A 57,671-nucleotide genomic window follows, 5' to 3' on the forward strand; every position below is an offset into this window, starting at 1 on the left:
GCTGGCCGAAACCCAGATGACAAAAGACCGGTTCCAGGCGATCGTTGAATCGGCAGATGCCGGAATCCTTGTCGTTGATGCGACAACCCATATCATTTCCGATGCCAACCCCCGGGCACGGGAGATGATCGGGGCGCCCCGGGAGAACATTATCGGTGCTGTCTGCCACAATTTCATCTGCCCTGCGGAAAATGGCAGGACCCCGGTACCTGATCCCGGCGGGAAGGTGGATGAATCGGAGCGGGTAATCCGCACCGCAGACGGACGGACTATTCCGGTACACATGAGCGTAGTACCGGCACACATCTCCGGCAGGGATGTGCTCATCGGGTCCTTCTTCGATGTCTCGGAACTGAAGAAAGACCGGGATGTCCTCCGGCAGAGCGGGGAACGGTACCGGGCATTTATCACTGACAGCAGCGATGGGATTTTCAGGTCTGAATCAGACAGAAAAATTTCCGTAACACTTCCGGCTGATGAACAGATTACCCTCCTGCTTGAATCCGGATATATTGCTGAATGCAACGATGCGATTGCTCGGATGTATGGTTTTGAACATGCCGGGGAACTGGCCGGGCAAAAACTCTCGCTGGTTATCGACATTCATGACCCCGCCATGATCGAATGTATGCGAACCTTCATCCGAAACGGGTATCAGATCGCGGGTTACGAGAGCGAAGAACGCGACCCGACCGGCCGGATCCGCTGGTTTTCCAGTACCCTGAACGGTGTTGTCCGGGATGGCTGTGTTACCGCGCTCTGGGGCATCCGGCGGGATATCACCGGCCGTAAAAAAGCCGAGGTTGCCCTCCGGCAAAGCGAGGAGCAGTACCGGGAACTGGTGAACCGGTCGATCGATATCATGTATACCATCGGTTTTTCCGGGGAGATTACATCGATAAGTCCGGCTGTGATCCCGCTCCTTGGTTACCAGCCGGAAGAGATGATTGGGAGAAACATTCTTGAATTCATCAGGCCGGAGTCCCGGCAATACGTGCAGGAAATTCTCGCAAGAAAAAAAGAGGGAGATGCATCAGATGCTTTCTTTGAGGTATATCTCCGGGCAAAGGATGACAGCCTCATCCCGTTCGACGTGAATATGCGAGTCCGCTCCGATGGTCGTGACACTGCCGGTATCATCGGTATTGCCCGCGAGATCGCCGAACGGAAACGAAACGAGGATGCACTCAAAGAAACCGAAGAGCGGTTCCGTATTCTCCTTGAGTACGTTCCGTCCGTAGCCGTACTGGCGTTCGGGCCGGATTTTTCGATCATCTCATGGAACCAGGCCAGCGCGAAAATGTTCGGGTTTACTGCAGAGGAGGCTATTGGCAAGGACATCCGCGAGCTGCTCATCCCGCCCGAATTCCGTGATGAGGTTACCGAAACATGCAGGGATATGGAGAAGACCGGTATTCCCGTGCCGTTGGAAGAACGCGACTTCCTGAATAAGAACCGTACACGCGTGCCCGTCTTTGTCACCCTTGCCGTTGTAAAAATTCCAAAAAAGAGCACAACACTTCACTGCATCGCAATCGACCTGACGGAACGGAAGAAGGCACAGACCGCACTCCGTGAAGCAGAACAGCGGCTCCAGTCGATCCTTGATGTTGCGCCGTTCGGCTCCTTCGTCTGTGAACTGCACGAAGACGGGAGCCTGGTGTTTATCGGCGGAAACAGGTCTGCGGACAGGATACTTGGTACCGACTGCACCCGGTTTATCGGGATGACTCTTGAAGAGGCTTTCCCGATGCCTGCCCCCGCCGGGATACCCGAAGCCTTCCGCAGGGTCATACGCGAGGGAAAACCATTCCATGATGATGCTTTTGAGTACATGACCGTTGGGGGATCAGGCATTTTCGAGATTCACGCGGTCCCGCTGGCACAGAACAGGATGACCGTGTTCTTCCGGGATATCTCCGAGAAGAGAAAAGCAGAAGAAGAACTCGAACAGAGCGAAACCCGGTTCCGAACCCTCATTCAGAATTCCCCGGACATCATCCAGATCCTTGACGGGGAGCGAAGGCTGGTCTACAGCTCCCCGGCACTCCGGAAGATCCTGGGGTATCCCGTAGAATCCCAGAATAACCAGCGTCTTCTCGATCTCATCCATCCTGATGACCGCGAACGTGTTGCAGCAGATCTCGACGAGGTGTATTCCCGCACAAACCCGGGAGTACCGACAGAGTACCGCATGCTCACCGCTGACGGGAACAGCATCTACGTGGAGTCCGTCGGAGTGAACCTGCTCGATGTACCGGGCGTAAACGGTATCGTTATCAACACCCATGCCGTCCACGAGCGGAAACGTGCCGAACAGGCACTCATCGAGCGCGAGGAACGGTTCCGGCTCATCTTTGAGCATTCCAACGATGCGATGTACCTTTTTGAGATCACCGCATCGGGTATGCCCGGAAAAATTGCGGATACCAATGAGGTGGCCGTTCACCAGACCGGATATACACGGGACGAACTGGTACAAAAAAGCCTGCTCGATCTCTGTTCCCGGGATCTTTCCCAGCGGTCGCGGGCCATCATGATGGAACTCCTGACACGCGGGGAGGCAAGGTTCGAGACCGAGACGATAAAAAAAGACGGATCCCTCCTGCCCGTCGAGATGAGCACACGTCTTGCAAAATTCAGGGAAAAGAACTATGTCATCGCCATCTCGCGGGATATATCGCGGAGAAAGCGGGAAGAGCGTGCGCTCCGGATTGCCAACCAGAAACTGCAGCTGATGAATATCGTTGCCTGGCACGATATCCAGAACAAGATCACCGGCCTCATGGGATACGTGGAACGCTCAAAAGACCGGCTCACTGACGAGAAACTGAAAAAATTCATGGACCGCGGGGAAGATGTCCTCAGGATCATCCACCGCCAGCTCCAGTATACCAGGGAGTACCAGGAGATGGGCATCCATCCCCCCCGGTGGGTGAGTCTCCCGCGGGTACTTCACACGATTGTATCCGTCAGGGAGATGGGATCGCTGAAGATCGAGATGGAGCTCCATGACCTTGAGCTCTTCTGCGACCCGGTCATCGAGAAGGTTTTCTCCCACCTGATCGAAAATACCCTGAAGCACGGGAAAAAAGCAACGAAAATCCATATCGCCTGCCAGGAGACTGCAACCGGGCTCGTGCTCGTGTATGAAGACGACGGGATCGGTATCCCCGTGGAAAAGAAAAAAGACCTCTTCGTCCCTGGCGCCGGTTCGGCTGCCGGTTTCTCCCTGTTCTTTGTCCATGACATTCTCGAGATCTCGGATATGACTATCCAGGAGACCGGTGTACCGGGATCAGGAGTCCGGTTTGAGATTGCCATACCCGGGGGACTCTACCGGATCAACCGGGAATCTTCATAAAAAGCGCCGACCATATCTCAGTTCCCGTCCGGATAAAATCACAACACATAACTGTCTTCCGTCGGATTTTCTCTGCATGCATACGAAGAAATTCACCATTCTGCATTCAAACGACATGCATGGCGATTTTCTCGCTGAGGCTGGCAGTGGTTCCGGGGAGATGATTGGCGGGCTTGCCCTCCTGTCCGGTTATATCAACAGGGTACGAAGTGAGGAAGAGAACGTCCTGTACGTTATCGCCGGGGACATGGTCCAGGGTTCCCTGATCGATTCGGAATACCGCGGGGTCTCAACGATCGAGATCATGAATTATCTCTCCCCGGACGTTGCGACGCTCGGAAACCATGAGCTTGACTATGGGCTTGAACATCTCCTCTTCCTGGAAAGGATGGCCAATTTCCCTATTGTCAATGCGAATCTGTATATCAAAAAATACCACAAGCGTCTGATGATGCCGCATGTTATCCTCAAAAAAGCGGGATTCGACATCCTCTTCATCGGGATTATCACGGAAAAAGTGATGGATTCAATCATCCGAGATACCGAGATCGGGAGTTTCATTTCGCTTGAGGAAGCACGGCATGAGGTTGGCAGGATCTGCAACGCATATAAGAACAGCGATATCGATCTCACAGTGCTTCTTACCCATATCGGTTTTGAATCGGATCGGGAGCTTGCACGGATGCTGGATCCCGCGTGGGGCGTTGACATTATCATCGGCGGGCATTCACATACGATACTCGATCAGCCGGCACGTGAAAACGATATCCTGATCGTCCAGGCCGGTGTCGGGACCAACCAGATCGGGCGGTTCGACATCACCGTTGACGACGACACCAACAGTATCACGGAGTGGACATGGAATCTTGTGCCGGTCTGTGAAAAAACCGCCCCGCCGGATCAGAAGCTCCTGGCATTCATCGACTCGTTCCGGGACGTTGTTGACCGGAAATACAAGACACTGCTCTGTAAATTCGCCACAACCCTGACCCATCCCTGCCGCGAGGAGGAATCAACGCTCGGGAACCTTGTGGCAGACATTTTCGCGGAAACCGCCACCTGCGATGTGATGCTGATGGGATCGGGGGCAATCCGGTCAAAGGAGCTCGGCCCTGCAGTAACCCTTGGCGATTTCAGGGCGTGTTTCCCGTTTGACGAAACCCTGAAACGGTACACGATCACGGGGAGCCAGCTGAAAGGTATCTTCTCCCACATCATGCGCCCGGATAACCGGGACGGCGAGGGGGAGTGTTACGAGGTGAATGGTGCGGTCAGGGCAGTGTACAATGACCGGAAAAAGATGCTTGAATCGCTCGGGATCCATGGTGAACCGGTGGATGAGGACCGGTACTATACCCTCGGGCTCATCGGGTATCATGCTGATAATTGTGAGAAGAATCTGAACATCACCAGGGAGGACCTGACCGCGCTGGGAGGGACAAAAGTAATTGCCACGTCAACAGTAAGTGTCCTTGAGGAATACCTGCAGGCCCACCCGAACCTGAACCGGCATATCGAAGGGCGGCTCGTCTTCCGGGCGTCCTGACTGCTATCCGTGGCGGCCGGACCGGATCTGATACTTTTTTCACCCGCAGTGATGATACTAATGACAGATCAACGATCGCGTGCTCGCGTTTGAGGATCCGTTCACCACCACTGCAGGAGTTGGATACCATCGCCGAAATACCCAAAGAAGAATACGTGCTGAAATGCACGTCTGCCTGTGCCGGGTGCAGCGATTCGCTCGCCCTCAGGTACGTGCTCAAGGCGGCAGGGCCCGATACCGTGCTCGTCGTTCCCGCATGCTGCACCAGTGTCATCCAGGGAATCTGGCCGAACACCGCCTTCAACGTCCCGGTGTACAATATCGCGTTCGGGGCAGCTGCGGCCTGCGCTTCCGGGATGAGCAACGCGTTCCGTGCAGCCGGGAAGAAGACAAATGTTATCGTCTATGCCGGAGACGGCGGAACGCTTGATATCGGGATCCAGGCCATGTCCGGAGCATTTGAACGGGGGACGGATTTCCTCTATATCTGCTACGACAACGAAGCCTACGGCAACACCGGCATGCAGCGATCCGGTGCAACGCCGCTCGGGGCAAGGACCACGACAACCCCTGCGGGCAAGACCGATGCCAAGAAAGACATCGACGCAATCATCGCCGCCCACGACCCGCCATACCAGGCAACCGCCGCCGCCGCGTACCCGCAGGACCTCTTCAAGAAAGTCCAGAAAGCCCTCACCTTCCGCGGTCCCACATTCATCCATGTCCTTGCCCCCTGCCCTCCCGGCTGGAGGTATTCGACCGAGAAGACCGTCGAGATGGGCAAGCTTGCGGTGAAGTCCGGCATGTGGGTTCTCTATGAGCGCGAATATGGCAGACTGACGATCGGCGCCCAGTCAAAAGCAGCGATGAAGAAACCTATCCCGCTCGAGGATTACCTTGCCCCGCAGGGACGGTTCAAGGGTATCGATGCAAAGACGGTGGATATCATAAAACAGCGGATCGCACGGAACCTGGCCAGACTTGCAGCGGAGGAGGCGGCACCATGAAAAAGATCGCAACCGGCAACAAGGCCGTTGCCGAAGCGGTGAAGCAGGTACGACCGGATGTCATCGCGGCATATCCCATCACGCCCCAGACCGAGATCGTGGAGCAGATCGCTGAGTTCGTATCCGGGGGGGAACTGAAGAGCCGGTACATCCCGGTGGAGAGCGAGCACTCGGCAATGGCAGCCTGCATTGGTGCAAGCATCACGGGCGCCCGGACATTCACCGCCACAAGCTCCCACGGGCTCCTGTACATGCACGAGATGACGAACTGGGCGGCAGGAGCACGACTGCCGGTCGTCATGGCGAATGTGAACCGTTCGCTCGGGCCCGGCTGGAACATCTGGGCGGAACATACCGATGCCCTGCAGGAGCGCGACACCGGCTGGCTGCAGGTGTACGTGAGCACGGTGCAGGAAGCATACGATGCTACCCTGATGGCGTTCCGGATCGCGGAACACAACGACGTGCTCCTGCCGGTGATGATCAACCTCGACGGATTCCTCCTGTCCCATATCATGCAGCCTCTCGACACGATCGATCCCGGCGATTTCATACCCCCGATGAGCCTCCCGCATGCGATCGATACAAAGAACCCGGCGGGATATGGCGGCCTGACCGGGCCCGACCAGCAGTTCAGGGTCCGCTGGGATATCGAGCGCTCGATGCGGGATGCCGTGAAGGTGATCGAGAAGACCCAGGAGGAGTTCGCGAAGCGGTTCGGCCGCAAGTACGGTTTCACCGAGGATTACCTGTGCGGGGACGCGGAGGTGATTATTGTCGCGATGGGTACCCTCGGGAAAGAGGCAGAAGTCGCTGTCGACATGCTCAGGCAGGAGGGGGTTAAGGCCGGGTCCATGCGCCTGCGCTGGTTGCGGCCGTTCCCCAAACTGAACCTGAAGGGAAAGCAGGTCGTTGTCATCGACCGTGATTACTCGTTCGGGCGCGGCGGGATCCTGGCAACAGAGATCACGGCACAGACAAAAGAACAGGTGGCGAGCATCATCGCGGGAATCGGTGGCCAGGAGGTCACCTATGAGGACATTGCAGACTTTGTCCGGCACCGTTGTATGGGAACGGAGTTCTGGTTCGGGGTGGACAAATATGTTTGAGATACGCATACACTCGCGTGGCGGGCAGGGCGGTGTTACTGCAGCCCGGCTTCTGGCGCTTGCCGCAATCTATGACGGGAAATACGCAACCGCTGCCCCATTCTACGGGGCAGAGCGCCGCGGTGCCCCGATCGTTTCGTTTGTCCGGATCGATGACAAGCCCATCAGGATATACAGCCAGATCAGGAAACCGGATATGGTCGTGGTACTTGACGCAAGCGTCATGGACGTTGTCGATGTACTGCAGGGACTCAAAGCCGGCGGGAAGGTTTTCGTCAACAGCCAGCAGAAGAAGACCTTTTCCGGCTACGTGTCAAGCAATGTGGACCTGACCGGCATCGCCCTGAAAGAGAACCTCGTGGTTTCCGGAAGCCCGATTCTCAACACGCCGGTCATCGGAGCCCTTGCAAAAATGGGGATTGTCTCCGTGGAATCGGCAAAGAAGGCAATCCGGGAGATGTTTACCGATGAACGCAATGTCAAGGCTGCTGAGGCCGCATTCCGGGAGATGAGCGCATGACCCCTGCACTGAAACGCGAACGGCTGGCTATCAGCAGGCCGGTGCAGGGTGCGGCAGGCAAGACCGGAACCTGGCGGGTTTTCCGGCCTGTTGTCGATAAGGAGAAGTGCAATGCCTGCGGTCTTTGCGCAACCTACTGCCCCGATGCAGTCATCAATGAAGATCTTGAGATCGACCTCACCTTCTGCAAGGGCTGCGGTATCTGTTCCAACGAGTGCCCCAAGAAAGCCATCGAGATGGTTCGCGAAGAGAAGTAATCCTCATTTCTTCGGCACCTTTTTGAACCTCCCCGCGAATACCATCACAGGAGGAAAATATTTTGAACCGAATGTTCTTTGGCGATGCCCGCGACCTGTTCAAGTTCGACCTTGTCCGCCATATCATGAAAGCATTCCCGGAACTCGGAAGCTTTACATTCGTCCCGATGCTCACGGAGGATGAACCGGTCTCCGGAAAGAAAACGACAAGGACAAAAGATCTTGGGCTTGCCGTGAAAAAGGGCAGGGCAGGAACCCGGAACCGCGAGCTGATGGAGGATCTCGGCCGGCTCCAGGAGATCGATGACGATCTCGCGTACTTCCATGGGATCCAGTCCTATTTCAGGAAGGAGAATATTGTCGTCGACGTCCTGCACAGGGATACGTTTTCCCACGAGCACCGCGAGAATTATTTCAAAAAAGTATTCGACAGGTTTCCGTCCAGCTCCCTGGTCTTTCTCGATCCCGATACCGGTCTTGAAGTGAAGAACCCGACCCAGCGGCACCTGCTGTTTGACGAGGTGAAGCGGATATTCGATCGGATGGACCATCAGTCAGTTCTGATGATCTACCAGCACCTCCCGCGGGTCATCAGAGAGGGATATATCAGAAAGCGGTGCAGGGAGCTTGCATCTCTCACGCACTCGCGACCGGAAACCATCACCGACAACGAGATCGTCTTTTTCATCCTCACAAAGAATCCCCAGCATAAGACCCGCCTCTGTGCCGTGCTGGGAGAGTATGCGGACCAATACAATACCCTGACTGCATGTGACTGCCAGGGAGCCTGAAAAAATACAGGTTTTTTCAGGATCCCGTTGTCTCATTTTCAAAATATTCGAGATCGAATTTATAGAAATGGGTAAAACCGCAGTTCCGGCACCGGATAATGAAGTGCCTGCAGCCGATGGTCATATCATGGGGACCGGTCACATGGCAGTTCCGGCAGGTTGCAGTCTCGACCAGCTTCCATTGATCATAGCAGCCGATCCTGATATATTCACCTTCCCTGCTGACATCCTCGATGCGGGGCACGAAAACCCGGGCAGCGCCGCAGTTGTTGCAGACGACCTTGGCCTGGTTCGGTACGGCAGTAATAATCTGGTCCGCGGTTTTTTTACAATGGTAGCAGTTTGTGGAATATCGTGTTGTGATGAACCGGTCGCTCATGGTTGATAGTGGGCACGTCCGGGTTCATTAACCTGATGCCCGGGAATCACACCGTACGGATCCGAGTCATAAACCGCGCGCCGATAATCTGGCCTGATAATTGTCCCGGTTTTCCCTCTCCGACACGGATATTTGCGGTAAACGGAAAAACGAGGCAATACTGGCGGTAAATTTAATTACACGCCGGATTCAATTGTATTTGATGAAGACGATTATCGGTGTGTTCATTCTGGTGATGCTTCTTGCCGCTGCCGGCGGATGTACCACCCAGCAGGCAAAACCTGCAGTCACGGCTGAGACCATCACAACAACAGCTGTCGCAACAGAAGTCCCGACTGAAGTTTCAACTCCCCAGCCCACGGCATCCCCGACAAAAATTATCACCACTACCGCAATCCCGGAGGCAACATCCAATGTATCGGCAACAAAGACTCCCTGGTCGTCTGCAACATTCTCGTCCACCAGGAAACTTGAAATCCATATCCGGGACAACAAATTCGAACCGGATTCCCTGACGGTTCTCCCGGGCACGATGGTCACCTGGATTAACGATGACAACAGGGTTCATATCGTCAAGGCAACCGGTGACAGTGCCGGAAAGTTCACGTCCGCAGAGCTGATGAAGGGTGCCCAGTTCAATTATGACTTTGGTGAGAAAACAGGGATCTATGAATTTACCGATCCCGCGTATCCTGAAATGATAGGGGCAATCATAGTCAGGAAGGGAGAAACCCTCTGGAGCGCGGAGAACAAGCCCTCATCATAACCTGCTGATAGTTTTTTCCCTTTTTTGCTGTTGTTTTTTCGATACGAACGACTACTTTTCCGTGTGGCAACCGGGGGATAATACATTCATAACCGGCAGTCCCGCGGTTCATCATTCTCAGACGGTGATAATAAAAATTCATTCAGGCGATACTGCCGGCAGTGGTTTTTTGGTTCACCTGAACCGTGCAAACCTTCCCGGAGAATGGGCCTTGTGCAATGGTAACAGAAAAATGTATAATAAAAAGGGGTGTGGGATCAGTAGTCGCCCATACCCGGGGGCATACCGCCCATGCCGCCCATGCCGCCGGGGCCGCCTGCGCCGGGTGCCGGCTCGGGAGCTTTGGAGGAGGCGATCACATCGTCAATGCGCAGGATCATGACCGCTGCCTCTGCGGCAGAGGAGATTGCCTGGGTCTTGACGCGGAGCGGCTCGACAACGCCGGCAGCCTTCATGTCAACTGCCTTGCCCTCAAACACGTTCAGGCCGTGGGTCTTCTTGCCCTTCTCGTGGGCTGCACGGATCTCGACGAGCATGTCGATGGGGTCGAGACCTGCGTTCTCCGCGAGGGTGCGGGGAATGACTTCGAGAGCGCTTGCGAATGCCTCGATGGCGAGCTGGGCCCGGCCGCCGACCGTTGCCGCGTACTCGCGGAGGCGGAGCGAGAGTTCTGTCTCGGGTGCGCCGCCACCGGCAACAACCTTCTTGTCCTCAACAACAACACCGACAACTCGGAGTGCGTCGTGGATGGCGCGCTCGAGCTCGTCGACCACGTGCTCGGTGCCGCCCTTGACGATGATGGAGACCGCCTTGGGGTTCTTGCACTGCTCGACAAAGGTCATCTCTTCGCCGCCAACCTTGCGCTCTTCAACGAGACCGGCCTTGCCGAGTTCTTCCTTGCCGATCGCATCGATGGAGGAGACGAGGCTTGCGCCGGTTGCCCGGACGAGTTTCTCCATGTCGCTCTTCTTGACGCGGCGGGTTGCAAAGATCCCTGCCTTGGCAAGGTAGTGCTGGGCGATGTCGTCAATACCCTTCTGGCAGAAGAGGACGTTTGCACCGCTCTTCTCGATCTTGTCGACAATGCCCTTGACCATCCGCTCTTCCTCGTCAAGGAATGCCTGGAGCTGGTCGGGGGAGGTGATGTTGATCTCGGCGTCGACTTCGGTCTTCTTGAACTCGACTGCTGCGTTAAGCAGGAGGATCTTTGCATTGGTGACCTTCTTCGGCATCGCCGGGTGGACACGTTCCTTGTCGATGAGGACGCCCTCAACGATCTCGGAATCCTCGATCGAGCCGCCGGTCTTCTTCTCGACCTTGATGTTCTCGACATCCACGGTGCCGTCGTCATCGGTGACCATGGTGACTGCCCTGACAACAAGGTCGCAGAGCTTGTCCTTGCTTGCCTCTGCGCTCTTGCCGGTCATGGCGGTACCGGCAATGTTCTTTAAGAGGGCCTTGTCGCTTGCCTTGACATCGAAAGCGATCTCTTTTAAGATTGCCTGCGCCTTCTCGGCAGCCTGCCGGTAACCGGCTGCGATAACGGTCGGGTGGACGTCCTGTTCGAGGAGGTCCTCTGCCTTCTTGAGGAGCTCGCCGCCGATGACAACTGCCGTTGTGGTCCCGTCGCCGACTTCGGCGTCCTGGGTCTTTGCCACTTCAACCATCATCTTTGCGGCCGGGTGCTCGATGTCCATTTCCTTGAGGATCGTGACACCGTCGTTGGTAATCACAACGTCGCCGATTGTGTCGACGAGCATCTTGTCCATGCCCTTGGGACCGAGCGTGGTCCTTACTGCGGCTGCCACTGCCTTTGCGGCGGTGATGTTCATACCCTGGGCATCGCGGCCGCGGGTACGGGTGCTGCCTTCCTTGAGAATGAGAATTGGTTGTCCTCCAAGTTGCTGTGACATAAAATCACCACTTAGCACAAATTTTAGCACTAAAATTGGTTTGTGGTTCTATATAAAGATTAGGAAAACCGGCACTCTGGGCATCCCGGTCGATCAGGAAATGTGCCCGCGTATGGAGAGTTTGTAACCGGGGATGGACTTTGTTACAGCGGTGAGTTGGTACAATACAACGTTTTGCCTTCATAAAAAACATGACAACCGATCCCCGGAAGAAAAATTTCAATCACCCCCTCTCTCCCTGCCTGCAATTTTTCAATCGGGATCCGATCGATCGGCCGTAACGTTCACGCCGGAAACCGGAAAAAGTTGTAAAGTACTCCCTTAGTGAATCAAGTACTTACCCGGCAATCAAGAGGGTACTTTACAACAAATTTTTCACGATAAAAAAAATTTACTAGGATGCGGCTGCAAAAACAGAAGGCCGTTACTCGCCCAGCAGGTCGAGGAGTTCGAATCCGTCCCCGATTGCGTGGAGGCGCTTCTCGCCAATCACCAGTGTCTTTCCGATCTTCTTCTCCTTGTGGTAATCGGTGATGACGCACATGGCGTGCTTCTTGGCGATCTGCGAGAGGTTGCCGATGAGAGCGGCCCGTTTCACCACTTTCTGTGCCGGCCCATAGCCGGTCAGGATCGTGTGTTTGTCGAACTCGAGCAGCGCCTGGAACGGCGCCCCGTGGAGCGTGTGGAGGTGGACGCCGATCTGCTCAAGGAACTCCATGGGGCTCTGCGGGTGCGTGCCGGTCTCCTTCCTGTCGACGTCCATGGCGCGGGGGGGTTCATGTTTTACGAGATCGATTGCCTCGACAACACCGGTATCGAAGAATTCCTCGATCCGGATCGCCACATCCAGTGTTGTGCCCATCCCGCTCTCGTACTTGCTGATGGTGCGCCGCGACACCCCGAGCACGTTCCCGAGATCGCCAAGCGACATGTTCCGGCGCTCGCGAAGCTCCCGGAGGGCGTCGCCATTGATGTTGACGTACAGGCCGCCCGGTGAGGCATATACGAGCGGGGGGATCTTCTCCACGAAGTAATCGTACAGGGTTGCGGGGCTGATGGCATAGATGCCGTACCGCACATAGACCGCCCCGCGCTCCAGTTCAGCGTCCCGGGCCCGTTCGCCCACGATCAGAGGGATCCCGCCCAGAAGCCGGGAGATGAGCTCGATATCGAACGCCACCTCCTCGCTCACCGAGTCGATATGGGAGACCACCTTGATCACGAGCAGCGTCCCGTTGTTGCGGGCGATGAGATCGAAACTCCGGGGCCGTAAGGTAAAGCGCTCGGAGACTTCAAACCCGGCCGTGATCATGACGCTCATGACAAGCTGGAGCTGGCGGTCCTGGGACATGCAGTTACAAATGGATGGAGCGTGCCCATATATTAATATAGACATGCTGATCGGGATCGATGATACGGATTCGCCGGCGGGCATGTGCACCACGTACCTCGGGGCAGTGCTCGCCCGCAGGCTCATCCGGGAGCACATGAGGGTGCGCGAGGCCCGGCTCGTCCGGCTCAATCCCAACGTGACGTTCAAGACCCGGGGCAACGCGGCAATCATGCTTGATGTCGATGGAGATCCGGACCGGGCATTCGCTATCGCGTCCGGCCTTGTGGAAGAGCTTGCCGATTTCTCCTGCAGCAACACCAATCCCGGCCTTGTTGTCTCGGAAACGAAACCGGATAGGGAGTTTTACCGGAAGGCAGTGACGGACTTCTGCACCATCGATGAAGCAACAGCCCTCCTTGAGGAAACCGGAGCCCGGTATCGCGGCTGGAAGAACCGGCGCGGCCTGATAGGCGCAACTGCAGCCGTGGCAAGCGAATTCCCTGACAGGACATCAGAAATACTCGTCTACCGCGAGCCGGCACGGTTTGGCACACCGCGTACTGTTGATCGGCAGAGCCTGTTTGACGCGGAAACGGCAACGTTCCCCCATACATGGGACACCGTCGATACCATCAACGATGTCGTGGTCTGCGTCCCGCACACACCCGATCCGGTCCTGTTCGGCATCCGGGGCGAGAGCCCGCAGTGGGTGATGGCAGCCCGGCAGATGATCGAATCCGAGAAACCCGGCATCGAGCAGATCTGGGTGACCAATCAGGGCACTGATGCCCACCTGCTTTCCGGTATCACGGGTCAGCTGCAGGAAGGGCTGTCATACCGGGTCCGCGGGACCGTGGCAGATGTACCAAAGACCGGGACGGGCGGCCACGTATCGTTCATGATACTGGACCGCGGCAATACCGTCAGGTGTATGGCATATGAGCCTACCAAAAATTTCAGGCACATCGTCCGCCAGCTCCTTCCGGGTGATGAAATTGTCGCAGCCGGGAGTTACAAGAAGGGCAGCATCAACCTTGAGAAGATGAAGATCATCTCTCTTGTACGGGCAGAAAGGAACCGGCCGCCGCTCTGCCCGGCCTGCAGCAAACGGATGACGAGCGATGGCAGGGGAAAAGGCTGGAAATGCAAAAAGTGCGGTGCGCGGGCAGATGCACCGGACGTTCAGGAAATCCGCCGGACGCTGAAGCCCGGGTGGTATGAGGTCCCGCCAACGGCACGCAGACATCTCGCCAGGCCATTATGCCGGGGACTGCCGGAGGAACTATGAATTGCAACCGGAGGTCGCTTCGGTTGTGAAGGCAGAGCCTTCGCGCAGGACCAGTATACCGGGAACTGCCGGATACATTTCAATGGCGACCGTAGGTTGCCCTGGTTGCGAGATCCGGTAAAGACATTAATCTCCGGTTTCTCCGGCGGTATTTTTTATAGGAGGCGTATTATTCTCCCGATTCGGGAGGAATCTTTTTGTATCATGATGAACTTCTGTAAATCACCGATAACTCAGGGCCGGAGCAGATGTGGTGATCTCTGTCCTCTATGTCGATGACGAGCAGTCCCTGCTGGAAATAGCAAAGCTCTTCCTCGAAGACACGGGCGAATTCAGGGTCGGGACGGCACTGTCGGCACAGGGCGCCCTCAAAGACGATTGCATCCGGACCTGCGATGCCATCGTTTCCGATTACCAGATGCCGGGCATGGACGGGATCGCGTTTCTCAAGGTCGTGCGGGAACAGTACGGCGACATCCCGTTCATCCTCTTCACCGGCCGGGGCCGCGAGGAAGTCGTGATCGAGGCGATCAACAACGGCGCCGACTTCTACCTCCAGAAAGGCGGGGATCCCGAAGTCCAGTTCGCGGAACTGGCCCATAAGATCCGGCAGTCGGTGAGGAGGAAACAGGCAGAATATTCGCTCCATGATTCGGAGCGGCGCCTTGCCGACATCATAGACTTCCTCCCCGACGCCACCTTTGCCATCGACCGGGCCGGCAGGGTCATCGCGTGGAACCGGGCGATCGAGGAGATGACCGGAATCCCTGCCGCTGAAATGGTGGGAAAAGGGGATTATGCGTATGCTGTCCCCTTTTATGGCGAGCGGCGCCCGATGCTCATCGATCTGATCGATAAACCCGATGAAAAAATTGCGGAATACTATACCGATGTCTACCGCGCCGGCGCGTCGCTGACGGCACAGACCGATCATACGCACCCGAAAGGCAAAAAGATTCTCGTGTTTGCCAAGGCATGCCACCTGTATAACCAGGCCGGGGAGATCACCGGCGCGATAGAATCCATCCGTGACGTTTCCGAAAACAAGCGCCTGGAAACCGATCTGGAGAGAAAACACCTTGAACTCCTGGCCTCCTGCGAGCAGGTCGCAGCTGCCGACGAGGAACTCCGGCAGCAGTATGACGAGCTGGCAAAGAGCGAGCGACAGGTACGCGAGAACGAGATGCGGTTCCGGAGCATTGTTGAAAACTCGCCGCTCGGTATGCATTTCTATGAACTGAAACCGGACCGGTCGCTGATCTTCACGGGAGCAAATCCGGGTGCGGATCGCATCCTTGGCGTTGATCACAGCCGTTTTGTCGGACAGCCGATCGAGCGCGCGTTCCCTCTCCTGACCAAAACGGATATTCCTGAGCAGTACAGGGCTGTTGCCGAGAATGGCGGGATCTGGCAGAAAGAACAGGTCGTCTATGACGGGAATGAGATCCGCGGCGTGTATTCGGTCATTGCGTTCCGGACGGCACCCGGATCCATGGTTGCCGTGTTCGAGGACATCACGGATAAAAAGCTGCAGGAGGAACGGATCGCGTTCGATAACGCCCTTCTCACTGCACAACAGGAGACATCCCTTGACGCGATCCTGATCGTAGACGAAAACGGCAGGATCATCAATTATAACCGGCAGTTTGTTGCACTCTGGAGAGTGCCGGAGGATCTCGTTCACCAGCGGATTGATGAGCTGGTGCTGCAGTTCGTCCTGAACCAGCTTGCCGATCCTGATACCTTCTATTCAAGGGTCAGATACCTGTACGAGCACAGGGAGGAGAAGAGCTTTGAGGAACTTCTGCTGAAGGACGGCAGGGTTCTGGAACGCTTTTCAGCCCCGGTGACGGGCACCGGAGGGAAATATTACGGGAGGATATGGTATTTCCGGGACATCTCCGCAAGAAAACGTGCGGAAGAAGCCCTTGAAAAACGAATCATCGCCCTGACACGGCCGCTCGGCGACACGAGTGTAGAATTTGAGGATCTTTTCGATCTCAGCGAGATCCAGCGCCTTCAGGACGAGTTTGCCCGGGCCACCGGTGTAGGAATGCTCCTCACCCGCCCCGACGGGACGCCAATCACAAAACCAAGCAACTTCTGCCGGCTCTGCAGCGAGATCGTGCGCAGGACACCTGCAGGACGGGATCGCTGTTTCCGGTCCGATTCCATCCTCGGAGGCCTTCACAGGACCGGGGGGCCGTACGTGCATACCTGTTACAGCGCGGGCCTCTGGGGCGCCGGAGCCAACATCGTTATCGGGGGCCGGCACATCGCAAACTGGCTTATCGGCCAGGTCAGGAACGCTGCCCAGAGCGAGGAAACCCTGCGGAACTATGCACGGGAGATCGGCGCTGACGAAGAAGAGTTCATGAAGGCATTTTATGAAGTGCCGGTCATGTCTGACGAGCGCTTCCGGTCCGTGGCGCAGTCTCTTTATCTCCTCGCAAACCAGCTTTCCACTTCTGCGTACCAGAACGTGCAGCAGGCACGGCTCATCACTGACCTCAGGAATATCGAAGAGGCATTGCGCACGAGCGAGGAACGCCTCCGGCAGTTTATCCGGCTCGCACCCCCGGCCATAGCCATGTTCGACCGGGAGATGCGGTATATCGCGGCAAGCCGCCGGTGGATGGCAGACTATCATCTCGGAGACCGGGATATCATCGGCCGTTCCCATTACGAGATCTTCCCCGAGATTTCGGAAGACCTGAAGGCTGTTCACCGCCGCGCCCTTGCCGGGGAGGTCCTGTCCGGTGATGAGGAGAAATTCGTCCGGCAGGATGGCTCCGTCCAGTGGCTCTCATGGGAGGTGCGGCCGTGGTATGCTGCCGACAACAGTATCGGCGGAATTATCATCTATTCTGATGATGTGACCGCGAGGAAGACTGCCGAGGAAGCCCTGCGGGAGAGCGAGGAAAAATACCGGCTGCTCACAGAAAATTCGATCGATATCGTCTACTCCATCGACCTGGAGGGGACCATCACCTATATCAGTCCCCAGGTATCCCGGTACGGTTACCGCCCGGAGGACCTGATCTTTCACAATATATCGGAATTTATCCTTGACGAAGATCTTCCCCGGATATGGCAGGATATCAGGACAACCGTCTCTACGGGACAGTCGACACGCACGATCTTCAGGTTTAAGAATCCGCGGGGTATCCCGATCTGGTTTGAGGATAACGGAACCCTCATCAAAACGGGCGGGGATATTGCTGCGGGAATCAGCGGTGTTCTGCGGGACATCACCGATCGTAAACATGCCGAGGATGCGTGCCGGGAAACCGAGGCGCAGCTGCAGCGGCTTGCAAAGAACGCACCGGACATGATTTACCGGATGTCACTCCCTGACGGCAGGTACGAGTACGTCAGCCCCGCATCGGTGGCCCTGACAGGGTACACGCCCGAAGAGTTCTATGCGGAGCCCGGTCTCATCAGGAAACTGATCCATCCCGCATGGAACGAATACCTGCAGAACCAGTGGCAGGCTCTCCTGGAAAACCGGGCCATGCCGTTTTACGAATACCAGATAATCGACAAAGCCGGGAAAAGCCGGTGGGTGAATCAACGGAATGTGCTCATCACCGATGACCGGGGAAAAGCCGTGGCCCTGGAAGGGATTGTAACCGATGTCACGCATCAGAAAAACGCCGAGCGCGATCTCCGGAGGAGCGAACTGCGATCCCTTGCCGTGAGCGAGAATGCCGGAGAGTGGATCTGGGAAGTGGATACAGACGGCATATACCGGTATTCCAGCCCGGCGGTAACGAAGATCCTCGGCTACCTTCCGGAAGAACTGGTGGGAAAGAAGCACTATTACGATCTCTTCGATCCTACGGTCAGGGAACAGCTGAAGGCACAGGCCTCTGCCGGATTTGAAAGTCACGAGCCGTTCAGGGATTTTATCAATGTCAACCGCCACAAGAACGGGTCTTTGGTCATACTGAGCACAAGCGCAACGCCGGTGTTTGATGAGACCGGGGCATTTACCGGATACTGCGGCGTTGATCAGGATATCACCCAGCACACCGCTGCAGAGTCAGCCATCCAGGCCATGGTCAGGAGCATGGTGGGAACGACCGGCCACGACTCCTTAAAAAAGATCACCCGGAATGTGAGTTCATGGCTGCAGGTAGACTGCGTCATGGTCGGCGAGATCCAGCCGGATCACGAGACCGTACAGGTCCTGGCTATGCTCCTTGACGGGGAGGAGGTGGAGGGTTTTACCTATACGCTCCGGGGAACACCCTGCGAGAATGCTTCAGACAAGGGATTCTGTATCTACCCGGATAATGTGAGGCAGTTTTTCCCGGCAGCAAAAGACCTTGCCGATCTCAATATCCGGGGGTATGTCGGCACATCGATCCGGAATTCCGGCGGGGACGTGATAGGGATCCTGTGTGCGTTGTCACGCAGCCCCCTCCAGTCCACCCCTTCAATCCGGGAGATCATGGATATCCTTGCCGTCAAGGCAGCTGCAGAGATCGAACGAAGCCGGATCGAGCGGGACCTTCTCCTCAGCCGGCAGCAGCTTGCCGTTGCCATGGATCTTGCACACCTGGCGAACTGGGAATACGATGTTGCCACGGACATGTTCACATTCAATGACCGGTTTTATGCCCTGTACGGGACCACCGCAGAACGCGAAGGAGGTACGCAGATGTCCTCGGGGACGTATGCAAAAGAGTTCGTTCATCCGGATGATCGCTGGATGGTTGCCGCCGAGGTGAAAAAGGCGCTCGAAACCACCGATCCCAACTATCAGTCGCACGTGGGACACCGGATCATCCGCCGGGACGGCGCGATCAGGTATATTTCCGTACGGATCGCAGTCACGAAGGACAGCAGCGGCCGGACAATCAAAACCCACGGTGCGAACCAGGACATCACGGAACGAAAACAGACCGAGGAAGAACTTGAGGAGAGCCGGCGCATGCTTGCCAGGGCCATGGACCTTGCAAACATCGTTGACTGGGAATTCGACATCGCCACCGGCCAGTTCATCTTCAACGACCGGTTCTATGCCCTGTACCACACAACTGCCGAACGGGAGGGCGGGTACCGGATGACGCCCGAAAGATACGTCCGGGAGTTTGTCCACCCGGATGACCGCGATGCCGTTTCTGCCGTGCTCGAGCAGGGTCCTGCATCGGCAAGCCCGGGCATGGAATTCCGGATGGAACACCGGATCATCCGCCGCGATGGCGAGGTCCGGTTCATTATCGTCCGCGTCGGGGCAACATCCAACCTCACAGGGCGCGGGATCAGCATCCATGGTGCAAACCAGGATATCACCGTCAGCAAACAGGCGGAGGAGGCCATCCGGCAGGCTCACAGGAAACTCCACCTGCTGACGGGCATCACGCGTCACGATATCAGCAACCAGCTGATGGCCCTGAACGGGTATGTCGGGCTGCTGCGCAAGAAAGTCACCGATCCTGCTCTCGAAACCCATTTCTCCCATATCACTGGTGCGAGCAGGCAGATTTCCACGATGATCGCATTCACGAAGGAGTACGAGAAGATCGGTGTTCATGCCCCGGTCTGGCAGACCCTTGCCACCATTGTGGACGAGGCAGCAAAAGGGATCCTTCCCGGGCAGGTTGTCTTACGAAACGATCTCCCTGCCGGCATGGAAGTGTTTGCCGATCCGCTCATCGTCAAGGTCTTCTTCAATCTCCTCGACAATTCGGTACGGCACGGGCAGCGCGTGACGGAGGTTTCCGTGTCGTGCCATCCTGACGGTGAAAACCTGGTTATCGTGTGGGAAGACAACGGCATCGGGATCGAACCGGATGAAAAGGAGCGAATCTTCGAGCGGGGATTTGGCAAGAATACCGGCCTCGGGATGTTCCTTGCACGGGAGATCCTGTCCCTCACCGGCATCACGATAAAGGAGACCGGCACGCCGTTTGCGGGCGCCCGGTTCGAGATGACGGTTCCGAGAGGAGCGTACCGCGATACCTCCACGCCACAGGAAGAACCATGGCATGCCCGTGGATGATGCCCCGCCAGCCCGGTCGTTTTTCCCCGGTCGCTTCCCTCATACGGCAGGTGATTGCGGTGACCCTGTTTCCGTGCCGGATACAGAACCATGAAACCCCGGCATGAAGGCATGTCCGGGGTTTTAAGGCACGACACGCGGTTCATGGGGTCCGGAACCTGCCGGACGGCACGCGGATACTGAACCGGACTCCCTGCCCGTGAATGCCGTTCTCCCGGATGGTTATGCCGGTAATCGAGAGTATCTCCTTTGCCAGGAACATGCCAAGGCCGGTGTGTTTCCCGAAACCCTTGAGGAAGATCTTCTCCTTCTCTTCCGGCACAACGCCAGTACCATTGTCTTCATACACGAGCAGCAGGTCCGGGTCTGCTTTTTCGGCAGAGAGCCGGATTTCCGTTACATGTCCGCCATGCCGGATCGAGTTGTCGATCAGGTTATAGAACACCCGTTCGATGAGAGGATCCGCATAGATTTCCGCAGTTCCCGTGTCATACCGGAACGCGATCTTTTTTTCAGCAAACGACTCCGCGGCACGTGAAAATACCGTGCCAATATTCTGCCAGACCGGCTCCCTGACGCCGAGATCCTGGTAGTCCCGCGTGAATTCCAGCTGGAGGCGTATGACCTCGAGGATCTTCCCCATGGTCTCAAGGTGGCCTGACCCTGGCGGGTCGGCAATCCTTTCCCTGACCAGATCGAGGTATGCAGAAAGCGCGGTTATCTGGTTGAGGATGTCGTGTCTGGTGATCCCGGAGAGGAGGACGAGCTTGCTGTTGACCGCCCTGATCGCCTCCTCTGCATGCCGCTGGGCGGTGATATCATGCAGGCTCCAGACCCTCCCGGCAGAACGGTTGCCGATCATCTGCGCCTGGACATAGAGTTCATAGATCTTCCGGTTCGTGAACCGGAGGTCCGGGGTAACGACCTGTTCAGCCGATTCCGGCAATGCTGCGATGAGCGAAAAGACCGTTGCCGGGTCTTCGATGCGGGACGCCAGGATTTGGGGGAATTCCCCGGCAACCTCCCCTTCCTTCGGCAGGTGTGCCGGCAGGCCGAGGATCCGGGATGCTTTCTGGTTGTATGCCCGGATAAGGCCCTGCCGGTCAACAACGAGAATCGCATCAGCCGTTGACTCGATGGTTGCTTTCTGGAGTGCATTCGCCTGCCGGAGCTCGGCGGTCCGCTCTTTCACGAGGTCTTCGAGATGGGCCCTGTACTCACGGAGCTCCTTTTCCGCAGCCTTTCTCCGGTCGATGAACCCGATGATGTACCCGAGGATGATGGTGATGATGCAGCTCGCCACGACAAACGGAAGTACGGATATGAGTGCCGGCATGACAGGGACCGGACCGGGCGGGCGGACGACTGCAAAGGAGAAGACCGTTGCATACGCTTCGATGACAGCAACACCGGTACCGAGAAGCAGGAACTGGATGAAGGGTGATTTCGGGAACCTGTTCAGCGATGTTCCGGCATAGAAGAGCGCCCCGAGCAGGATCCCGCACATCACCGTTACGATATCCTGCAGGGAGATGCCCCCGGCCGAGGAAAAACAACCGGCCAGCAGGACAACTGCGACGGCAAGCGAGGAGACCGGACCGCCGACCACCCCGGCAAGGGGAACGAGGATAAGGTTGAACCCGATGACCGCGGCATCCGCGGTATGCCAGAGTGCCGGCATGCTGATGGCGGCTGCAAGGCCGAAGACGAAACCGACACAGATCGAAAAGGCAAGTTTTGATCGCGAGATCAGGGTGTCGGGGATGAAGTTGTAGAGGAGGACAAGGGTCGCAATAATCGTGAAGTTCTGGACCATGGACCGCAGCAGGTCAAGGGATAAAAACGGCAGTTCGATCATCATTGCTCCTGATGCTTCCCGGCCGGATGACCAGTCCCCGGGCCTCCGGTACGTTGCCCGTAGCGGGCGATCCCGGAACCGCATGATCCGGATTGCGATATACAATAACCGGCTCGTATATGTAAGTTTTTTCCGGGCCGCAACGGGGGGATATAAGATATCCGGTCACCGATACTGAGTACAGTATCCGGGACCCTGTTCCCCGCTCCCGCACGCATGAAGCTCCCCGACCATTTTCTCCGGTATTTCCTGATCGCGGCAGCCTTCCTCATCCTCGGCATCCTCTTTGTCATTGTCCAGTCCGCGGTCGTCAATCACCACCTCCCGCCGCTCAACGCCACGGAACTCAGGCTGCGTGCCGACTACCACAGCCATGTGATCATGCCGGCGATGGAGAAGCTTTTCCCAAAACTTTTGTTCCTGAACGCGGGTGTCGGCCTCTTCATCCTGATTGTCCCGCTCTCCTGGGTCTGGGTGTGGTGGTTCCGGCGCGATCTCCTTGATACGATCATCCCGCTCATGCAGGGAACTGTCTGCATCCTGATGTGGGCGCTCGGTCATAACTCGTTCACGAAAGTGTACGTGACATACCGGCTCCTCTCGTGGAAAATGATCGCAACCATGTACCTTCCCCACGGCTGGATCGAGATGCTCGCGTTCGTCCTTGCCGGGACATCTGCATTCCTCACGATCGATGCCCTGAAAGGATACCTGCAGGAGAACGGGAACAGAGAGTCCCTCCATCCCGGTGACATCTGCCTTTTCATCCTCGGCCGGGTGTGGAAGGCCGGGCTCGTGATCTTCATCCTGATGGCGATCGCGGCTGCGGTCGAGTGCCGGGTGACGCCGGAGCTGGTACGGTCAGCGTACAATGCTGCGCTGCAGCAGCTATAAGCGGACGTTTCCCGGTGTGCTCTGGCTGAACAGGTGTGTCTGGAACACCAGGTCCGTGAATCCATGACAGGGTTCATTTCAGAAAATGGAAGATACCGACACCCTTTTTAAATCAATAAACAGGTTTTAATTATCCTGATTTATTGAAATTATACCGGGGATCTGAGTCAGACAACGGATTTTTCCTCAGGGATATTTGATGCAGGGTGCCGGCTGATGGAAAAAACGGGCAGAAAAAAACCAAAAACAGGTACGGTGAATCCGGAGAAGCGAGCCGTCAGCCGCCGGCATCCGGGTACAGCCCCCGTTCCACGCGCTCCCCGTCGCAACACTGCCGTCACAAAAAAAGTGCCGGCGGCCCTTCCGGAGAGCGACGAACTCCTCCGCAGTTTCTTCGAATCTGCCGGTCTCATGCGGGGTATCGTGGAGGTGGTTGCGGAGGATGACGTGCGTCATATCACCGATAACGCGGCAGCCGCTGCCCTGCTCGGCATGACCCCGGAGGCGATGAAGAACAAGCTCGGCTCCGAGCTGGGCGAACCGCGCGAGATCCTCCGGTTGTGGGTCAGCCGCTGTTATGAAAGCCGGAAGAGTAAAAAACCGGTGATATTCGAATACAGGGACACGCGGGGAGATAAGGAAACATGGCTCCTTGCCACGGTCAGCAGTGTCAGGACACCTCCCCATGGCTGTCCCCGGTTCGCCTATGTTGTCATCGACATTACCGGACGCAAGCAGGCAGAGAAGGCGCTGAAGGAAAGTGAAGAGCGCCACCGGCTTCTGGCCGAGACGATGCTCCAGGGAGTTGTCCACCAGAATGCCGACGGCACGATAATCTCCATGAATCCCGCGGCCGAGCAGATCCTTGGAAAGACCCCGGAGGAGTTCCTGGGCGGGACATCGGTGAGCGTGGAACACGACACGATTCACGAGGACGGGTCGCTCTTTCCCGGCAGGGACCATCCCTCCATGGTGGCACTGCAGACGGGAAAGCAGGTCCGCGGGGTTATCATGGGCGTGTTCAATCCCCGCGAGAAAGCATACCGGTGGATCAGCATCGATGCTGTTCCGTTATTCCGGCCCGGCGAAGATCGTCCCTGGCAGGTCTACACCGTGTTCGAGGATATCACCGAACGCCGGAATGCCGAAGCCGGGCTGCGGAAAGCCTATGATGAACTGGAAACACGTATCAGGGAACGGACTGCCGAACTGCAAAAAGCTGTTGAATCCATCGGAACCGAACGCCGCCGTCTGTACGATGTCCTGGAGGCGCTCCCCGTCTATATCTGCCTGCTCGACAGGGATTATCGCATGCCGTTTGCGAACCGGTATTTCCGGGAGACGTTTGCAGTACCGGCAGGCCGCCGGTGCTACGAGTTCCTCTTCAACCGCAGCGAACCCTGCGACACGTGCGAGACCTACACGGTCATGAAGACCCGCTCCCCCCATCACTGGTTCTGGACCGGCCCGAACGGCCGGGACTACGATATCTACGACTTTCCTTTCACTGACACGGATGGATCGTTCATGGTCCTCGAGATGGGGATCGATATTACCGAGCAGAAGAAGGCAGAAGCAGCAACGGAAAAAGCGAATGCATACAACCGCAGCCTGATCGAGGCAAGCCTCGACCCGCTGGTTACCATCAGCCCGGACGGGACCATCAGCGACGTCAACGAGGCAACGATCCGCGTCACCGGGTTCTCCCGTGAAGAACTGGTCGGGACCGACTTCTCCGATTATTTTACCGAACCGGAAAAAGCAAAAGCCGGGTATGAAAAGGTATTCCGCGAGGGCGCTGTTACGGATTATGAACTCGGGATCCGGCATAAGGATGGGCACGTGACACCGGTCCTCTACAACGCGGCCGTGTATCGGGATCCCGCGGGGAAGAATACCGGGGTCTTTGCCGCGGCCCGGGACATCACCGGACGAAAGAAAGCAGAGGATGCCCTGCGCAGGGCGCACGCCCTTCTTGAGAAACGCGTTGAGGAACGTACCGCAGAGATTGTGCAGGCCAACGCGCAGCTCAAGAAAGAGATCGCCAACCGTATGCAGGCAGAATCCCTTGTCAAAAAAACCGTATCAGAGCTGCATGCCGCCATCGAATCGACTGCAGACGGGATCTACGCCGCAGACTGTGCCGGGAAGATTATCCGGTACAACCAGAACTTCGCTTCCATGTGGAAGATCCCGGAGGAACTGCTGCAGAGCGGCGAGGACAAAAAAGTCGCAGCCTTCCTGATGACCCGGGTGAAAAACCCCGGTCTCTTCTCAGCGGGCGATGACGGTTCATCCCGTCATGCTGACCGCGAGACATACGACATGCTGGAACTTACTGACGGCAGGATCTTTGAACGCTATTCAAAACCCCAGAAGATGGACCGGACCATCATCGGGCGGGTGCTCAGTTACCGTGACGTCACCGACCGCCGGCATGCCGAAGAAAAACTCATTGCATCCCTGCAGGAGAAGGAGACCCTGATACGGGAGATCCATCACCGGGTCAAGAACAACCTTCAGATCATCTCCGGTCTTCTTGACATGACACGGATGCGCACGCCCGACAGCACGACCAGCGGTATCCTGACCGACATGATGATGAAGATCAAGACCATGGCGCAGATCCATACCCGGCTGTACGAGAGCAGGCAGTTCGACCGGATCAACATGTCGGGCCAGATCAAGGACCAGGTGACGGATCTGTCGAGCATCTACGGGAGGTCGGGCGCAGAGATTGCAGCCACGATCCATGCAGAGGATATCTTCCTGCCGGTCGACCAGGCGATTCCCTGCGCCCTTATCGTGAACGAGATCCTCTCGAATGCATTCAAGCACGCATTCCGGGGGAGGGATCAGGGCGCGCTGGATATCTCGGCAACACACACCGGGGGGCGGGTACGTATCGTCGTGCGGGATGACGGATCCGGAATCCCGGAGAGCGTGGATCCCGACAGGACAACGAGCCTCGGGCTCAAGCTCATCCGGAGTCTTGTCCAGCAGCTGAACGGATCGATCGAGATCCGGAACGATAACGGTACGGTAGTGGCGGTCGAATTCCCGCTCCCTGCCGGAGGCAGATAACCATGTCAAAGATCCTTGTTGTTGACGATGAAGCGATCATCTCAATGCAGCTCGAAGAACGCCTGCACGCGATGGGATACACTGTTGCCGGGATGGCAGCATCGGGAGAAGATGCCATCGAGAAGGCGCGAAGGCTCGCGCCCGATCTCGTGCTGATGGATATCGTGATGCCCGGAAAGCTGAACGGCATTGATGCGGCAAAGGTGATTGCAGGCGAGATGGATATCCCGGTTGTTTTCGTCACGTCCTATGCAGACGATACCATCATCGAGAAGGCAAAACAGGTCGGGCCCTACGGGTATATCGTCAAGCCGTTCAACGAGCTGGAGATCAAGGCAGGGATTGAGGTTGCCCTCTTCCGGAAAACCGCCGAGCGCGAACTCCGGAAATCTGCCCCGGCACCATCCGGAGCGGGGGGTCGTCCACAGGACAACGGGGACGGGAGCGGAGGGGCGGATTATATCAACCTGCCGGACGTCAAAACGATCCTGCTGAAGGATATTTTTTCAGATATCGTCCTCTACCTGTATGCCGATCCCGCTCTCCGGGAGCCGATATTCAGGTTCGCCATCGAGGCCGGGCTGAAAAAAGGCGGGCGGAATTTCTTTGCCTACCACCGGTCGGTCCTTCAGAAATATTTCCTCAAAGAACTTCAGAGCAGGCAGCTTTTCATGCGCCGGATCAAGACCGGGGAGGTCTGTCTCCTGCCGGAAATCCTTGACACCTGTATGACATCGCTTCCGCAGGATCCCGCAGCTGGAAACCTCCGGATCCTCCTGGATTTCTCTGAAACGGACGAGTTTGCCGACATCCTTGCCGTAAAAAACCTCGTCCTTGCCAGGAAAGAGCACGGGGCGGCCGTATCCGGTATCATCGCCGTGAACATGGCCGATATCGACCACGACAGGATCCGGCAGCTCTCCGATGGCATTGGCAGGACCATCATCTCGACGGGGAAGGAGACCACCCTCTCGTTCGCCCACCGTGCTTTCCCCTCCGAACCGGTGGCCGCTGTCCCTCAGGCAACCATCGATGACGTGGTGAAAAAATCCCTTGAACCGGTAGTGCTCTCGCTTCTCGACAAGCCCGTCTCCGGATACGATATCGTCCACGAGATCCACAGCCGGTATAATGTCCTCATCCCCCAGGCAAGGGTCTACGCATATCTCTACGATCTCGAACAGAAGGGATATCTTGCCATGAAAATATCCGGGAAATCGAAACTGTACTCACCAACAGAGATTGGGAAAAAGTATATCCGGAACCGGCTGGATGAGTTCAAGTTCGTCTTCCGGCATATTCTCGGGGAAGGAACTGCCCCTCTCTTCCCGCCTGACAGAAAATAGACTTTTTTTAACATAACTGTCCGGCCGTACTGGTATACCTGCGGGTACACAGCGCGATCAGGGTACGGAACCACATGCAAAAATATGAAACAATTCGTGAAACGTCCGGCAATCTATATTGAAGCCGCGTGAGAAGGAAACATGGCGGGAGGAACTACCCCGCACTTTGGGAAAGGCCATGAGCGAAATGACCAGTCACTCAGCAACCTTTGACATCTTCCTGCGACAGGAGTACAGGGATCAGGAGATTTTGCAAAAAACGCACACAACATACCAGGAAACCGCCGGTATCATCATGACTTCGGGATTCTCTGTGGGAACACCACCTGAACCGGCAGATACTGCAGGAAAAAATCTGCCGGGAAGAAGGGATCTCCCGTGACAGCCGGCCGACCCGAAGAAAACAGTACGTTCGATCCGCCGGTCCATATCTCGTACCATGGAAGGGAATGCCACATCTGCGTCGATCTTCCCGACACGACAGAGGAACAGATTCGGATCGATCTTGAAAAGACCGCGCTTACCCTGTCCATCATACGTGACGGTTCAGTTGATAAGAAAATAATCCGGATACCCGGGGAATTACGCCTTTTCCGGAAAAAAGTGACATCCGGTGTACTGGAGATTGTTCTTGAAAAACCAGTGACCGGAGGGTAACCGGCACTGTCACGGGTTTCGTATTGCCATTGTTTCAGGGTTCGTTTCAAAATCCGGATTTCGCAGACAATCCTATTATTCTTCCAGACAATCACGAAAGGGGGTGAGACGTATTCACGTTCCTGATAACCAGGATGCGGTCTTCATGGCCGGAGAGGACCTTGACCGGATCCGGAGCAATCTCTGCCGCTGGAAATACACCCCGGTACACAATTCCCCGGCAGCCTTCTTCCGGTACGGCAGCGCATGTCCTGCACAGGGATGTCATTCCTGCACGGACCCGGACTGTCCCTGCGCGGATTATGTCCGGCATTACCTGAACCACCCGCGGTGCGATTAACCGTATTCAGGAATCGGGGTGATCACGAGCATGACAGCAGAGACGATATCCATTCCTGTCCGGACCGTTCCGGATCCCCTGGCCGGCGAAAGATCCTTCGGACAATCCGAGGGATCCGGCATCGCAATACCTTGGAACCTGATGGAAGAACGGGACGCGAAGGACGATCTCAGGTGGTATCTGATACACAAGTACCGCACAATTCTCATCGACAGGCTCACAGCAGAAGATCTCGGGGAACTCCGGGTCTGCCTGAAACGGTGGTCCGGAACAAAAAACGGGCAGGACAGCGAATTCCCGCACCGGTTCGTTATGAAGCTCAGGGAGTATCTTCCCGAAGAGATTCTGAGGTACGAGATCGCAGGCATCGAATCACTTTTCATGCTGATGAGGGCACAGGATCTGCCGGACCGGCACCGTGCAGCCTCCGGGGCTGTGACTAGATCATAATCCGGACAGAACGTCCGTACCGCCATGGAATCTTATCCTTCCCGGAAGGGAATGTTTCAGATTTTGTTTCATTCCCTGACTTTTGGCAAAGGGGCTATACCCTTCCGTTGTTCACTTCCATGCAGGCGGGAAGCAGGTGAAAACGCCGGAAAAGCTTCCCGCACAAGGGAGTGATCCATGACAGAAGCCGGGTTCGTATGGACGACCGGAACTGCCCTGTGGTTTCACGGTCCTTGCGCCGTATATCTCCGGACAGCAGGTGAAAAAAATTCCGGAGGAATGAATGAGAATGACACCATTACCGCCATCATCAAGGGCCGTGCTCAAAGCGCTCGGGAAGGAGGGCGCGATGACGCACGGCGATATCGTGAGGAAAACGCACTGCAACCCGAGGACCGTGCGGTACGCCCTGCGGAAACTCAAGGAAAACCAGCTGATCATCGAGAAGATGAACCTCCGCGACATGCGGCAGATCATTTACCAGTACCGTTATAATCCACCGGAGGCCGTGACGACCGGGGAGCATCAATGAACGCCAGTATCGACCGGCAGAACTGCACAAGCTGCGGGACCTGCTGGGACACCTGCCCGGAATTCTTTGAGGAGGATCCGGATGATCACTTCAGCCGCATTATCGGAAAATACCGGAACGATGGATCCAGATCCGAAGGATCCGTTCCGGATGATCTGGAAGACTGCGTGAAGGAGGCTGCGGATCTCTGTCCTGTGCAGATAATCGCGGTGACGGAGTGACCAGGCGCGATCCCGGGGGTAAATACCTGTGTTTATCGGGCACTTCGCAGTTGCGTATCTCCTCATCGTGCTCTTCCCGGCCGTCCCGCCGCTGGTCATCCTTTGCGGGGTCAGCTTTCCTGACCTCCTCTGGCCGGTCCTGGTACTGACAGGGATGGAGACCGTGGCCGTCAATCCCGACAGCCCGCTCCAGAACGCGATCCGGTTCACCTCGTACCCGTACTCCCACTCGCTCGTCACCGGGTCCCTGATTGCGGCGGTCCCGGGACTTTTTATCGCGTACTTCATGAGCCCTGCTGCCGGGATCCTGTTTGTCGCTGCCTCGGCCTCCCACTGGCTGCTGGACGTGGTGACGCACCTGCAGGATCTGCCGGTGCTCGGCTTTGGGAAGGACATGAAAGCCGGCCTCGGGCTCTGGAACTACCCGAAGGCTGCATTTGTGCTGGAACTCGCATTCTATACCGTCATCACAGTGCTTGCGGTGCAACCGGCGCTGGTCGTTCCCCTGCTGGCCCTTGGTTTTGCATTCCACCTTATCAATGCGAATTCATTCCTGGGATTCAGCAGGAAAAATCCCTTTACTGCCCGGAGTTATGCCGTCCTTGCAATCTTCGGGTTCCTTGCATTCATCGGGGGCCTGAACTGGATCTTCGCGACAGGGTGAGAAAAAAATTTTCATGGAGGGAAAAAATGCAGAATCAAGAAACCAGAGAACCCGGCCTGCACCGTGCATACACGGTGGCAGGAATCCTGCTCCTGATCGCGGCCTGCATGGTGGCCGGTTGTTCGTCCGGCAAGGGCCCGGCAACACCGGCCTTGCCGCAACCACCGGCCGGGAGCGGGAATGCGATCACGATACAGAATTTTGCGTTCGATCCGCCGGCGCTGACCGTGAAAGCCGGCACGGTGGTCATGTGGACGAACCAGGACAGTGCGCCACACGCCATTGTCTCCGATACGGGATCACCGGAAACATTCTCTTCCGATACGCTCTCAACGGGCCGGTCGTACTCGTTCACCTTCAACCGGCCGGGGACGTACCCGTATCATTGTTCGATTCACCCGTCCATGACGGGAACCATTGTTGTTGAGAAATAAGACGGAGAATAAAACATGCCAAAACAAACCGATGGAAAACTGGACCTGTTAAACGACAGGAACAGTGCACTGGTGCTCGTGGATTACCAGCCCACGATGTTCTCCGGTGTCGGCTCAGGTGACAAGACGATCATCCGGAACGCTGCGTATTGCGCTGCAAAGGCTGCGTCAATCCTGAACGTGCCGGTCGTACTCTCGACCATCAACCCGCAGCACAACGGGAACTTCATCGAGGATGTGACCCGGCTGTTCCCCGGCCAGGAAGTGTTTGCACGGCCGGTGCCAAGCTTCGATGCATTTGAGGACGGGAAGACCTACGGCGCATTCAGAACGGCGAACCGGAAGAAACTGGTGATCTCCGGGCTCTGGACGAGCATGTGCTTCTGCTACACGGCCCTGCACGCGCTCCGTGACGGCTACGAAGTTTACGGGCTGATGGATGCAGCGGGCGACTCCACGATCGCGGCCCACCGGTTCGGCATTCAGCGGATGCTGCAGGCCGGGGTCATACCGATCACGGTTGAGTCACTGGTATCGGAATGGATGCATGACTGGGGCAACCCGAAGGCCGGCGATCTCGTGAAGGAGGTCTACTCCCGGTATGGCTACATGATCGGGCTCCGGTAAGACGAAGTTTTTCTTTTTTGGCAGGGGGTCGCTCCTGTGGCGGATGGTGAGAGTTCATACAAGAAAGCGTATCATCTTCCGGTTCATTGATTATACGAAATATTTCCGCGGAAATTGTTCCGGGGAATATCGCAGAGAGCGAGAGAACGATGAAAGGACGAAGACCAATGGTAGCGCTGGGCGATGCAAAAAAATTCGCGGAGCGCCAGGGCTACATCTGGGTGCCCAACCCGGATCCGGCAATCCCGTTCGACGCGTTCGCGTACCGGGGCAGCGATATGATTGCACTCCGGGTGGAAACCTGCCGGAATGCACCGGGCGTGTACGATCTCCCCCGGGATTTTTTCCGGGATGCTTTTGAGATTCTCAGAAAACTCCCGCTGCCCGCGTACCTCCCCCGCGAAGTGTGGGTGCGGTACAGCTGGAGCCGGGCATTCAACCGGTTCCGGCTCTTTGGTGAGAATTTCCTTGAGACAACGATGATCGACCGGGACAGGCCGGTCTATCCTTACGAGCCGGATTCCCTTCCTCCCGCTCCAGGAGGTGGCCGGGAAAAAGAGTCCCGGAAATAAGCCCCGTACGGCCTCCGTTTGCCAAAAGGACGAAGGCCGGATCGGACCATGAGTCCCGGGTGTCAACCGCCTGAACAATTCTTCTTTTAAGCAATTATTTTCATGAAATTTCCGTTTTAAACAGATTCAGACCTGTTAAAATAGAAGGCCGCTGACACCCGCTTTCCGACCCCCGCTCCTTCAAGCCCGGGATCCTCACGATCCTGCCTCCGGTGCAGGATATGACGGTTTTTCCGGAGGGTCGGAGTTTTTACGTCGTAAGAGTGCTCTTTTCCGTCGATAGCAGGAGGACCTGGAAAAAAGTCCCGGAAATAAGCCCCGTACGGCCTCCGTTTGCCAAAAGGACGAAGGCCGGATCGGACCATGAGTCCCGGGTGTCAACCGCCGGAAAAATTCTTCTTTTAAGCAATTATTTTCATGAAATTTCCGTTTTAAACAGATTCAGACCTGTTAAAATAGAAGGCCGCTGACACCCGCTTTCCGACCCCCGCTCCTTCAAGCCCGGGATCCTCACGATCCTGCCTCCGGTGCAGGATATGACGGTTTTTCCGGAGGGTGACGATTCTCCGTCGGAGAATCGGCAGCCGTGAGAAGATACCGAAGGTATCTTCGAGAGGGTCAGATTTTTACGTCGAAGAGCCTGCGGCTCTTCTCCTGGTTCTTGCCCGAAATCGCTCACCAGATCGCAGAATCCCTGAACGCTCTTCTTAATTCACACATCCGACAGCTATTGAGGAATTCAAAGAGCCCGCGGCTCTTCTCATCCCTCACTGACGACCCTCGGTAATTTCCAGGCATTCCTCAAGGCCGGCAAAATGCCTGTCGCCGCTCAGGATTTTCAGGCTATACAGCCGGGCCGTTGCAAGGATCATGCAGTCCATGGCGCCCATGCCGCTGCCGTTTTTTTTCCTGTCGGCTTTGATCGCGCCAGCGAGGATTGCAATATCAGTATCGACCGGGATCACTTCGGCATGATTCACGACAATTCCTATCAGCGAATCAATTTTTTCTCTGCTGAAAAAATCGCTGATGCGGTACCGGAGTTCGTACAGCGTCAGCACGGAAACGGCAACCGGGGAATTCTCTTCAATACATACAAGCGCCTTGCGCCCCCACGGGCTGTTCTGGAAGATCTCAATCCACGTAAAGGTATCAACCAGAATTCCGGGACCGGTCATCCGCATCCTCCTCATCGACTTCCCGGTCATGGTCGCGGTACAGTGCTTCAAGATCTAAGCCAGGAAGGATACCAAGGAGGGAACTGAGCGGCGGGACCGGGATCAGCTCGATGTGCCCTTCCGTCTCCCTCACCATGAACCGGGTTGCACCGTAATGGTCACGGATTTTCTTGGGAAGGACCATCCGGCCGGTTGAGTCTATGCTGACAACCGGCCCGGTGTCGGGAAGGTATCCGGCCGCCGGCTCGCTGACACCGGAATTCTTTTTGGTTCTGCCGGATTTTTGGATCTTTTGTTTCATAGCCCTCGCTCTCACATACTGGGAAGATTTTTGGAGAATAAAATTTTTAGCAGAAATGAAAATTGGCAAAAAATGAAAAATGGAAATTTCCGGATTCCATTAGCGTGAGCTTCCTTCCACTACCGCGATCTCTTCCGGAGTCAGCCCGTACATCTCATAAACCAAAGCATCGATCCGCACGTCCGTTGCATCAATCTCCTGCTGCACGAGCCGGCGCTCCTGCTCGGTTGTTGCCTTCGCGAGGTACCGGTTCAGCTCGAGAATGTCCGTGACGAGCGAGACCAGTTTGTTGTGCCGGGTTTTATCCCGGAGTTTGTCGAAGTCCGGCGTGACAACCGGAAATTTTCCGAGCGCCGGGGGGATAACATGATACCCGCGGTCCGTGAGCGGGCACGTCCGCGTGATGATGAACCGGCCCAGCGCCGAGTTCAGGAGCGCGAGAAGGTACCGATCGTTGCGGTGGATCGCAACCAGCGCGTTCGTCATCGCGTACGATCCTTTGGCATCATAACAGAATGCCGGGCGCCTCTGGTATGCAGAGAAAATAATCTTCGGGATCGGGGGCTCGCGACCCTGGCCGGACGCCGGCTGCCCAAAAGACACTCCGGTGTTTTCTTCCGCGTCTTCACCATGATCCCAGCCTGTTTCTTCTGCAGCCGTTCCAAGGTATTCTGCCAGCCTGCGGCATCTCAGGAGATGACGCGGATCATGGAGCGGGATATAAAAACGATCCGGTTTTGCCGGCAACCAGCGCCGGATCTCTGCGGGGCTCAGCAGCGGGACAAAGAACCGCCGGCACCACCAGGCTCCTTCTGTCAGGCGGTCCCTTGTTGCCGTATCGACCACCAGGGGATTGTCCCGGAGCCGGTGCGTTCCAGCGTCGATCTGCCCGAGAACGTACTGGTCAAGCGGAGTGCCGGCAGCAACGATCTTTTCCAGCAGATCCTCCGCCCGGGTGTCCTCGAGTTTCCACCCGCCGTCGCCAAACTGGCGCTGGTCGAGCGTGAACCTGCGTACGCCGGACGAATCCTGCGCAGGCCCGTTGCCGCTTCCCCCCGTTGAGACGGTAAAGGGGCCGGCAGGCGGACTGTTCTGCAGCCGGAGATATACAAGCGGAACATTGCCTTCCGGCAGGAGCCGGGAATGCCCGGTCGCGCTGATCTCCATGATCCTGCGGGTGAGGAGGAGGCGCCGGAGCGGGCGGGCAGGCCGGGATCTCAGGAACGTTTCCGGCACAAGAACCCCGAGCGTTCCTCCCGGCTGGAGGAGGTGAAGGGCCCGTTCAATGAAGTACCCGTACAGGCCGGCTGAGGAGGCATACACACTGTAGTGCGTCTGGAAGTACTCCTCGCGGGCCTGCACGGCAAACGGCCGGTAGGGCGGGGGCGAGCCGATGACACCATCGAACCCGCCGGCTGCAATGATTTCAGGAAATCCCTTCTCCCAGTCGAACGGATTTACCCGCCGGCGCTCCTCCGCGTTGAAGGGATAGACCGGCTTTCCGGAGAAATAATCGGGAGCAATGAGGGCGTTCCCGCACCTGACACAACGGCTGGTGATGAAAGCGGCATCGCGTATCGCGCCGGAAGAGGGGGTGCCGTGGCCGGAACGCCGGTATTCTTCGATGAAGGCCAGCAACAGGATGAACCGTGCTGCGCTGACGGATTCCGGATCAAGATCGGTTCCAAAAACAGAACCGGCGGCCTGATCGGGGCTGGGGTTCCGTGTCCTGCTGCGGGCAATGAACCGGAAGGCAGCGAGCAGGAAGAGCCCGGCACCGCACGCCGGGTCAAGGACCCGGTAGTCCTTCGCGCTCCCGCCATCTGTGTTCCCGCGTGCCGGGCCGGCTGTCTCTTTCACGACGTGTTCGATGAGATGCCAGGGAGGGACATCGACCGAACCGGTATAGAGCAGCGCCGACTTCCCGGAACGTTTCACACGGCCGCCTTCTGCAGCTTCCACTCTCATGCCCAGGAATAGATCGAGAACGCCGGCACATTCCTCCAGCGGGAGCCGGGTAACGGGCACGGGAAAGTCCGGTTCATCGAGCCATGCAAGGAGACGGCGAAGCGGTTCATCGGGAACCGCCGGAACCGTTCGCTGATTATCGGGCCCCCTCTCAAAGAATACTGCCGGATCCGCCCCGGCATCCGAAACTGCACGGGCCATCCGTCCCGCGATCCCATCACATGCTGCAAGGGCGGCAACCGTTCCCGGTTCGATAAAACCGCATTCTTCACCGGTTTTTACGAAGAGTGCCTGGAGGATGGACGAAACGATGGCATAATTCAGGTCGGGATCGGGGATCATATGATGATCCCCGGCCAGCCGGCGGGCGATACGGTCCCGTGCGGACTCAAGCCCGGATAAGAGGGAACTGCCGCGGGGGGTGAGGGGGGGTACCGCGTTTGTATCGGATCCAATCGGTGCCGGCATCCGGATAAGAATTGATCCGGAAGGCGATAATTGTGGTGAGTCCGGGCCGGTGTCATCATATCAGGCCCTGCAGCACCACACGGGGGTATACCGCGGTATCACAGGATGGCAGTACACGGCCGGAAAACACAGTTATCTGTCTTGAAGACCAATATCCCACCAACATTTGCGGGGAAACCATGACACAACCTTGCGAGATGCCGGTCACCCAGCTCCATGTGAAGCCGGAGATGACGGTGAACGAACTCGTTGAAGCGATGGGGAAGGCCGGGGCCTACAACGGCGGTTCGCTCGCCCGGGCCGCGGATATCTGGGAGCAGATGCTCCGCGACAAAGAAGCCACGAAGTTCTTCGGACTTGCCGGGGCAATGGTCCCGGCCGGTATGGGCGGGATCGTGTCCGACCTGATCAAGGCCGGCCATATCGACGTCCTTGTCTCGACCGGCGCGAACCTGACACACGACATCATCGAGGCGATCGGGTGCAGGCACTTCCACGGAACGGCCTTCTGCGATGACATCGAGCTCCGGCACGATGAGATCAACCGGATCTACGATGTCTATCTCCCCAACGAGGCCTTCGAGCACTTCGAGGAGTTCATGCAGGGTGTGTTCGGCCAGCTCGAACCCGGCTCAACGATCTCGATCTCGGGCCTGCTCGAACACATCGGGAAGAACACGAAATCCGGCATCCTCCACACGGCTGCACGAAAGAAGATCCCCGTGTACAACCCCGCTGTGCAGGACTCGATGATCGGGCTCCAGTACTGGCTCTTCTCCCAGACAAACAAGGTTACGGTTGATGCGTTCGCTGACATGCCGGCACTGATGGACCGGTGCTTCACGGCAAGGAAGGCCGGGGCCATGCTCGTGGGCGGCGGGGTCCCGAAGAACTTCATCCTCCAGAGCATGCTGATGACCCCCAACGGGTTCACGTACGCGATCCAGCTCACCGGCGACCGCCCGGATCTCGGCGGGCTCTCGGGGGCAACGCTGGACGAGGCCAGGTCGTGGGGCAAGATCACGGAGGATGCGCAGGCCGTGACCGTGTACGGCGACGCCACGATCACCCTTCCCCTGCTGGCAGCGGCAGTCACGGAGCGGCTCCACCATGGCTGAGCTGATCCTCGCACTGGACGTGACCGAGAAGCGGCAGGCGAAGAAGATTGTCAAGGCCTGCGCCCCGCATCTCGACGCCGTCAAGCTCGGCTACCCGCTGATCCTCTCCTGCGGCCTTTCCTTTGCCGGGGAACTTGAAGAATTCGATCTCCCGCTCATCGCGGACTTCAAGGTCGCCGACATCCCAAACACGAACAGGCTGATCGCGGAGCAGGTTTTTGACGCGGGATTCTCCTCCATCATCTGCCACGGGTTTACCGGGCAGGATGCCGTGCAGGCCTGCGTGGACGTTGCAGCCGATTACGGAGGCTCCTGCTTCGTGGTCGCAGAGATGAGCCACCCGGGGGCGACCACGTTCTTTCATGGCGGGACCGCGGAGAAGATCGCGGAACTCACGATGGCGTGCGGTGCGGACGGGATCATCGCGCCGGCAACCCGGCCTGACCGGGTAACTGCGCTGCGGAAGATTGTCGGCAGCCGTAAGATCCTCTCACCCGGTGTCGGGGCACAGGGAGGGGACGCGGCAGCTGTGGCGAAGATCGTGGACGGGATTATCGTTGGCCGCGCGATCTATGATGCGGAGAACCCGAAAGCAGCCGCGGAATCGTTCGCAACAATCCGCGGCCGGTAATCCCGGAAATCCGGTGGCCGGGCATCCGGGGTTTTTCACGTCAGCATTCAGGAAACGGGAGCCGGTACGGAACGGGTTTTCAGGGGGGCAGTTTCAGGCGCCTCCCGCCGATTGGGGCCAGAAATTCCCGCCGATACACGGGATGTATTTAAATGGCGGGCTTATTGCGACCAGATCCGCATATGCACGTTTTATTGTCCATGAAATCGCAGTACATCGAACCTGCTGGTTCTAAATATTTATTAATGACCTGTGCAATGTTATAGTATGGATTGGACAGCGGATCAAAAGAAAATAGCAAATAAATACAAAACTCTGGATGATATTCCGGAGAACGAGCGCAAGTACAAGTGCCACACGTGCCACCTGATTGTCGATGAGAGTCCCTGTCCGAACTGCGGCGAGACGCACCTTGAGGTCATGTGCCCGCTCGACCACTGCCACTGCAACCACGAGATCATCTCGGGCATCGAGTACTGCCCGCTCTGCGGTGCGGCCGTCTGCCCCGAATGCGGCTCGCACGATGTCGTGCAGGTCAGCCGCGTGACCGGGTACCTGCAGGACGTATCCGGCTGGAACGCCGGCAAGCAGCAGGAACTCAAGGATCGCATGCGCTACTCGGTTGCATGAGATATTATACAGAATCCGATACTCTTTTCATCCGCGGACAGTTCCGCGCTGCAAGCACCGGAATCAACGGCGGCATCCGTTCTGTCTCCACGCTCCTGAATCACGCGCTCCGGCCGGACAGCGACGCGTACGATGCAGCAAAGGAACTGGAGGCAGCGGCGGCCGGTGCCGGTGTCGGCAGCGATTTCTTCGGGCTCCTGACCACCATCCCCGCGGGGCAGGCCTGCGTTCTTCAGTACGATTTTATCACGGTCTTTGTCACGGCCGGGATCCGCCGCGAGGAGCCCGGCAGGGCCGGGAGCGTCAGCATTATCGTGACGGGCAGCGAGGGCATGAGCGACGGGGCACTGCTCGAGACGATCATGGTGGCAGCCGAGGCAAAGGCCGAAGCCCTGTCAAAACTCGGCCTCCCGATGACCGGCACGCCGGCCGACACGATCATAGCTGCATGCGAAGGGGAGGAGAGGCACGATTCCGCCGGGCGCCTGAGCGATGCAGGAAAACGGGTCCGCGAGGCCGTGCTGCACGGGATCCCGGCAGCCCTGACCCGGAACGACGCGGGCGTCGATGCCGGACGGCCGGCATTCTTCATCTTCAGCCGTATGAAGGGCGAGCACTGGATCGAGTGGTCGCCGGTGAAGTGCCCGTACTACCCCTGCCATTTCAAAGGGCAGTCCTGCGATTTCTGCTACTGCCCGTTCTATCCCTGCAAGGACGAGAGCCTTGGCCAGTGGGCAAAGGGATCGAATGGAAGCCGTGTCTGGAACTGCGCACGGTGCAGGCTCGTGCACCAGCCGGACGTTGCCGCGTACCTGAAGAAGTACCCCGGGGCGTCGCTTGCGGAGCTCGTTCGGGCCGGTAAGAACGCGGGGAAGAAACGGAAAACCAAGGCATGATATCCGCAGCCTGAACGATTGTTCAGCTGTCCGTATTCACGGGATGATTGAACGATCCCGTGAGAAACAAAAAAGTATTCCGGTTCCCTCAGATACCGTGCCGTTTACGGCATGACAAAAAGAGAACCCTCAGTTCTCCTTGATCCCAAGCGCCTTGAGGAGCTCGGGGAGGGGGATGCCGTGGGCCTCGGCGGCCTGGCGGATGGTCTCGCCCCGGGCGATGGCGCAGCCGACACAGCCCATGCCGAACTTGAAGAGGGCCTCGGTTGCCTCGGGCTTGGCCTTGAGGAGATCATAGATGGTGCTGTCTGCGGTAATGTCAGTCATAGTATCCTCAGGTTGGCGCCATGTCACATAAACCTCGCGATAGTGACGGGCGGAAGAACAATCCGACACTTTCACTACGCATGGTCGCATTATATAGACCGGGTAAAACCGCACGAATAACTGGAGATGTATGAAATGGATTATTCCGAAGCAGCAGACAGAATCTCCCGAAAGTATCAAAAGAGCGGCCAGGCGGTCGATGTAAAAAAGATCGAGGGCAAGCTCAGACGGCTCGTGGATGAATTCGGCGTCCAGCCCTCCGAGGCGGAACGCAGTGTGATCAACGAGCTCAACAAGGAGTTCAACATTCCCGCGGCGGGTTCTCCTGCCGGGGGAGGCAGGGCCGGCGGCGCAAACGAGCAGAAGCGGATCGCGGACGCTGCCCCCGGCGACTGGGTCACCTTCGAGGCGAAAGTCGTCGCCCTCTCGGCACCGGCATCCCCGTCCATTGCGCAGAGCGGGATCCTTGCTGACGAATCCGGCGCGATACGGTTCGTTGTCTGGGCAAAGTCCAATGCCCCGAAGATGAGCGAGGGATCGTGGTACCGCATCGAGTCCGCGGTCGTTGACGAATTCAAGGGAGTCCCCAGCCTGAAGGTCCACTCCGGGACAACGATCAGAGAGATTGGCGAGGACCGGTCGCTTATCCCGACCCCGCTTCCCATCAAAGACCTGCATCCCGGGATCGGGGGCGTCCGTGCCAAGGTAGTACAGGAATGGGATGCCAGCCACGAGCGGATGCTCCAGTCCGGGCTCCTTGGCGATGAGACCGGCACGATCAAGTTCGTGATCTGGAAGGAACCGGGTAAGGAGAAGCTCAAGGTCGGCGCCGTGTACAGCATCTTCTATGCACAGGTCGATGAGTTCAACGGCCGGCTCTCGCTGAACCTGAACGCGGCGACAATCATGCAGGAGGACGCCGAGATCGCGGTCAGCGGCGGCGAGTCCGCGGTCCGGGGCGCCATCGTGCACATCGCGCCCGGCTCCGGCATCATCAAGCGCTGCCCGGTCGAGGGCTGCAACCGGGCCCTCTCGCGCCAGAACTACTGCCCTGTCCACGAGATCCAGCCGAAGTTCGTGTACGACCTCCGGATCAAGGGCTGGCTCGATGACGGGGAGAAGACCCACAACATCCTCCTGCAGCGCGACGCCACCGAAGCCCTGACCGGCATCACGCTCGACGCGGCAAAGGAGATCGCGGAGAACAACCCGCTCGGGATGGACGAGGTCTTCCTCCGGATGCGTGACGCCATCCTCGGGAGGTATATCGTCTGCCATGGTCGCGAGATCGACGGCCGCCTGCTCGTGAACAAATGCGAGAAGGTGACGTTCGACTCCGGCGAACATGCGGCGCTGCTGAACCGGGCCGGTGGTGCATCATGAGCGCAAATCCCCGCGACATGCCGCGGCGCGAGGGAGCCTTCGAGCGGGAACCCGCACGCCGGATTTTCGCGTCCGAGCTCCGCGAGTGCCGGTACCAGTTCAAGGACGGCGATGACGAGAAGAGCCCCACGTTCGTCCTGCTCCCTACCGGGGAACGCTCCAACCGGATCTTCCTGGTCGGCACCCTGACCGAGAAGACCCGGCAGGGCGAGCAGAACGTCTTCTACCGGGGCCGCGTGGTCGACCCGACCGGCACGTTCTTCATCATGGCCGGCAGCTACCAGCCCGAGGCCATGCAGCAGCTGGCGAAGATCGAGCCGCCCCAGTTCGTTGCCGTGATCGGCAAGCCGAACCTGTACCAGAAGCCCGACGGATCGTTCATGAACTCCGTCCGGGTCGAGTCGATCACGGTCGTTGACAAGGACACCCGCGATCTCTGGGTGCTGGATGTGGCAAAACAGACGCTGGACCGCGTCGATGCTCTCAAGGCCGGTACCGGAAAGGATGTGCCAAAGGCAAAAGAGCAATACCCCACGATCGATCCGGCGGTCTTCCGGAAGATTGCCTACGACGCGCTGGCGCAGATCAGGATGTAATTTTTTCCTGTTTTTTTATGATGAAAACACGTTCCCCCCACCAAAATGGGTTTCCTTCCCAGTCAATCCATCCTGTCAATGTATATCTGACGGTATTCCGCAGGAAATGATGGATCTCCTCATGGCAGTACCAAGGGGTTGGAACACCCCGCAAAACCTTATCACTTCCGGTTCCTATCATTCATCGATCCGTATGGACCCAAAGGAACTCAGCGCCCTGGTAAAAGATCTTGACACAAAGGTGCTCAAGGAAGAGGCAAAGAAGCTCGGCCTGAAACTCGGGAGATGCCCGACAAAGACCAGCATCGCGAAGATGCTTCCCGAGGCAACCCTGAAGAAACTGGCGAAGAAGTGAACAAACGGTACCCTGTACAGCGGCTCAGGCTGCAACAGAGATCTTCTTTCTTACAACCAGTGCCGTTTGTATTATTCACGGACCTCCGATGAATCGAACACCGTGAGGTTTGAGGTGGAGACGGCTTCATCAGAATACTTCGACGAGCCCTTTGCTCTTCCCGGTCAAAGACCGGCCACCCTGCGGGGTGACGACAAACGTGTTCTCGATACCGACAAGGCCGACATCCGCGATCCCTTTCTTCGGCTCAAGCGCGATGACCATCCCTTCCTCCAGGGGTTCGTCAAAGCCTTCCGCAATGACCGGCGTTTCGTCGATCCAGAGGCCGATCCCGTGTCCGAGGAACTTCACCTGACGTTCGCCAAAGCCCATGAAATTTTTCAGGAACGCAGGTTCAAGGCCTGCCATGATCGTCCGGTAGATCTCGGACGGGACGGTGCCCGGTTTCAGCATCGATGCCGCTATGTCCTGGATTTCCACGCAGCGCAGGTGTTCCTGTATCGCTGCGTCCGGGATCGCTTTGCCAAACATGTACGACAGTGTCTTGTCCGTCTGGTATCCCTTGTACCCGCAGCCGATGTCGACGACGACGAGATCGCCTTTTTTGAGTTTTCGTTTCGGGTTCCCCATCTGCGGGACAGCCGGGTGCATACCGGCAACCCCGCCCGGGGTGTCCGTGCAGGTCGGGCAGAGGGAACTGGTGCCAAAACCGATCTGGCCGAGCAGCATCTCGTTGAAACCGCCGAAGCGGATGAGGCCCTGGTGACCTTCCTTCACCATGACCGTAAACAGGTCGCAGATGAGCGAGACCTCATCCATACCTTCCGCGAGCATGCCGGGAACAAGGTCCTCGAGCACGTGCCGGTGGATCCTGCCGGCGTGCTCCATGAGGGCGAGCTCGTACGGGCTTTTCCGCGCCCGGACTGCCCCGACCTCGTCGTCAACCGGTTTCACGTTCCTGAAACGCAGGTGCTTCTGGATCCGCTGGAGCTGGGCGTGCGGGACGATCTCCGTCTCAAGATAGATCGTCTCAGGGAAGTGCTTCATCTCCGCGGCAATGTCCCGGTAACTCTTCATCCTCCGGACAGACGGGAAGAGAGACTCGTCGACAGCCCGCTCATGGCTGTGCCGCACCCAGAAGACCGCGTCGCCGTCCTGCGGAATGAGAAGAAGGCCATCCTGGATCGTGCCGGTGAAGTAGTAGAGGGGGACCCTGCCGGTGATGGCCGCAAGCTCCCAGCCGGGATGCCGTGCGTCCATCCGGGCCCGGAAACGGTTCAGGCGGTCGTCAAGTTCGGTGAGCGGGACTTTCATGCAGGTACAAAGTTGGACTGGCAGAATAATAAGAATAATGAAAGGATCGCATCAGGTGTTTTTCGCCCGGTATATCTTCAGTCTGGGGACGGTCAGTCCTGCATCCGGCTCTTCAGGAACCGGTCCCGGCCATCTGATCTGTCCGGAATTTCAGTGCCCTGTTCATCTCATCAAATCCCCCGGCTGTCCCGTTTTTCCGGGGGTTCCCGAGGAGCAGGCGGAGGGGCCCGGAGAAAAATATTCGTGCTGGACATAGGGGCGTGATGCCCCGCGGGGGGCGGATCTCAAACATGTATTCCCCGTCAAAGAGCCCGCGCACGAACAGGTGACCCATCCACCGGATCTTACGTTCCGGCAATGCTTTGATGATTACAGGGCGGATTGTCATGCCAAATCCTCCCGGGGGCCGGGGTTTGCTGTTATCCCGGCACCTTCTGCAGGCACCCCCCCCTCAATTGCACGGATAAAGGGATCCCATTTGGCGTATTGCTGGAAACCCGTAAGAATTTCCCATATGCGTCCGGGCGTTGCCATGATCCGGATCTCGCTGTACAGTTCCGCTGTTCTGCCAAATTTCCGGTATTCCGGTAAAGACGGTTGTTCACCCATCGTTCATGAGTATCTGCCTGAAAAGGTGTTAAAGATTGGACTTCTGGGAAGAATACCGCCGGTTTTTCCCCGTTTCCTCCAGAATGTTTTACGAAAATTCCCTCCAACATGAATTCCTCATGATGAAAGGCTTATGCCCCCGGCCTATCAACCGGTCATGGTATCCATCATGACGGATTCCAGGAATCCCGTTATCCTGACCAGGGACCATGCGGAGACGCTCGACCGGTTTCTCATGCAGCGGGCAGAGAGCTCGCTCATGCTTCTTTCGAATTCCCGTTCGGCCGGCCTCGAATACCACGGCGGGGTACTTGAAGGGACGTATGCCGCGTCATGGTACGATGACGCAATCATTGGCGTTGCTGCACATTACTGGAACGGCATGGTCGTTCTCCAGGCGCCGGGGGATGCTGCAGGGCTTTTTCATGCAGTCACAACTGCATCCGGCCGTGAGTGTACCGGGATTGCAGGGCCGCGTGACCAGGTGGAGCGGGTACTTCCCGAAATCCACAGAATGCACCCCCGCCCGGCGATGACCGGCAGGAACATCCTGTTCTCGCTGAGCCTTGACAGGCTTGTCATTCCTGATCTTCTTCACGGGGACGGGGTGATCTGCCGCCATCCCGCTGATGACGAGATTCCTGCCATAATTGACCTGCGCTGCGCATTCATGCGCGAACATCTGGGCCCGGGACTGCGTCAGTCCCACGAGCGCGAAGCCCGGGATCTGGTCAGCACCCAGCACCAGAGGGGCAATCTCTGGGTCCTTGAAATCAATGAAAAGATTGTTGCAACAACGGCCTTCAGTGCGGCGATTCCGGAGCTGGTTCAGCCTGGCGGCGTGTACGCACTTCCCGGCTACCGGAACCGGGGATACGGCCGGACGGTCGTAGCCGGCTCACTGACGGAGGCACGGGACCGGGGCGTAAAAAAGGCGATCCTTTTCACCGGCGCGGATATGCCGGCAGCGCAGAAGATGTACCGTGCCCTTGGATTTCAGCCGATCGGGGAGTACGGGCTCGTGATATTCTAGGACCGGTACCGGCATTACCGGAAAACGGAGAGAGGGAAGATTATTTTCTGGCTGCCTTCTCCGCTTCCCACCGCTTCATCACTTCGGGGCCCTCGACAAACACGAGGCCATGCTTCCGGGCATAGAGCTTTGCGTCCGCTTTCGTGAGCGCGTACCCGCTCTCGTCATCCAGCATCTCGCAGATGGTGACGGCCGGCGTGATCTTCGCCATCTGGGCCATGGCGATCGAGAGCTCGGTCTGACCTTTCCGGACATCAAGCAGGCCGTCCGCTGCCCGGAGGAGGGCCATGTGGCCGGGGGTGCGGAAGGTTTCATGGAAACTGACTTTCCCGCCGTTCAGCGCGTGCTTCACCTGCTCGGCGATCGCGTTCACGGTCAGCGCCCGGTCGCGGTCGGTGACGCCGGTGAAGGTGTTGCGGTGGTTCACCCACAGCGAGAAGGAGGAGTGGTTCTTGCGGTCGTACGGGATGTCGCCGTCGCGCTCGGCAACCGCCATCGCCCGCAGCGCATCGCTTGCGAACGGGAGACCGAGGCGCTGGGCAGCGACCGGGTGGACCGCCGTGCAGATCAGTCCGCCGCCATCCTTGCGCATCCGGAGGATGTCCTTGGGCGTCACCGCATCGGAGCGGATCGCAAAATCCGTCTCACCCTCGCGGTCATCGAAATCATAGAGGAGGATGAACTTCCCGTCCCGCAGCGCCGCAAGCGCCTTGTCGATCACGGCCCCACCTCAACGCTGATGGAGTCCGAGTCCTCGACACCGAGTTTCCGGCGAAGCGCCATGGGTGCGATAACCTCGATGATGTCCTCGGGATAATGCGTCCGGCCGGGGACGACGATGCCGCAGGCGATGGTGCCGATCCGGCACGGGATGCACTTGGCGTCGCCGAACGTCCGGCCGTCGGTCGAGAATCCCTTGATGCGGATCCAGTCGAGCGCATCGATCTTCTTGCGTATGGGGACACTCGCGTGGCTGAGCCGGATGTTCAGCGTGCCGGGGTACGGCTCGAAGCCAAGGTGGGATTTGAACTGCTCCTTGTACGCGGGAAGGCTCATGTAATATTTTCCTTCGCCGATACCGGAGACCACGGCGCCGTGGAGCGCGTAGGTTTTGCCTCCCTCGGAAAAGATCCGCGAATACTCCTGGAACTCCCGCCGGAGCTCCTCCTCTCCCTGCTTTGTGACGGTGACGTGCTGGCCGTCCGCGGTCATTGCCCGGGTGATAAGCCCCTGGGTCTCGAGCGCCTTGAGCCGGCGCGATGCCGTCTGCTGGCTGATGGCAAGCATTGTTCCGATACTCTGGGTCGAGACAAAGACCGGGCCCCTGCACCCGCCCCGGAGTGCAATGGCCTTTAAGCACTGGAGTTCTTCTGCGGGTATCATGCTTAACAAAATTGAGTTGCTAATTATTTATGAGTTGCCTTTCACTGATGGCTCCGTCGTATTTCGTTTCCTGTCGAATCCGGGTTCGTTAGGTATTTAACGCTCCGCATCATTGATCATGAGCATGAAATCCGGATTGCGGAACCAGCTTGCCGAGAAGATGGCAGGCGAGATTACGCTGTCGGACTCACCGGGGCATGCCCTCAAAAAGTGGCGCATGAACTTCGAGATCGCTCCCGGGCTCCTCGCGGAGCGCCTCGGCGTCTCGCCTTCTGTCATCAGCGATTACGAGAGTGGCAGGAGGAAAAGCCCCGGCACCGCGGTTGTTGGCAAGATCGTCGACACGCTCCTCGCCATTGACGAGGAGAACGGTGCAAAACACATCCAGAAATTCTCGACCATGCTCTTTGCAAATGTCGAAGACGATGTGATTTATGACCTCCACGAGTACGATGAAGCCGTCCCGCTCCAGAAATTTGCGGACGCTATCGGCTGCACGCTCCTCTGCGGGTCGATGGACCAGGTCATCTTCGGCTACACGGTGGTCAACAGCCTCAATGCCATTATGCAGCTCACGTCCGATGAGTTCAACCGCATCTACGGCTGGAGCACGGAACGGGCGCTGGTCTTCACGAACGTCTCCACCGGCAAGTCGCCGATGGTCGCCATCCGCGTCACGCCCTTCAAGCCGCGCTGCGTGGTCCTGCAGGGCATCGATGCCGCGGATGTCCACCCGTTCGTGGAGAAGATGGCAGAGAGGGATCGCATCACCGTGCTCTGCACGGGCATGGACGTTGACAGGATTGTCAGTACTTTGAGGGAACAGGAATGGTAGGCATCATTACCTACGGGGTTTATATCCCGCGATACCGCATCAAGGTTGAAGAGATTGCACGGGTCTGGGGCGCCAATGCCGCGGAGATCTCCGGCGGACTCGGGGTCTTCGAGAAATCGGTCCCGGACATGGACGAGGACGCTGCGACCATCGCAGTCGAGGCGGCACGCAATGCCCTGCTGCGCCGGAAAATCGATCCGAAGGAGATCGGCGCCGTGTACGTGGGGAGCGAATCGCACCCGTACGCGGTGAAACCGACCGCGTGTACCGTGGGCGAGGCTATCGGCGCCACACCCGAGATGACCGCGGCGGACTACGAGTTCGCCTGCAAGGCGGGCACGGCAGCGATCCAGACCTGTATGGGCCTTGTCAAGAGCGGGATGATAAAATACGGCCTTGCCATCGGATCCGATGTTTCGCAGGGCGCGCCGGGCGATGCGCTCGAGTACACCGCAGCGGCCGGCGGGGCGGCGTACGTGATCGGGAACGACGACCCGATCGCGACCATCAACCGCACCGCTTCGTTCACGACCGATACGCCGGACTTCTGGCGGCGCGAGGGGCAGAACTATCCCCGCCACGGCGGCAGGTTCACCGGGGAGCCCGGGTACTTCAAGCACGTCAAGGGCGCAAGCACGCTCCTGCTCTCGCAACTCAAAAAGACACCGAAGGACTACACGTACGCGGTCTTCCACCAGCCGAACGCGAAGTTCCCGCAGAAGGTGGCAAAGGACCTCGGGTTCAAGCCGGAACAGATCAGGCCGGGCCTCGTTGTCCCGCGCCTCGGGAACACCTACTCGGGAGCATCTCCGGTCGGCCTTGCCGCAACGCTGGATATCGCGAAGCCGGGCGACACGATCTTTGTCTGCTCGTTCGGCTCAGGAGCGGGGAGCGACGCGTTCGATATCACGGTTACGGACGCAATCCAGGACAAGATCAACCGGGCAGCAGCGCCTGGCGTGGAGAAGCTCCTCCAGAACCCGATCTACCTGGACTATGCAAAATATGCAAAGCACAAGGGGAAACTGGTGATGCAGGTATGAGAGACGTTGCAGTCATCGGGGTCGGGTGCACGAAATTCGGCGAGCACTGGGAGCGGTCCTTCCGCGACCTGTTCGTCGAGGCCGGCGCCCTCGCGCTTGAAGACGCCAAGCTTGCTGGCGAGAAGATCGATGCGATGTATGTCGGCAACATGAGCGCCGGCCGCTTCATCGAGCAGGAGCATATCGGCGCACTCATCGCCGACTACGCGGGCATGGCATCCCGCCACATCCCCTCGACCCGTGTCGAGGCTGCCTGCGCATCGGGCGGCCTTGCCTTCCGGCAGGCCGTGATCGCGGTGGCGAGCGGCATGGAGGATATCGTGGTTGCTGCCGGCGTCGAGAAGATGACCGATGTCGAGCCCGGCGCGAGCACCGATGCCCTGACCGGCGCAGCGGACCGGGAGTGGGAAGGCTTTGTCGGGGCAACGTTCCCCGGCCTGTACGCGATGATCGCGACCGACTACATGCACAAGTACAAGATGACCCGCGAGCAGCTGGCGCACGTTGCGGTCAAGAACCATTATAACGGGGCGCGGAATCCTATCGCCCAGTTCCCGACCGAGATCACGCTCGACACCGTCCTGAAATCGACTGTGGTGGCAGAACCCCTCCGTCTCTTCGATTGCTCGCCCATCACGGATGGTGCGGCGGCCGTGATCGTTGCCCCGCTCGAGCGGGCAAAAGAGTTCACGGATACTCCGATCAAAGTGCTCGCGACTGCGCAGGCAAGCGACTCGATCGCGCTCCATGACCGGCGTGACATCTCGACCCTCGACGCAACCGTTGCCGCGGGGCAGCGTGCGTTCAGGATGGCAAAACTCACCCACAAGGACATCGACATGGTGGAAGTCCACGACTGCTTCTCGATCGCCGAGATCTGCGCCATCGAGGACCTCGGGTTCTGCAAGAAGGGCACGGCCGGGAAGTTCACCGCGGACGGCGAGACCGCCCTCGGCGGGAAGATCCCGGTCAACACGAGCGGGGGCCTGAAGGCCTGCGGCCACCCGGTCGGTGCCACCGGCATCAAGCAGGTGTACGAGATCGTCCAGCAGCTCCGCGGCGAGGCCGGGAAGCGGCAGGTCGACGGCGCGAAGATCGGGATGACCCACAACGTGGGTGGTACCGGTGCGACCGTGGCCGTCCATATCCTCGGGAGGGTGTAAGATGACCGTTGCACGATTCTGGAGAAAGATCCCCCAGCGCTACAATCTCGTGGGAACGAAGTGTGAGACCTGCGGCCGGCACTTCTTCCCCCCGCGGACCTTCTGCCCGGACTGCCGGCGGAACGGGAAGATTGTTGATCACAAATTCGCCGGCTTCGGGACGATCGTGACCTACTCGGTCATCCAGACCGAGCCTGACCAGTTCGCCTCGCCCGGCCCGTACGTGCTCGCCATCATCAAGCTTGACGAGGGGCCGCAGATGACCTCCCAGATCATCTGCGACCCGAAGGACGTGAAGATCGGGATGCGGGTACGGAGTGTATTCCGCCGGATCGCCACCGATGGCGAGAGCGGCATCATCCACTATGGCACGAAGTTCGTGCCGGTGGAATAAATCCCCGTTTTTGCTTGTTCGCGAAATAACGGTTTTTTTATCTATCCGATCCTTCCATCAGGATACTTTGCCTGAAGGGCAAGAGAGGCCAGGCTCCCGTATGCAAGGAGGAGCTCCTCGTCCCGTACCGGGCCGGGGAGTCTTTTGAACATTGCAGCAACACCCATCAGCGTGTTATTGGCCTTCAGGCTGATACCGCAGATAGAGGCTACCGGAAGTTCTTCTTCTATCCGGGCACTGGTCACCACCGGTATCGTACCGAAGCTGGCGATATGAACACCCCCGAGAACCGGGCTGATCCCTCCCATGCTGATCAATGCAAGTACCTCCGGATCCCGGACGGGGATAACTGCACCTATTGTTCCGGGATAGTGTTTCAGGATGACGCCATCGTCCCCCACGAGCGACCTGACGGTCAGCGATGGTGTTCCGGGATCGAAAGACGAGACCGTCACCGCAGCGTCCGGGACGATCTGCCTGACTCCTTCTGCAATGGTGTGCCAGATATCTGCATCCGCCGGCAGGTCCAGGAACTCCTGCGTTTTCTCCGTGATGAACCGGAACCGGGACTGGAGCTCGTGCTCTCTTTTTTGCGCTTCCTTCTCTTTTGACAGATCGATCCCGAACACCCCGATACCGGTCATGGTCCCGGATGCGTTTCGTTCCGGCACAAAGTACCAGCGGAATACCTGTGCCGGGTGATCCGGCCGGATGCACTGTTCGATCACCGGGTTTCTGGCGCCCGGCTCTGCTAACGTACCCAGCTGCCTTCGTAATGCCGAATCATCACAACCGGTAACATCCGAAAAAGGCCTGTCCATCACCGCACCCTTCGGGCCGGAGAAAATTTCACAGAATGCCTGGTTTGCGGAGGTGATGACACAATTGCAGGAGAGGTTGCAGACCGGCATCGGCATCATGTCTATCGTCTGCCTGCTCCGTGTCTCGGCAACCCCTGCATCCTGCCTGAGCTCCTCTTCACGGGTGATATCGGCACCTATGACGGTTGTCCCGCTCTTCCCTCCTTCAAGGACGGTCGGGACGATCCGGATGCGGAAATGGCGGATGGTGCTGTTGCCCGTCGCGGTTACCGACCGGGTAATTCCGTTAATATCTTCGTCGGCCCTGACAGCAGCAAGCACCTCCGGGTCAGACAGCAGCGGAAGGTCTTTTTGAGCGGGATTCGCCCCGATGATCTCACTGTCGGGTATCCGGCAGAGCGTCAGGTAGGGTTCGTTGGCCTGCAGGATCTTCCCTGTCTCGTCGATCACCACAACGATATCTTCAGACAAACCGAGCATGGCCGAGACCGGGACCCGCCGGGCGAGGGTATAGATCTTGGTCATGCCGGCCCGGCGCATCTCGGCTTCGCCGGATACCCGGAGGATGTCAAGATATTTTGCAACGACATTCCGGTGCATCCGGGCTTTCTGTGCGGTTTCGGTGATCCCGAGACCCCGGGGATTTGCCCGGAGGACCGCCTTGATCCGCTCCCGGGGATCAGGTCCCGGGTTCATTCACCCCCGCCCCCTCTGCAGGTACCGGACAAAAAATGAACCATCTCTCCGGTATCAGTACCCCCTGCACAAGACCGCCATAAGATCACCGGGTCCCACACCAAAACCAGTCCGGTCAATCGTATCCTCAGGTATTGCTGTACAATATCGTTCAGCAAATAATGATTATTCCACTCCTTATTATATCCCTACTGTTCTATCATGAGGTCAAGGGTGGATGGAGAGGGAGGGGATGCACCAGGCAGTTGCGGCATCCTGCTCCGGATGGATAGGATGTTGAAGGCATCAGAAGGGTCTGTTCCGGTGATCGTATGAAAAGACCGGTACTGTCCCTGGTTCTTATCACCATTCTCTGTATCGCTGTCACGATGCCTGCTGCGGATGCAGCAACAATCGGACGTCTGGCGCGGAGCACGGGCGGGACGCTCGGCGTTGACAGTTCACCGCAGGGCGCTGCGGTTTTTGTCGATGGCACCCGGGCCGGCACCACGCCGCTCACGGGATACTCAGTGAGTGCCGGGACCCACACGATCCTCCTGACCCTTGCCGGGTACCAGGACTTCACGTCAAGTGTCGAGGTCGGGAACGGGCAGGATATCGCCGTTGCCTACCGGATGACCTCCGCACGGGCGGTCACCACAACAACACCGGTGCGGGCGGCAGTCAGCCTGTCGGGCCAGCTCGTGAAGATCACGACCCAGCCCGGAAAGAGTTATCCTGTGAACAACGCGCCATGGATCACCGGGACGCTCTCGACGTCAACCCTCCACTGCCCGGATCCGGATTACTCCGTGACATTCTCCGGGGGTACCGGGAATATCCCGGCCGGGGACCTTGTCACCCTGAAGATTCTCGATCACCCGGACAACATCAACAAGACCCTGCCGGCCACCGGTGTTGTGATCGGCACGGCACCGATAGCGGGCGATGGATCGTGGAAGCTGGCGTGGAACGGGATCGTTCCCGGCAATGGTCTGATCTCCGGCCAGCAATATGTTGTCCAGGCCATTCCGCCCAACGGGCAGTACACCAAGATGGGGTTCACGTACCAGTGCGCGGATGAGCAGCCCTCGATAACCGGGACGGTGTCCGCCAACACGGTAACCTGCACAAAACCTGGCAACACGGTCGTGTTGAAGGGCTGGGGCAAGAACCTGGCCACGGGAACAACGGTGACCTACACCATCTTCAACGTGCCCCCGGGTACTGCGCAGGACCTGCCGGCATCCGGTGTGGTGATCGGCACCACGCAGGTGCAGGCAGATGACAGCTGGACGTTCACCTGGAAAGGCGGGGTCCCCGGCTACAGCCTGACCCCTGGTAAATCGTATCTCGTCAGGGCCTCGATCTCGCCGGCATTATACTTCGATCACGGGATCCAGTATGAGTGCCCGCCGGGCAGCCAGTGGTTCATGGGAACGGTAACGTCCCCCAATATCACGTGCACGCAACCGAACACGACACTGATGTTCTTCGGGTCAAGCGGGAACATATCAGAGGGGACCCCGCTTTCCATCACCATCTACGATTATCCCGGCGCTTCCCCCAAGCAACTCCCGGATGCCGGCGTCTTCCTGGGGACTACCACGTTCCAGTCTGACAAGATGTGGAGGTTCAACTGGACCGGCGCGGTCCCGGGGTATAGTCTGACCTATGGCAAACCCTACCTGATCATCGTCAGACTCACCGACACGAATTACCTGAAATTCGGCGTCGAGTACCTCTGCCAGCCGGGTACTGTGCCTGCTGCAGCCTTCCAGCCCGTTGCTCCGTCCGGCCTCCAGCAGATCCCGGCGAATCAGTACGCGGGGCCGGCCGGAGGAGAATCCGGGATGGTTCCTGCGGGAGGCTCGGCGATCGGCGGGGACGGGGTGGCGGTCAGCCCTCACCTGAACCCTCAGCCGGAACCCCCGTCGCCGATCAGCGGGTTTTTTGAATTCATCACCGGTCTCTTCGGGGGCAAAACGCCGGCAAAGCCTCCGGCTGTGGTGAACGTTGCCGGGCCGACCATCCCCCCCGGCGGGACCATTCCGCTTACGTACTATACCGTTGCCCCGGAAATCCGGGGCGGCGCGACCGTCTATATCGGGGAACAGAACCTGGACCTGACCAAGGCGCTGAACGGGGCGGCGGGGACACCGCTGGACGGGGTGCCCCCGATCACCACGATTGGCATCTGGCAGTCAGGTCTCACCATGGACCAGATGAAGAAGACGCACCCGATCAAATCGGTGAACCTTGGCAGCCAGTACTCCTCGTTCACGATTGATCCGGCAACCTTTGTCGGGTATACCGGGACGGCCTCCAACTGGTACCCGGTCGATCCCCAGACCGGAGGGGCATACATGAACACCATGGCGGGCCCGCTGCTTCTCGTGACCGACCCCCAGATCAGCCTCGCGGTGACCAGTGCTGCCACCGGGAACAGTGTTGACGGAACCAGTGTGCCCGCGGGAAGCCAGCTCCGGTTCTCCATACAACGGAACATCGGGGTAAAAAGTACCCCCGCATCCCTGCGCACCCCCATCACCAACACGGCCGATGACGGGTTTATGGATATCGTGGTAACGAGTCCTGACGGCAAGATCCTGCAGGATCTCGATGTTACCACCGATGGTACCCCGGGGGTCTTTTCCCTGAGGCGGGTCTGCTGGGACAAGGCCGCCGAGGCGGCCTGCACCCTCGGGACGGGGACAACTGCATGGAATACCGGTGCCAAGGACAGCAACGGTAATGCAAAATACAAGCCCGGGGTCTACACGGTCCAGGTCATATCGAAACTGAACAATATGCACAACACCTACCGGAACGCGGGGCAGCTCTATACGGGACACACCGCCTCGCAGAAGATCTCCTTCACGCTGACCTGAGCGCTGCTGTTTGGGTGCAATAGGAATCAGGATGGGGGATTTTTTCCCTCTTTTCTGCTCTGTAGAAAACCTCCTGAGATATCACCTAAAAATTATGATGGAGCCGCGGGCGCTCGGGGTCTGTAGACCCTCGCCTCGCGAAGGACTCTGATGAGTCCTTCTTATCTTCCTGGTCCTTCAGACAAGTCAGACCGTGGTGCATCACCTTTTCCGCACATCAAAAAAAACGAATATGGGGGTCAAGGGGGTTTGCCCCCTTGGGCTGCCTCCCCCTCTGGGGGAGAGAGAGGGTCACGTTCGCAAATTCTACTGAGGTTTCTTTAAGGATTTCTCCAGAGCACTCTTTTCTGTAACCGGCCTCCGGCTCTCCGATGCTGGAGCGAACCAGAGGCAGCAACCATACTAAGAGCGGGGGCGGGGTTGCCGGATTGTATTCTCGTGAGCTACAGATCCCCGGCGGACGGCCTGCTGACACATAATCAGGCAACCGGATCCCATGGTCTTCCGGTCCTGTATCCCTGATTGCTGTACAGGTTTTTCGTCACAATGCACCACCGATTCATATTGCTGTACAATATCGGCTGGCATATGGCTATTATGGCCGATGAAAAATATCCCTCCGTTTACCATGGTTCGCTGTGTGGATGTGATATCCAGAAGGGGAGCTGCATTCCGGTGCAGTCTTTCACCGCTGTCGTACGATGTGACTGACCAATGGGACCGGGCAGAATCCTGTGCATCTGTCCAACGGATCCCGGATTGTGCGGTTCTGGTGATCCCATGAGAAAGCATTGTTTTGCAATCCCCATCCTTTTCTGTATCCTCATGATGCTGCTACCGTCTCCCGTCATGGGAGTGGGCGCTGACAGCGCACCGGGAGGCGGCTCAGGCGCGATCCTTTTCGTTACACTGCCAGCCACCTTCAAGGACCCGCATGCAACAACCGTCCCCACAACCGTTTCCGGGGCCAGGGCTGCCCCGGCGACAACAACCGCAGCATTCGGAGCGCTCCAGCTGAACAGTGTTCCGTCAGGCGCATCGGTCTACGTTGACGGAGTGCTCCAGGGCACGACACCTGTGCTGCTCCGCACCCTTTCGACCGGCAGCCATACGATTACACTGAAACTGAACGGGTACCAGGATTATACAAAGACGGTCATCATTCCGGGCGGGGGGTTTCTGGAGGAGACGTGGACACTGGCGCCTGCCGCACCGTTAAAGATCACGACCTCTCCTGTTTACCGTCAGATGCCGGTTACAACGACACCGACAGTGACGACCAATACCATTGCATCAGGTATTACCGTCAGGGACGCTGTAGCAGCGGATCCTGCAGTTCTGCCAAAGTCCGAAGTGATCCTGAACGAGAACACCTCGCTTCAAGGCCAGTCGCACCAGGCCGGGGAGGTCCTCTCCCGCAGAATATTCCAGATAGGAAAATTCAGCTACTCCCCGCTTCTCGGTTCTGACTCCCCCTACAATCCCGCTTATACGATGGATAAAATCGGACCCATCACGTGGACTCTGATTGAAACAGATGCAAATGATAATAACCAGCGGAGTTACTTTTACGGGGATTTTCGGGGAGTACCATTCTGGACGGATTCTGCAATTCTCACAATAGCAGATACAGAATCCATCCATATGGGTAATTTCCGTTTATACACCGCTGAGGAGGAGCCCGATTTCTTTATCTGGCAGGTTTCGCGGTATAACTTTGCCAACGATGTTGTGCACTGGCAGAATAAATATATCCCGGGGCTGGTAGCATCGGGAAATGTAAAACCTTATCAAACGGATAAGGACGGTTTCCAGTACTTCAGGATCGACTTCGCGCGAGCTGCAAAACAGAATGCAGGGGATCCCCCGTATTTTGATGGTATTGCAACGATGGAGCTGACCGGAGGCCCGGGAGGTCAGGTAAAGCCTGTACAGGCAAGCAGGATTCCCTTTACCTCCAGTGCGGTCACCTTCAAGGACATGAGTCTGGGATTCATCAACACTTCAGTCCCATCCGGCATCATGACCATCCTGGAGGGGGAGCATACTGAGTCCGAGATGCTCAATCTCAACGAGGGGACGAAACTGACGTGCGTGGCTTGTGACAAACTCCGCTCACCCACGCCCCTCGAGTCCATGATCAGCGGGGGCGACCAGAAGTACTATGTACGGGTCGTCCCGATCCTTAAAAGCGGAAAGGTGGGTTTCCCGTCAATCCCGGTGAAGGTGACGGTCACACGCCCGAAGGCCTGCCCCACTATCACATCAGATTTCATGGTAAAACCACCATCCGCCCGGATCATCTGGTATATGAAACCCATGATCACCAAGACACCCGATCCCTACATAACCCACTGGGTCTCGGTTGCCGTTCCTTCAAACCAGCAGTTCATGCCCCCCGACTATCACCATGTAATCCAGTTGGAGCAGTCTCCGAAGGATTCGGGATGGCTCCAGAGCGTCATCAATTTCTTCAAGTCAATCTGGGGTTACTTCAGCTGGTATGTGTCGCAAAACGCCCAGCTGTGGAACATGATGAAACAAACGGTCGTCAAGCTGGCATCAGTGATACTGTCATACTCGGTCACTGCCGGTGAGATGAAATGTTCAGAGATCAAGGGTTGTGAGACCGTTCTCGCAACCGCCCTCGAATGCGCAATGGCAGCCTGCGGCATCCCACCAACAATCCCGACGGCGGACATGCTGGCAAAAGAGGGGGCTTCGTATCTGGCGCAGCTTGCTGCAGATGAGCTTGGTGTCGGTGCAGAGTACACGCTGATAGTGGATGTGTATAAGGACTATGTCCCTGATGATGTAAAAAAGGAGATCCAGGGTAAAGCAGAAGAAGCGGGAGAACAACTTGTCGAATCAAAGGGACAGCAGGAAATCATGGATTCAAGAGCCGGGAAGGGCCGATGCTTCATGAATCCGCAGTTCACCTGCAACGACAAGATCCCCGACCCGATCTTCAACTCGGTCCATCCTGCAAGTGTCCTGGTCTATGTTGAAAATCCCAATAACCAGTATACCGACCGGCTCTTCCTGAACGTGACCGATTCCAAAGGTCTTTTCTACCCCTCACTCGTTCCCCTCCCCCCGCTGAAACCCGGTGACGCAATGTCGGTTCCTGTGGTATTGTACGAAAACTATGATCCATACAGGAAGCAGAACGGCGGGCCGTGCGAATGGAACAAGACTGCATGGGAAAACAACGAGGTTGAGACCAGCTGCCCGGAGAGTTACTGGAATACCAAGCTGAAGCAGGCCGGAGAGGATACCTTAATCGTGACTTTTACGAAAAACAATGGCACTGGTACAAACTTGACAGCAATCTCGAACCTTGACGCAGGGTCATCGGGGAAACAGATACAGGTAGGTGGCTTTATTCCGATTGGCTGTGTTTCAAAAGGTATTAAAGGTTCTATCAGGTATCCCGACGGCTGGCAGATCTCTACTACCGGAATGACGATAGATCCGAACAGCTGGGACAACCTGTTCTGGAGAATGGACAAGGATAATAATATTGTGTATAGTACGGACACCGGTTATCTCAGAGAGAAATGATATCCACTTTTTTTGAGTGTTTTTACGAAAGAATTTCTGGACAAAATAATTACCGGTCTTCGGTACCTCAGCAGAAGTCTTTGTTGCTCTCTCACGCTTGAATTCCCAAAGAATACACGACGGTATTGTAAAG

The 57,671-nt window shown here is 57.6% G+C and carries 50 protein-coding genes (1 of these 50 only partly in view); 36 read left to right on the forward strand and 14 right to left on the reverse strand.

Annotated features, from left to right (window positions below; all coding sequences use genetic code 11):
- From A4E33_RS14295 to A4E33_RS14325, 7 genes are all read left to right on the forward strand, one after another.
- Window positions 1-3,364: the 3' portion of a PAS domain S-box protein gene (locus A4E33_RS14295; RefSeq protein WP_292349131.1), read on the forward strand. Its footprint begins 914 nt before the window's first position; 3,364 of the gene's 4,278 nt are visible here — the last part of the coding sequence; the start codon falls outside the window, past its left edge; the stop codon is at window positions 3,362-3,364.
- Between the two features lie 76 nt (window positions 3,365-3,440).
- Window positions 3,441-4,910: a bifunctional UDP-sugar hydrolase/5'-nucleotidase gene (locus A4E33_RS14300; RefSeq protein ID WP_292349133.1), complete on the forward strand. Its 1,470-nt coding sequence runs from the start codon at window positions 3,441-3,443 to the stop codon at window positions 4,908-4,910.
- A 128-nt stretch (window positions 4,911-5,038) separates the two neighbouring features.
- On the forward strand, window positions 5,039-5,917 hold the full coding sequence (locus tag A4E33_RS14305; protein ID WP_292349247.1) for a thiamine pyrophosphate-dependent enzyme: 879 nt from the start codon (window positions 5,039-5,041) through the stop codon (window positions 5,915-5,917).
- Window positions 5,914-7,026, forward strand: a complete 1,113-nt coding sequence (gene porA / locus A4E33_RS14310) for a pyruvate ferredoxin oxidoreductase (protein WP_292349135.1) — start codon at window positions 5,914-5,916, stop codon at window positions 7,024-7,026. The genes A4E33_RS14305 and porA overlap by 4 nt, the downstream gene beginning before the upstream one ends.
- A complete protein-coding gene (locus A4E33_RS14315; protein ID WP_292349137.1) occupies window positions 7,019-7,546 on the forward strand; it encodes a 2-oxoacid:acceptor oxidoreductase family protein in 528 nt (175 codons plus the stop codon). The genes porA and A4E33_RS14315 overlap by 8 nt, the downstream gene beginning before the upstream one ends.
- Window positions 7,543-7,803: a 4Fe-4S binding protein gene (locus A4E33_RS14320; protein ID WP_292349138.1), complete on the forward strand. Its 261-nt coding sequence runs from the start codon at window positions 7,543-7,545 to the stop codon at window positions 7,801-7,803. Before A4E33_RS14315 ends, A4E33_RS14320 begins: the two co-directional genes overlap by 4 nt.
- Before the next feature lie 62 nt (window positions 7,804-7,865).
- Window positions 7,866-8,594: a hypothetical protein gene (locus tag A4E33_RS14325; RefSeq protein WP_292349140.1), complete on the forward strand. Its 729-nt coding sequence runs from the start codon at window positions 7,866-7,868 to the stop codon at window positions 8,592-8,594.
- Window positions 8,595-8,610: 16 nt separating this feature from the next.
- Here A4E33_RS14325 and A4E33_RS14330 read toward each other — a convergent pair whose 3' ends face one another.
- Window positions 8,611-8,973 (reverse strand): hypothetical protein, encoded by a 363-nt coding sequence (locus A4E33_RS14330; RefSeq protein ID WP_292349142.1) that lies wholly within the window; start codon window positions 8,971-8,973, stop codon window positions 8,611-8,613.
- 202 nt (window positions 8,974-9,175) lie between these two features.
- On the opposite strand from A4E33_RS14330, the gene A4E33_RS14335 reads away from it, so the two are divergent.
- Window positions 9,176-9,739, forward strand: coding sequence for a cupredoxin domain-containing protein (locus A4E33_RS14335; protein ID WP_292349144.1), 564 nt, complete (start codon window positions 9,176-9,178; stop codon window positions 9,737-9,739).
- Between the two features lie 257 nt (window positions 9,740-9,996).
- On the opposite strand, the gene thsA is transcribed toward A4E33_RS14335, so the two are convergent.
- Window positions 9,997-11,652, reverse strand: a complete 1,656-nt coding sequence (thsA, locus tag A4E33_RS14340) for a thermosome subunit alpha (RefSeq protein ID WP_292349145.1) — start codon at window positions 11,650-11,652, stop codon at window positions 9,997-9,999.
- 424 nt (window positions 11,653-12,076) lie between these two features.
- Window positions 12,077-13,003, reverse strand: a complete 927-nt coding sequence (locus A4E33_RS14345) for a transcriptional regulator (RefSeq protein WP_292349147.1) — start codon at window positions 13,001-13,003, stop codon at window positions 12,077-12,079.
- Between the two features lie 43 nt (window positions 13,004-13,046).
- Between A4E33_RS14345 and A4E33_RS14350 the strand changes: the two genes are divergently transcribed.
- Together A4E33_RS14350 and A4E33_RS14355 are read left to right on the forward strand one after the other, a co-directional pair.
- Window positions 13,047-14,273 carry a tRNA(Ile)(2)-agmatinylcytidine synthase gene (locus A4E33_RS14350; protein ID WP_292349149.1) on the forward strand — a complete coding sequence of 409 codons (1,227 nt, stop codon included), beginning with the start codon at window positions 13,047-13,049 and terminating at the stop codon, window positions 14,271-14,273.
- A 250-nt stretch (window positions 14,274-14,523) separates the two neighbouring features.
- Window positions 14,524-20,283 carry a PAS domain S-box protein gene (locus tag A4E33_RS14355; RefSeq protein WP_292349151.1) on the forward strand — a complete coding sequence of 1,920 codons (5,760 nt, stop codon included), beginning with the start codon at window positions 14,524-14,526 and terminating at the stop codon, window positions 20,281-20,283.
- 142 nt (window positions 20,284-20,425) lie between these two features.
- Here the strand turns inward: A4E33_RS14355 and A4E33_RS14360 are convergent, their stop codons facing one another.
- Window positions 20,426-22,225 carry a sensor histidine kinase gene (locus A4E33_RS14360; RefSeq protein WP_292349153.1) on the reverse strand — a complete coding sequence of 600 codons (1,800 nt, stop codon included), beginning with the start codon at window positions 22,223-22,225 and terminating at the stop codon, window positions 20,426-20,428.
- Window positions 22,226-22,357: 132 nt separating this feature from the next.
- Here A4E33_RS14360 and A4E33_RS14365 point away from each other — a divergent pair, with 132 nt between their 5' ends.
- From A4E33_RS14365 to A4E33_RS14420, 12 genes are all read left to right on the forward strand, one after another.
- Window positions 22,358-23,035 (forward strand): stage II sporulation protein M, encoded by a 678-nt coding sequence (locus A4E33_RS14365; protein ID WP_292349155.1) that lies wholly within the window; start codon window positions 22,358-22,360, stop codon window positions 23,033-23,035.
- Window positions 23,036-23,251: 216 nt separating this feature from the next.
- Complete coding sequence (locus A4E33_RS14370; RefSeq protein WP_292349156.1) at window positions 23,252-26,119, forward strand: PAS domain S-box protein; 2,868 nt, start codon at window positions 23,252-23,254, stop codon at window positions 26,117-26,119.
- 2 nt (window positions 26,120-26,121) lie between these two features.
- A complete protein-coding gene (locus A4E33_RS14375) occupies window positions 26,122-27,465 on the forward strand; it encodes a response regulator (protein WP_292349158.1) in 1,344 nt (447 codons plus the stop codon).
- A gap of 378 nt (window positions 27,466-27,843) precedes the next feature.
- Complete coding sequence (locus tag A4E33_RS14380; protein ID WP_292349159.1) at window positions 27,844-28,122, forward strand: CS domain-containing protein; 279 nt, start codon at window positions 27,844-27,846, stop codon at window positions 28,120-28,122.
- 103 nt (window positions 28,123-28,225) lie between these two features.
- Window positions 28,226-28,462 carry a hypothetical protein gene (locus A4E33_RS14385; protein ID WP_292349161.1) on the forward strand — a complete coding sequence of 79 codons (237 nt, stop codon included), beginning with the start codon at window positions 28,226-28,228 and terminating at the stop codon, window positions 28,460-28,462.
- A gap of 30 nt (window positions 28,463-28,492) precedes the next feature.
- On the forward strand, window positions 28,493-28,912 hold the full coding sequence (locus A4E33_RS14390; RefSeq protein ID WP_292349163.1) for a hypothetical protein: 420 nt from the start codon (window positions 28,493-28,495) through the stop codon (window positions 28,910-28,912).
- A gap of 283 nt (window positions 28,913-29,195) precedes the next feature.
- The gene (locus A4E33_RS14395) at window positions 29,196-29,444 is read left to right on the forward strand and encodes a winged helix-turn-helix transcriptional regulator (protein WP_394334375.1); all 249 of its coding nucleotides are present in this window, start codon (window positions 29,196-29,198) and stop codon (window positions 29,442-29,444) included.
- On the forward strand, window positions 29,441-29,665 hold the full coding sequence (locus tag A4E33_RS14400; protein WP_292349166.1) for a ferredoxin: 225 nt from the start codon (window positions 29,441-29,443) through the stop codon (window positions 29,663-29,665). The genes A4E33_RS14395 and A4E33_RS14400 overlap by 4 nt, the downstream gene beginning before the upstream one ends.
- Before the next feature lie 28 nt (window positions 29,666-29,693).
- Window positions 29,694-30,329, forward strand: a complete 636-nt coding sequence (locus A4E33_RS14405; RefSeq protein WP_292349167.1) for a hypothetical protein — start codon at window positions 29,694-29,696, stop codon at window positions 30,327-30,329.
- A 26-nt stretch (window positions 30,330-30,355) separates the two neighbouring features.
- Window positions 30,356-30,763 carry a cupredoxin family copper-binding protein gene (locus A4E33_RS14410; RefSeq protein WP_292349169.1) on the forward strand — a complete coding sequence of 136 codons (408 nt, stop codon included), beginning with the start codon at window positions 30,356-30,358 and terminating at the stop codon, window positions 30,761-30,763.
- 15 nt (window positions 30,764-30,778) lie between these two features.
- A complete protein-coding gene (locus A4E33_RS14415; RefSeq protein WP_292349171.1) occupies window positions 30,779-31,390 on the forward strand; it encodes an isochorismatase family protein in 612 nt (203 codons plus the stop codon).
- Between the two features lie 167 nt (window positions 31,391-31,557).
- On the forward strand, window positions 31,558-31,962 hold the full coding sequence (locus A4E33_RS14420) for a hypothetical protein (protein ID WP_292349173.1): 405 nt from the start codon (window positions 31,558-31,560) through the stop codon (window positions 31,960-31,962).
- A gap of 767 nt (window positions 31,963-32,729) precedes the next feature.
- Here A4E33_RS14420 and A4E33_RS14425 read toward each other — a convergent pair.
- The 3 genes from A4E33_RS14425 to A4E33_RS14435 form a co-directional block, all read right to left on the reverse strand.
- Window positions 32,730-33,140: a type II toxin-antitoxin system VapC family toxin gene (locus tag A4E33_RS14425; protein ID WP_292349174.1), complete on the reverse strand. Its 411-nt coding sequence runs from the start codon at window positions 33,138-33,140 to the stop codon at window positions 32,730-32,732.
- A complete protein-coding gene (locus A4E33_RS14430; RefSeq protein WP_292349176.1) occupies window positions 33,115-33,441 on the reverse strand; it encodes an AbrB/MazE/SpoVT family DNA-binding domain-containing protein in 327 nt (108 codons plus the stop codon). Before A4E33_RS14430 ends, A4E33_RS14425 begins: the two co-directional genes overlap by 26 nt.
- A 99-nt stretch (window positions 33,442-33,540) precedes the next feature.
- The gene (locus A4E33_RS14435; protein WP_292349177.1) at window positions 33,541-35,877 is read right to left on the reverse strand and encodes an Eco57I restriction-modification methylase domain-containing protein; all 2,337 of its coding nucleotides are present in this window, start codon (window positions 35,875-35,877) and stop codon (window positions 33,541-33,543) included.
- A 179-nt stretch (window positions 35,878-36,056) separates the two neighbouring features.
- Between A4E33_RS14435 and A4E33_RS14440 the strand changes: the two genes are divergently transcribed.
- The 4 genes from A4E33_RS14440 to A4E33_RS14455 all read left to right on the forward strand — a co-directional run bounded on the left by A4E33_RS14440 (window position 36,057) and on the right by A4E33_RS14455 (window position 39,152).
- Window positions 36,057-36,995 carry a deoxyhypusine synthase gene (locus A4E33_RS14440; protein ID WP_292349179.1) on the forward strand — a complete coding sequence of 313 codons (939 nt, stop codon included), beginning with the start codon at window positions 36,057-36,059 and terminating at the stop codon, window positions 36,993-36,995.
- The gene (gene pyrF / locus A4E33_RS14445) at window positions 36,988-37,626 is read left to right on the forward strand and encodes an orotidine-5'-phosphate decarboxylase (RefSeq protein ID WP_292349180.1); all 639 of its coding nucleotides are present in this window, start codon (window positions 36,988-36,990) and stop codon (window positions 37,624-37,626) included. Before A4E33_RS14440 ends, pyrF begins: the two co-directional genes overlap by 8 nt.
- 267 nt (window positions 37,627-37,893) lie before the next feature.
- Complete coding sequence (gene nrdD, locus A4E33_RS14450; protein ID WP_292349181.1) at window positions 37,894-38,256, forward strand: anaerobic ribonucleoside-triphosphate reductase; 363 nt, start codon at window positions 37,894-37,896, stop codon at window positions 38,254-38,256.
- Window positions 38,253-39,152: a cysteine-rich small domain-containing protein gene (locus tag A4E33_RS14455; protein ID WP_292349184.1), complete on the forward strand. Its 900-nt coding sequence runs from the start codon at window positions 38,253-38,255 to the stop codon at window positions 39,150-39,152. The genes nrdD and A4E33_RS14455 overlap by 4 nt, the downstream gene beginning before the upstream one ends.
- A gap of 129 nt (window positions 39,153-39,281) precedes the next feature.
- On the opposite strand, the gene A4E33_RS14460 is transcribed toward A4E33_RS14455, so the two are convergent.
- Entirely contained in the window at window positions 39,282-39,479 is a 198-nt protein-coding gene (locus A4E33_RS14460) for a DUF1858 domain-containing protein (protein ID WP_292349186.1), read from the reverse strand.
- 135 nt (window positions 39,480-39,614) lie between these two features.
- On the opposite strand from A4E33_RS14460, the gene A4E33_RS14465 reads away from it, so the two are divergent.
- The 3 genes from A4E33_RS14465 (at window position 39,615) to A4E33_RS14475 (ending at window position 41,813) form a co-directional block, all read left to right on the forward strand.
- Window positions 39,615-40,862 (forward strand): nucleotide-binding protein, encoded by a 1,248-nt coding sequence (locus A4E33_RS14465; protein ID WP_292349188.1) that lies wholly within the window; start codon window positions 39,615-39,617, stop codon window positions 40,860-40,862.
- The gene (locus A4E33_RS14470; protein ID WP_292349190.1) at window positions 40,859-41,458 is read left to right on the forward strand and encodes an RPA family protein; all 600 of its coding nucleotides are present in this window, start codon (window positions 40,859-40,861) and stop codon (window positions 41,456-41,458) included. Before A4E33_RS14465 ends, A4E33_RS14470 begins: the two co-directional genes overlap by 4 nt.
- A 193-nt stretch (window positions 41,459-41,651) precedes the next feature.
- A complete protein-coding gene (locus tag A4E33_RS14475; protein ID WP_292349192.1) occupies window positions 41,652-41,813 on the forward strand; it encodes a hypothetical protein in 162 nt (53 codons plus the stop codon).
- 129 nt (window positions 41,814-41,942) lie between these two features.
- Here A4E33_RS14475 and A4E33_RS14480 read toward each other — a convergent pair whose 3' ends face one another.
- From A4E33_RS14480 to A4E33_RS14785, 3 genes are all read right to left on the reverse strand, one after another.
- Window positions 41,943-43,127, reverse strand: coding sequence for a Xaa-Pro peptidase family protein (locus A4E33_RS14480; protein WP_292349194.1), 1,185 nt, complete (start codon window positions 43,125-43,127; stop codon window positions 41,943-41,945).
- Window positions 43,128-43,239: 112 nt separating this feature from the next.
- The gene (locus A4E33_RS14485) at window positions 43,240-43,515 is read right to left on the reverse strand and encodes a hypothetical protein (protein WP_292349196.1); all 276 of its coding nucleotides are present in this window, start codon (window positions 43,513-43,515) and stop codon (window positions 43,240-43,242) included.
- A complete protein-coding gene (locus A4E33_RS14785) occupies window positions 43,512-43,736 on the reverse strand; it encodes an SRPBCC family protein (RefSeq protein ID WP_363054515.1) in 225 nt (74 codons plus the stop codon). Before A4E33_RS14785 ends, A4E33_RS14485 begins: the two co-directional genes overlap by 4 nt.
- Before the next feature lie 169 nt (window positions 43,737-43,905).
- Between A4E33_RS14785 and A4E33_RS14490 the strand changes: the two genes are divergently transcribed.
- Complete coding sequence (locus A4E33_RS14490; RefSeq protein ID WP_292349198.1) at window positions 43,906-44,769, forward strand: GNAT family N-acetyltransferase; 864 nt, start codon at window positions 43,906-43,908, stop codon at window positions 44,767-44,769.
- A gap of 40 nt (window positions 44,770-44,809) precedes the next feature.
- On the opposite strand, the gene ribB is transcribed toward A4E33_RS14490, so the two are convergent.
- On the reverse strand, window positions 44,810-45,490 hold the full coding sequence (ribB, locus tag A4E33_RS14495; RefSeq protein WP_292349199.1) for a 3,4-dihydroxy-2-butanone-4-phosphate synthase: 681 nt from the start codon (window positions 45,488-45,490) through the stop codon (window positions 44,810-44,812).
- On the reverse strand, window positions 45,487-46,152 hold the full coding sequence (locus A4E33_RS14500) for a DUF120 domain-containing protein (protein ID WP_292349201.1): 666 nt from the start codon (window positions 46,150-46,152) through the stop codon (window positions 45,487-45,489). Before A4E33_RS14500 ends, ribB begins: the two co-directional genes overlap by 4 nt.
- A 124-nt stretch (window positions 46,153-46,276) precedes the next feature.
- Here A4E33_RS14500 and A4E33_RS14505 point away from each other — a divergent pair, with 124 nt between their 5' ends.
- The 4 genes from A4E33_RS14505 to A4E33_RS14520 are packed head-to-tail and all read left to right on the forward strand — an operon-like array spanning window position 46,277 to window position 49,587.
- Window positions 46,277-46,987, forward strand: a complete 711-nt coding sequence (locus tag A4E33_RS14505; protein ID WP_292349203.1) for a helix-turn-helix domain-containing protein — start codon at window positions 46,277-46,279, stop codon at window positions 46,985-46,987.
- Window positions 46,981-48,030: a hydroxymethylglutaryl-CoA synthase gene (locus A4E33_RS14510; protein WP_292349204.1), complete on the forward strand. Its 1,050-nt coding sequence runs from the start codon at window positions 46,981-46,983 to the stop codon at window positions 48,028-48,030. Before A4E33_RS14505 ends, A4E33_RS14510 begins: the two co-directional genes overlap by 7 nt.
- Window positions 48,027-49,193: a thiolase domain-containing protein gene (locus tag A4E33_RS14515; protein WP_292349206.1), complete on the forward strand. Its 1,167-nt coding sequence runs from the start codon at window positions 48,027-48,029 to the stop codon at window positions 49,191-49,193. The genes A4E33_RS14510 and A4E33_RS14515 overlap by 4 nt, the downstream gene beginning before the upstream one ends.
- Window position 49,194: 1 nt before the next feature.
- Window positions 49,195-49,587 (forward strand): Zn-ribbon domain-containing OB-fold protein, encoded by a 393-nt coding sequence (locus A4E33_RS14520; protein ID WP_292349207.1) that lies wholly within the window; start codon window positions 49,195-49,197, stop codon window positions 49,585-49,587.
- Between the two features lie 41 nt (window positions 49,588-49,628).
- On the opposite strand, the gene A4E33_RS14525 is transcribed toward A4E33_RS14520, so the two are convergent.
- Window positions 49,629-51,104 carry a PAS domain-containing protein gene (locus tag A4E33_RS14525; protein WP_292349209.1) on the reverse strand — a complete coding sequence of 492 codons (1,476 nt, stop codon included), beginning with the start codon at window positions 51,102-51,104 and terminating at the stop codon, window positions 49,629-49,631.
- Window positions 51,105-51,415: 311 nt separating this feature from the next.
- Here A4E33_RS14525 and A4E33_RS14530 point away from each other — a divergent pair, with 311 nt between their 5' ends.
- Both A4E33_RS14530 and A4E33_RS14535 read left to right on the forward strand, forming a co-directional pair.
- Window positions 51,416-53,974 carry a DUF3821 domain-containing protein gene (locus tag A4E33_RS14530; protein WP_292349210.1) on the forward strand — a complete coding sequence of 853 codons (2,559 nt, stop codon included), beginning with the start codon at window positions 51,416-51,418 and terminating at the stop codon, window positions 53,972-53,974.
- 825 nt (window positions 53,975-54,799) lie between these two features.
- Window positions 54,800-57,538, forward strand: coding sequence for a PEGA domain-containing protein (locus A4E33_RS14535; protein ID WP_292349212.1), 2,739 nt, complete (start codon window positions 54,800-54,802; stop codon window positions 57,536-57,538).
- Window positions 57,539-57,671 lie beyond the last annotated feature (133 nt).

The organism is Methanoregula sp. PtaB.Bin085, from assembly GCF_002067035.1.
Taxonomy (GTDB): domain Archaea; phylum Halobacteriota; class Methanomicrobia; order Methanomicrobiales; family Methanospirillaceae; genus Methanoregula.

Bases quoted from the DNA above. Each gene is read 5' to 3' on its own strand.
- A4E33_RS14395 (WP_394334375.1), top strand. From the start codon at position 29,196: ATGAGAATGACACCATTACCGCCATCATCAAGGGCCGTGCTCAAAGCG.
- A4E33_RS14315 (WP_292349137.1), top strand. From the start codon at position 7,019: ATGTTTGAGATACGCATACACTCGCGTGGCGGGCAGGGCGGTGTTACT.
- A4E33_RS14470 (WP_292349190.1), top strand. From the start codon at position 40,859: ATGAGCGCAAATCCCCGCGACATGCCGCGGCGCGAGGGAGCCTTCGAG.
- A4E33_RS14375 (WP_292349158.1), top strand. From the start codon at position 26,122: ATGTCAAAGATCCTTGTTGTTGACGATGAAGCGATCATCTCAATGCAG.
- A4E33_RS14785 (WP_363054515.1), bottom strand. From the start codon at position 43,736: ATGGGTGAACAACCGTCTTTACCGGAATACCGGAAATTTGGCAGAACA.
- A4E33_RS14330 (WP_292349142.1), bottom strand. From the start codon at position 8,973: ATGAGCGACCGGTTCATCACAACACGATATTCCACAAACTGCTACCAT.
- A4E33_RS14370 (WP_292349156.1), top strand. From the start codon at position 23,252: ATGGAAAAAACGGGCAGAAAAAAACCAAAAACAGGTACGGTGAATCCG.
- A4E33_RS14335 (WP_292349144.1), top strand. From the start codon at position 9,176: ATGAAGACGATTATCGGTGTGTTCATTCTGGTGATGCTTCTTGCCGCT.
- A4E33_RS14440 (WP_292349179.1), top strand. From the start codon at position 36,057: ATGACACAACCTTGCGAGATGCCGGTCACCCAGCTCCATGTGAAGCCG.
- A4E33_RS14435 (WP_292349177.1), bottom strand. From the start codon at position 35,877: ATGCCGGCACCGATTGGATCCGATACAAACGCGGTACCCCCCCTCACC.
- A4E33_RS14500 (WP_292349201.1), bottom strand. From the start codon at position 46,152: ATGATACCCGCAGAAGAACTCCAGTGCTTAAAGGCCATTGCACTCCGG.
- A4E33_RS14465 (WP_292349188.1), top strand. From the start codon at position 39,615: ATGGATTATTCCGAAGCAGCAGACAGAATCTCCCGAAAGTATCAAAAG.
- A4E33_RS14430 (WP_292349176.1), bottom strand. From the start codon at position 33,441: ATGAAACAAAAGATCCAAAAATCCGGCAGAACCAAAAAGAATTCCGGT.
- nrdD (WP_292349181.1), top strand. From the start codon at position 37,894: ATGGATTGGACAGCGGATCAAAAGAAAATAGCAAATAAATACAAAACT.
- thsA (WP_292349145.1), bottom strand. From the start codon at position 11,652: ATGTCACAGCAACTTGGAGGACAACCAATTCTCATTCTCAAGGAAGGC.
- A4E33_RS14415 (WP_292349171.1), top strand. From the start codon at position 30,779: ATGCCAAAACAAACCGATGGAAAACTGGACCTGTTAAACGACAGGAAC.
- A4E33_RS14530 (WP_292349210.1), top strand. From the start codon at position 51,416: ATGAAAAGACCGGTACTGTCCCTGGTTCTTATCACCATTCTCTGTATC.
- A4E33_RS14455 (WP_292349184.1), top strand. From the start codon at position 38,253: ATGAGATATTATACAGAATCCGATACTCTTTTCATCCGCGGACAGTTC.
- A4E33_RS14320 (WP_292349138.1), top strand. From the start codon at position 7,543: ATGACCCCTGCACTGAAACGCGAACGGCTGGCTATCAGCAGGCCGGTG.
- A4E33_RS14410 (WP_292349169.1), top strand. From the start codon at position 30,356: ATGCAGAATCAAGAAACCAGAGAACCCGGCCTGCACCGTGCATACACG.
- A4E33_RS14485 (WP_292349196.1), bottom strand. From the start codon at position 43,515: ATGACAATCCGCCCTGTAATCATCAAAGCATTGCCGGAACGTAAGATC.
- A4E33_RS14515 (WP_292349206.1), top strand. From the start codon at position 48,027: ATGAGAGACGTTGCAGTCATCGGGGTCGGGTGCACGAAATTCGGCGAG.
- A4E33_RS14475 (WP_292349192.1), top strand. From the start codon at position 41,652: ATGGACCCAAAGGAACTCAGCGCCCTGGTAAAAGATCTTGACACAAAG.
- A4E33_RS14525 (WP_292349209.1), bottom strand. From the start codon at position 51,104: ATGAACCCGGGACCTGATCCCCGGGAGCGGATCAAGGCGGTCCTCCGG.
- A4E33_RS14520 (WP_292349207.1), top strand. From the start codon at position 49,195: ATGACCGTTGCACGATTCTGGAGAAAGATCCCCCAGCGCTACAATCTC.
- pyrF (WP_292349180.1), top strand. From the start codon at position 36,988: ATGGCTGAGCTGATCCTCGCACTGGACGTGACCGAGAAGCGGCAGGCG.
- A4E33_RS14300 (WP_292349133.1), top strand. From the start codon at position 3,441: ATGCATACGAAGAAATTCACCATTCTGCATTCAAACGACATGCATGGC.
- A4E33_RS14460 (WP_292349186.1), bottom strand. From the start codon at position 39,479: ATGACTGACATTACCGCAGACAGCACCATCTATGATCTCCTCAAGGCC.
- A4E33_RS14390 (WP_292349163.1), top strand. From the start codon at position 28,493: ATGACAGCAGAGACGATATCCATTCCTGTCCGGACCGTTCCGGATCCC.
- A4E33_RS14505 (WP_292349203.1), top strand. From the start codon at position 46,277: ATGAAATCCGGATTGCGGAACCAGCTTGCCGAGAAGATGGCAGGCGAG.
- A4E33_RS14400 (WP_292349166.1), top strand. From the start codon at position 29,441: ATGAACGCCAGTATCGACCGGCAGAACTGCACAAGCTGCGGGACCTGC.
- A4E33_RS14420 (WP_292349173.1), top strand. From the start codon at position 31,558: ATGGTAGCGCTGGGCGATGCAAAAAAATTCGCGGAGCGCCAGGGCTAC.
- A4E33_RS14350 (WP_292349149.1), top strand. From the start codon at position 13,047: ATGCTGATCGGGATCGATGATACGGATTCGCCGGCGGGCATGTGCACC.
- A4E33_RS14490 (WP_292349198.1), top strand. From the start codon at position 43,906: ATGACGGATTCCAGGAATCCCGTTATCCTGACCAGGGACCATGCGGAG.
- A4E33_RS14480 (WP_292349194.1), bottom strand. From the start codon at position 43,127: ATGAAAGTCCCGCTCACCGAACTTGACGACCGCCTGAACCGTTTCCGG.
- A4E33_RS14425 (WP_292349174.1), bottom strand. From the start codon at position 33,140: ATGACCGGTCCCGGAATTCTGGTTGATACCTTTACGTGGATTGAGATC.
- A4E33_RS14535 (WP_292349212.1), top strand. From the start codon at position 54,800: ATGATGCTGCTACCGTCTCCCGTCATGGGAGTGGGCGCTGACAGCGCA.
- A4E33_RS14365 (WP_292349155.1), top strand. From the start codon at position 22,358: ATGAAGCTCCCCGACCATTTTCTCCGGTATTTCCTGATCGCGGCAGCC.
- A4E33_RS14345 (WP_292349147.1), bottom strand. From the start codon at position 13,003: ATGTCCCAGGACCGCCAGCTCCAGCTTGTCATGAGCGTCATGATCACG.
- A4E33_RS14510 (WP_292349204.1), top strand. From the start codon at position 46,981: ATGGTAGGCATCATTACCTACGGGGTTTATATCCCGCGATACCGCATC.
- A4E33_RS14360 (WP_292349153.1), bottom strand. From the start codon at position 22,225: ATGCGGTTCCGGGATCGCCCGCTACGGGCAACGTACCGGAGGCCCGGG.
- porA (WP_292349135.1), top strand. From the start codon at position 5,914: ATGAAAAAGATCGCAACCGGCAACAAGGCCGTTGCCGAAGCGGTGAAG.